48 protein-coding genes and 1 pseudogene (2 of these 49 only partly in view) are annotated in these 57,671 nt (G+C 58.3%); 37 read left to right on the plus strand and 12 right to left on the minus strand.

Features of this window, described 5'->3' with window-relative positions; translation table 11 throughout:
• The 8 genes from pseI to EN869_RS29430 all read left to right on the plus strand — a co-directional run.
• Nucleotides 1-694: the 3' portion of a pseudaminic acid synthase gene (pseI, locus tag EN869_RS29395; protein ID WP_127229665.1), read on the plus strand. It extends 365 nt beyond the left edge of the window; only the last 694 of its 1,059 coding nucleotides appear in the window; the start codon falls outside the window, past its left edge; the stop codon is at nucleotides 692-694.
• Nucleotides 691-2,154, plus strand: coding sequence for a hypothetical protein (locus tag EN869_RS29400; protein ID WP_127229666.1), 1,464 nt, complete (start codon nucleotides 691-693; stop codon nucleotides 2,152-2,154). Before pseI ends, EN869_RS29400 begins: the two co-directional genes overlap by 4 nt.
• 70 nt (nucleotides 2,155-2,224) lie before the next feature.
• Nucleotides 2,225-3,391 carry a glycosyltransferase family 4 protein gene (locus tag EN869_RS29405; RefSeq protein ID WP_127229667.1) on the plus strand — a complete coding sequence of 389 codons (1,167 nt, stop codon included), beginning with the start codon at nucleotides 2,225-2,227 and terminating at the stop codon, nucleotides 3,389-3,391.
• 18 nt (nucleotides 3,392-3,409) lie between these two features.
• On the plus strand, nucleotides 3,410-4,438 hold the full coding sequence (locus tag EN869_RS29410; protein ID WP_127229668.1) for a polysaccharide biosynthesis protein: 1,029 nt from the start codon (nucleotides 3,410-3,412) through the stop codon (nucleotides 4,436-4,438).
• Nucleotides 4,439-4,506: 68 nt separating this feature from the next.
• Nucleotides 4,507-5,427, plus strand: coding sequence for an SDR family oxidoreductase (locus EN869_RS29415; RefSeq protein ID WP_127229669.1), 921 nt, complete (start codon nucleotides 4,507-4,509; stop codon nucleotides 5,425-5,427).
• A gap of 104 nt (nucleotides 5,428-5,531) precedes the next feature.
• The gene (gene wecB, locus EN869_RS29420; protein ID WP_281015792.1) at nucleotides 5,532-6,644 is read left to right on the plus strand and encodes a UDP-N-acetylglucosamine 2-epimerase (non-hydrolyzing); all 1,113 of its coding nucleotides are present in this window, start codon (nucleotides 5,532-5,534) and stop codon (nucleotides 6,642-6,644) included.
• Between the two features lie 10 nt (nucleotides 6,645-6,654).
• Nucleotides 6,655-7,848, plus strand: coding sequence for a glycosyltransferase family 4 protein (locus EN869_RS29425; RefSeq protein WP_126089431.1), 1,194 nt, complete (start codon nucleotides 6,655-6,657; stop codon nucleotides 7,846-7,848).
• Nucleotides 7,849-8,066: 218 nt separating this feature from the next.
• Nucleotides 8,067-8,462, plus strand: coding sequence for a hypothetical protein (locus EN869_RS29430; protein WP_127229670.1), 396 nt, complete (start codon nucleotides 8,067-8,069; stop codon nucleotides 8,460-8,462).
• Nucleotides 8,463-9,120: 658 nt separating this feature from the next.
• Here the strand turns inward: EN869_RS29430 and EN869_RS29435 are convergent.
• Complete coding sequence (locus EN869_RS29435) at nucleotides 9,121-10,203, minus strand: glycosyl hydrolase family 28-related protein (RefSeq protein WP_127229671.1); 1,083 nt, start codon at nucleotides 10,201-10,203, stop codon at nucleotides 9,121-9,123.
• Between the two features lie 86 nt (nucleotides 10,204-10,289).
• Here EN869_RS29435 and EN869_RS29440 point away from each other — a divergent pair, with 86 nt between their 5' ends.
• The 7 genes from EN869_RS29440 to EN869_RS29470 all read left to right on the plus strand — a co-directional run bounded on the left by EN869_RS29440 (nucleotide 10,290) and on the right by EN869_RS29470 (nucleotide 19,552).
• Complete coding sequence (locus tag EN869_RS29440; protein WP_167509406.1) at nucleotides 10,290-11,672, plus strand: O-antigen ligase family protein; 1,383 nt, start codon at nucleotides 10,290-10,292, stop codon at nucleotides 11,670-11,672.
• Between the two features lie 633 nt (nucleotides 11,673-12,305).
• Complete coding sequence (locus EN869_RS29445; protein ID WP_127229673.1) at nucleotides 12,306-12,815, plus strand: hypothetical protein; 510 nt, start codon at nucleotides 12,306-12,308, stop codon at nucleotides 12,813-12,815.
• Between the two features lie 262 nt (nucleotides 12,816-13,077).
• The gene (locus tag EN869_RS29450) at nucleotides 13,078-13,887 is read left to right on the plus strand and encodes a CpsB/CapC family capsule biosynthesis tyrosine phosphatase (protein ID WP_127229674.1); all 810 of its coding nucleotides are present in this window, start codon (nucleotides 13,078-13,080) and stop codon (nucleotides 13,885-13,887) included.
• Nucleotides 13,884-14,666 carry a polysaccharide biosynthesis/export family protein gene (locus tag EN869_RS29455; protein ID WP_127229675.1) on the plus strand — a complete coding sequence of 261 codons (783 nt, stop codon included), beginning with the start codon at nucleotides 13,884-13,886 and terminating at the stop codon, nucleotides 14,664-14,666. The genes EN869_RS29450 and EN869_RS29455 overlap by 4 nt, the downstream gene beginning before the upstream one ends.
• A gap of 50 nt (nucleotides 14,667-14,716) precedes the next feature.
• Nucleotides 14,717-17,095 carry a polysaccharide biosynthesis tyrosine autokinase gene (locus tag EN869_RS29460; protein WP_127229676.1) on the plus strand — a complete coding sequence of 793 codons (2,379 nt, stop codon included), beginning with the start codon at nucleotides 14,717-14,719 and terminating at the stop codon, nucleotides 17,093-17,095.
• Between the two features lie 7 nt (nucleotides 17,096-17,102).
• A complete protein-coding gene (locus EN869_RS29465) occupies nucleotides 17,103-18,242 on the plus strand; it encodes a hypothetical protein (RefSeq protein ID WP_245514653.1) in 1,140 nt (379 codons plus the stop codon).
• Nucleotides 18,239-19,552 carry an O-antigen ligase family protein gene (locus EN869_RS29470; protein WP_127229678.1) on the plus strand — a complete coding sequence of 438 codons (1,314 nt, stop codon included), beginning with the start codon at nucleotides 18,239-18,241 and terminating at the stop codon, nucleotides 19,550-19,552. The genes EN869_RS29465 and EN869_RS29470 overlap by 4 nt, the downstream gene beginning before the upstream one ends.
• 269 nt (nucleotides 19,553-19,821) lie before the next feature.
• Here the strand turns inward: EN869_RS29470 and EN869_RS29475 are convergent, their stop codons facing one another.
• From EN869_RS29475 to EN869_RS29520, 10 genes and pseudogenes are all read right to left on the minus strand, one after another.
• Nucleotides 19,822-20,283, minus strand: coding sequence for a phasin (locus tag EN869_RS29475; protein ID WP_127229679.1), 462 nt, complete (start codon nucleotides 20,281-20,283; stop codon nucleotides 19,822-19,824).
• A gap of 370 nt (nucleotides 20,284-20,653) precedes the next feature.
• The gene (locus EN869_RS29480) at nucleotides 20,654-20,836 is read right to left on the minus strand and encodes a hypothetical protein (RefSeq protein ID WP_126089420.1); all 183 of its coding nucleotides are present in this window, start codon (nucleotides 20,834-20,836) and stop codon (nucleotides 20,654-20,656) included.
• Nucleotides 20,837-21,260: 424 nt separating this feature from the next.
• Nucleotides 21,261-22,607 (minus strand): LLM class flavin-dependent oxidoreductase, encoded by a 1,347-nt coding sequence (locus tag EN869_RS29485; RefSeq protein WP_127229680.1) that lies wholly within the window; start codon nucleotides 22,605-22,607, stop codon nucleotides 21,261-21,263.
• A gap of 49 nt (nucleotides 22,608-22,656) precedes the next feature.
• A complete protein-coding gene (locus EN869_RS29490) occupies nucleotides 22,657-23,403 on the minus strand; it encodes an ABC transporter ATP-binding protein (RefSeq protein ID WP_127229681.1) in 747 nt (248 codons plus the stop codon).
• Nucleotides 23,379-24,260: an ABC transporter permease gene (locus tag EN869_RS29495; RefSeq protein WP_127229682.1), complete on the minus strand. Its 882-nt coding sequence runs from the start codon at nucleotides 24,258-24,260 to the stop codon at nucleotides 23,379-23,381. Before EN869_RS29495 ends, EN869_RS29490 begins: the two co-directional genes overlap by 25 nt.
• A 31-nt stretch (nucleotides 24,261-24,291) precedes the next feature.
• Entirely contained in the window at nucleotides 24,292-25,344 is a 1,053-nt protein-coding gene (locus EN869_RS29500; RefSeq protein ID WP_127229711.1) for an ABC transporter substrate-binding protein, read from the minus strand.
• A 140-nt stretch (nucleotides 25,345-25,484) separates the two neighbouring features.
• Nucleotides 25,485-25,670, minus strand: a complete 186-nt coding sequence (locus EN869_RS29505) for an RNA-binding protein (protein ID WP_245489726.1) — start codon at nucleotides 25,668-25,670, stop codon at nucleotides 25,485-25,487.
• A gap of 611 nt (nucleotides 25,671-26,281) precedes the next feature.
• Nucleotides 26,282-26,845, minus strand: a complete 564-nt coding sequence (locus EN869_RS29510) for a MucR family transcriptional regulator (RefSeq protein WP_348632216.1) — start codon at nucleotides 26,843-26,845, stop codon at nucleotides 26,282-26,284.
• 177 nt (nucleotides 26,846-27,022) lie between these two features.
• The gene (locus EN869_RS29515; RefSeq protein ID WP_126089415.1) at nucleotides 27,023-27,211 is read right to left on the minus strand and encodes a hypothetical protein; all 189 of its coding nucleotides are present in this window, start codon (nucleotides 27,209-27,211) and stop codon (nucleotides 27,023-27,025) included.
• Nucleotides 27,212-27,533: 322 nt separating this feature from the next.
• Nucleotides 27,534-28,670: pseudogene (locus EN869_RS29520) on the minus strand (IS701 family transposase); the annotation flags it as partial.
• Nucleotides 28,671-29,272: 602 nt separating this feature from the next.
• Between EN869_RS29520 and EN869_RS29525 the strand changes: the two are divergent.
• The 5 genes from EN869_RS29525 to EN869_RS29545 all read left to right on the plus strand — a co-directional run bounded on the left by EN869_RS29525 (nucleotide 29,273) and on the right by EN869_RS29545 (nucleotide 32,908).
• Nucleotides 29,273-29,719 carry a GNAT family N-acetyltransferase gene (locus EN869_RS29525; protein ID WP_245514654.1) on the plus strand — a complete coding sequence of 149 codons (447 nt, stop codon included), beginning with the start codon at nucleotides 29,273-29,275 and terminating at the stop codon, nucleotides 29,717-29,719.
• A gap of 263 nt (nucleotides 29,720-29,982) precedes the next feature.
• On the plus strand, nucleotides 29,983-30,393 hold the full coding sequence (locus EN869_RS29530; RefSeq protein ID WP_127229683.1) for a hypothetical protein: 411 nt from the start codon (nucleotides 29,983-29,985) through the stop codon (nucleotides 30,391-30,393).
• Nucleotides 30,394-30,492: 99 nt separating this feature from the next.
• Nucleotides 30,493-31,176: an MIP/aquaporin family protein gene (locus tag EN869_RS29535; RefSeq protein WP_127229684.1), complete on the plus strand. Its 684-nt coding sequence runs from the start codon at nucleotides 30,493-30,495 to the stop codon at nucleotides 31,174-31,176.
• 25 nt (nucleotides 31,177-31,201) lie between these two features.
• Complete coding sequence (arsC, locus tag EN869_RS29540) at nucleotides 31,202-31,612, plus strand: arsenate reductase (glutaredoxin) (protein ID WP_127229685.1); 411 nt, start codon at nucleotides 31,202-31,204, stop codon at nucleotides 31,610-31,612.
• A 381-nt stretch (nucleotides 31,613-31,993) separates the two neighbouring features.
• Entirely contained in the window at nucleotides 31,994-32,908 is a 915-nt protein-coding gene (locus EN869_RS29545) for a zincin-like metallopeptidase domain-containing protein (RefSeq protein ID WP_127229686.1), read from the plus strand.
• 70 nt (nucleotides 32,909-32,978) lie between these two features.
• On the opposite strand, the gene EN869_RS29550 is transcribed toward EN869_RS29545, so the two are convergent.
• A complete protein-coding gene (locus tag EN869_RS29550) occupies nucleotides 32,979-35,057 on the minus strand; it encodes a DNA/RNA non-specific endonuclease (RefSeq protein WP_127229687.1) in 2,079 nt (692 codons plus the stop codon).
• 411 nt (nucleotides 35,058-35,468) lie between these two features.
• On the opposite strand from EN869_RS29550, the gene EN869_RS35280 reads away from it, so the two are divergent.
• The 17 genes from EN869_RS35280 to rpoC form a co-directional block, all read left to right on the plus strand.
• On the plus strand, nucleotides 35,469-36,245 hold the full coding sequence (locus EN869_RS35280) for a hypothetical protein (protein ID WP_245514655.1): 777 nt from the start codon (nucleotides 35,469-35,471) through the stop codon (nucleotides 36,243-36,245).
• Nucleotides 36,242-37,135: a DUF4403 family protein gene (locus EN869_RS29555; protein WP_245514656.1), complete on the plus strand. Its 894-nt coding sequence runs from the start codon at nucleotides 36,242-36,244 to the stop codon at nucleotides 37,133-37,135. The genes EN869_RS35280 and EN869_RS29555 overlap by 4 nt, the downstream gene beginning before the upstream one ends.
• Nucleotides 37,136-37,184: 49 nt before the next feature.
• Nucleotides 37,185-37,835, plus strand: a complete 651-nt coding sequence (locus tag EN869_RS29560) for a hypothetical protein (RefSeq protein ID WP_127229689.1) — start codon at nucleotides 37,185-37,187, stop codon at nucleotides 37,833-37,835.
• A gap of 427 nt (nucleotides 37,836-38,262) precedes the next feature.
• On the plus strand, nucleotides 38,263-40,185 hold the full coding sequence (gene qatA / locus EN869_RS29565) for a Qat anti-phage system ATPase QatA (RefSeq protein ID WP_167509407.1): 1,923 nt from the start codon (nucleotides 38,263-38,265) through the stop codon (nucleotides 40,183-40,185).
• 335 nt (nucleotides 40,186-40,520) lie between these two features.
• Nucleotides 40,521-41,087 carry a Qat anti-phage system associated protein QatB gene (gene qatB, locus EN869_RS29570; protein WP_348632217.1) on the plus strand — a complete coding sequence of 189 codons (567 nt, stop codon included), beginning with the start codon at nucleotides 40,521-40,523 and terminating at the stop codon, nucleotides 41,085-41,087.
• A 2-nt stretch (nucleotides 41,088-41,089) separates the two neighbouring features.
• Nucleotides 41,090-42,448, plus strand: coding sequence for a Qat anti-phage system QueC-like protein QatC (gene qatC, locus EN869_RS29575; protein ID WP_127229692.1), 1,359 nt, complete (start codon nucleotides 41,090-41,092; stop codon nucleotides 42,446-42,448).
• Nucleotides 42,448-43,212, plus strand: a complete 765-nt coding sequence (qatD, locus tag EN869_RS29580) for a Qat anti-phage system TatD family nuclease QatD (RefSeq protein WP_127229693.1) — start codon at nucleotides 42,448-42,450, stop codon at nucleotides 43,210-43,212. The genes qatC and qatD overlap by 1 nt, the downstream gene beginning before the upstream one ends.
• Complete coding sequence (locus EN869_RS29585) at nucleotides 43,209-44,024, plus strand: hypothetical protein (protein WP_127229694.1); 816 nt, start codon at nucleotides 43,209-43,211, stop codon at nucleotides 44,022-44,024. The genes qatD and EN869_RS29585 overlap by 4 nt, the downstream gene beginning before the upstream one ends.
• A 218-nt stretch (nucleotides 44,025-44,242) precedes the next feature.
• Nucleotides 44,243-44,668 (plus strand): hypothetical protein, encoded by a 426-nt coding sequence (locus EN869_RS29590; RefSeq protein ID WP_127229695.1) that lies wholly within the window; start codon nucleotides 44,243-44,245, stop codon nucleotides 44,666-44,668.
• Nucleotides 44,669-45,583: 915 nt separating this feature from the next.
• Entirely contained in the window at nucleotides 45,584-45,787 is a 204-nt protein-coding gene (gene secE, locus EN869_RS29600; protein ID WP_027170383.1) for a preprotein translocase subunit SecE, read from the plus strand.
• A gap of 27 nt (nucleotides 45,788-45,814) precedes the next feature.
• Nucleotides 45,815-46,342 (plus strand): transcription termination/antitermination protein NusG, encoded by a 528-nt coding sequence (gene nusG, locus EN869_RS29605; protein ID WP_041003121.1) that lies wholly within the window; start codon nucleotides 45,815-45,817, stop codon nucleotides 46,340-46,342.
• Nucleotides 46,343-46,503: 161 nt separating this feature from the next.
• Entirely contained in the window at nucleotides 46,504-46,932 is a 429-nt protein-coding gene (gene rplK / locus EN869_RS29610; RefSeq protein WP_042642146.1) for a 50S ribosomal protein L11, read from the plus strand.
• A 4-nt stretch (nucleotides 46,933-46,936) separates the two neighbouring features.
• Nucleotides 46,937-47,635, plus strand: a complete 699-nt coding sequence (gene rplA / locus EN869_RS29615) for a 50S ribosomal protein L1 (protein ID WP_127229696.1) — start codon at nucleotides 46,937-46,939, stop codon at nucleotides 47,633-47,635.
• A 371-nt stretch (nucleotides 47,636-48,006) separates the two neighbouring features.
• A complete protein-coding gene (rplJ, locus tag EN869_RS29620) occupies nucleotides 48,007-48,525 on the plus strand; it encodes a 50S ribosomal protein L10 (protein WP_112131438.1) in 519 nt (172 codons plus the stop codon).
• Nucleotides 48,526-48,579: 54 nt separating this feature from the next.
• Nucleotides 48,580-48,960, plus strand: a complete 381-nt coding sequence (rplL, locus tag EN869_RS29625; RefSeq protein WP_042642152.1) for a 50S ribosomal protein L7/L12 — start codon at nucleotides 48,580-48,582, stop codon at nucleotides 48,958-48,960.
• Nucleotides 48,961-49,242: 282 nt separating this feature from the next.
• Complete coding sequence (gene rpoB, locus EN869_RS29630; protein ID WP_127229697.1) at nucleotides 49,243-53,379, plus strand: DNA-directed RNA polymerase subunit beta; 4,137 nt, start codon at nucleotides 49,243-49,245, stop codon at nucleotides 53,377-53,379.
• 128 nt (nucleotides 53,380-53,507) lie between these two features.
• Nucleotides 53,508-57,671, plus strand: partial view of a DNA-directed RNA polymerase subunit beta' gene (rpoC, locus tag EN869_RS29635; RefSeq protein ID WP_127229698.1) — the 5' portion only. 33 nt of this gene lie beyond the right edge of the window; 4,164 of the gene's 4,197 nt are visible here — the first part of the coding sequence; its start codon is at nucleotides 53,508-53,510; the stop codon falls past the right edge of the window.

The following is a 57,671-nucleotide window of genomic DNA, read 5'->3' on the forward strand; positions in this document are numbered from 1 at the left end:
AGACTTGAATGCGCCGGCTTATAAGATCGCCTCCTTCGAAGCTGTTGATTGGGCGTTGATCAAATACGCAGCCAGCACCGGCAAGCCGATGATCATCTCGACCGGGATGGCGGATGCAGAGGAAATCCACGAAGCGATAGAGGCAGCGCGTGAGGGCGGCTGCAGCGAATTAGCAATTCTGCACTGCGTCAGCGGCTACCCTGCACCAGCCGATGACTATAATCTGCAGACCATACCCGACATGATTGAGCGCTACGGACTGGTCACAGGCCTTTCTGATCATACGCTGGACAATACCACCGCCATTGCCAGTGTGGCTTTGGGGGCTTCGATCATTGAAAAGCACTTCACCCTTAACCGCGGCGGCGGCGGTCCGGACGACAGCTTCTCACTAGAGCCTGCCGAACTGGCGGCGTTGTGTGCCGGCACGAAAACGGCTTGGAAGGCGCTCGGCAAGGTCGACTATGGACGCAAATCGAGCGAGCAGGGGAACGTGAAGTTCCGCCGGTCGCTCTACTTTGTACGGGACCTGAAGGCAGGTGATGTCATCACTCGAGACAGCATACGCAGTGTGCGACCAGGCTTTGGGCTTGCGCCTAAAAATCTCGAAGCGGTATTGGGCCGTCAGGTCACTCAGGACGTTCATTCCCCGACAGCAGTGCGCGCTGAGCTGATTGGCTGGCAGGCGAAATGAACATTCTGCTTCTCTCGAACAGCGCGCCGAAATACTTTCATTTTTTCAATGCGCTCGCGGCGCGGTTCCGCAACGACGGAGCCACCGTGGCGGTCGCGGTAGACAGCGCATTTTCTCGCAAGGAGAACGGCCTGGATTCGGCGGGTTTCGCCGCAGTTTATGACTTCTCGTCCTTTTTTGCGAACCATAAGGTGGATTTCGACATCCTAGAACGCTATTCCGGCTATAATTTGAACTCTGCCTTACTGTCGGACTTCGAGCGTGCGCAGACCTATGGCATCTGGGGCAATAGTGCAGACCTCGACTTTTTTGATCGGCTAAAAAGTGCGTTACTTACGTTTTTCGAGAGGATATTTGAAAAGCACGGGACGGAACTCGTTCTATATGAGAATGTTTCCAATACGTTTGCACACTTCGCGCTGTTCGTAGCCCAGGAACGGCGAGCCGTTTATATTGGTCTAGGGGCATCTCGGCTGCCAGGCCGGTTTTCAGTTTCTGGGGATCCCTTGGCAGATGACTCTATTGAGAGAAATTTTGCAGCGATCCGAGGTGGCTACAAGACGGTGGAACCAGATGTTCACCGCTGGGTGAAGGACTACATCGCCAACATCGAGACGATCGTTCCCGATTACATGAAAATCAATGGCCTGGAACGTATCGCCTTGATCAAGCGGTACTTTAGGCGCGACCGACTTGCCAGGATCAAGGCGCTCCTACGCCACGTCTCCGACAGTCGGACCAATTCGTTCCAGATCGGTAATCCCCTGCGCACACATACAAGCCTCTTTCTGCGCAATGTCCGTCGACGTCTCAAAGCGGGCACCGTTCGCGGCATGTATCAAAAGGCCGTAGCGGGAGAACGATTTCTTCTGTACCCGATGCACTTCCATCCCGAAGCCTCTACGTCGATCCTCGCTGGAGCCTACCTCGACGAGTATGAGGTGATCCGTAACATTGCCTTCAGTCTGCCTGAAGGCACCCGCTTGTATGTCAAGGATCATATTAGTGCCTGGGCATATCCCACGCTCGATTTCTACAGGCGTATTCGGTCTCTGCCGAATGTCAGGTTGTTAGGGCCGCATGAGCCGACAAAGGAGCTGATCAAATCGTCTGTAGGGGTTATCACCCTCACCAGCACTGTTGGCTACGAGGCGCTTCTGCTCAAAAAGCGCGTTTTTCTGTATGGCCGTGTGTTTTATGAATTCCACAAGGGCGTGGTCCCGATAGCAAACCCCGCCAACCTCCGCCGTATAATCTCGGGCGGCCTGGCCTCGCCAATAGGCTGGGACGATCAGTACAATCATGATTTCGTCTGTGCCTATTGGCTGTCGACGTTGCCGGGAACACTCAATCTTATGCTGGACCGTGTGCCAGCGGCTCAAGCTGCTGAGCATATCTACCGAGAATTGCTAAAGGCCGGGTTATTGCACGGTCTGGCAGCGATAAAGAGCGCAGCTTAAAGCGCAACTTTCAAAGTCTACAGCTTACATCTGAAGGCGGCAGTTTGCCGACAACGGCTCTTTTGCGGACATGAGCAAGATCAGAGTCCTTTGTGTTGCCGATTTTTATTTGCCGGGCTTCAAGGCGGGCGGACCAATTCGTACGCTTGCCAACATGTGTGAATCCCTGCGCAGCAACATTGAGTTTTCGATTTTCACAAGAGATCGTGATTTGGGCTCCGACGAGCCGTATCCGGGAGTCCGTATCAACAGGTGGGTGCGCTCGCCGAACGGTTTGATATACTATGCTGACCCCAAAAAATTCAATGCCGGGCACGTGGCCAAAGCTGCGAAGCTTCACAGCTTCGACGTTTTGTACCTGAACAGCTTTTTTGGCTATCGATCATCAATTTCGATCTATCTCAAGCAGCGATTGGTCTGGAGAAATGGCGCGAGTGTCTGCATCGCGCCACGTGGCGAATTCTCTGCAGGCGCGCTCTCGATAAAGAGCTTTAAAAAGAGAATTTATCTGAGCTGCGCCAACCTAGTTGGGCTTTATCGCGATGTGCACTGGCACGCCTCAACCCTACTGGAAGCTGAAGATATTCAGCGGCAGTTTCCCCATGCGCGGGGCAAAATCCATCTCGCGGCTGATCCGGTGTCCGCGGCAGGTGAAAGCTTTAGTCGCCTGAAACGTCAGCGAAAAAGGGCGGGCGAATTAAGCATTGCCTTCATATCGCGCATCTCACCTATGAAGAATCTCACAGGCCTCCTCGAGATTCTCTCCCGAGTGGATCGCAAGATCAAGCTGAGCATTTTTGGCCCTGTAGAGGACCCTGCATACTGGCGGAATTGCCAGACCATCATCAAACGCCTCCCAACCCACATCACCGTCGAATACCGTGGAGCGCTCGAGCCTCATGAGGTTTCCGCGACGTTTGCTGCATATGATCTGTTCGCATTCCCCACTCTGGGGGAAAATTTCGGGCATGTTATCTTTGAAGCTCTGCGCGCCGGCACACCCGTGCTGGTTAGCGATCGGACACCCTGGCGCGCCGTTTCAACCGGCGCAATCACGGTAATCCCCCTCGTTTCCGTTGACGTGTGGCGACAGCAACTGGCGCGTGCAGCGGACAGGGATGCCGAAGAACAGCGATCACTCGAAAAAGCCGCGCTTGAATTCGCCAACCGCTACGCCGCAACCGACGAGGCGCGATCGGACACTCTCAAAATGTTCCGTTCCGTTGCAGCCAATTGAAATAGAAAAGGACTTTCGATGTTCACCGGCAAGACCCTCCTCATAACCGGCGGTACTGGCTCCTTCGGAAATGCTGTTTTGCGGCGGTTTCTGGATTCTGACCTGGCTGAAATCCGCATCTTCAGCCGGGATGAGAAGAAGCAGGACGACATGCGGAAAAAATACAACAATCAAAAGCTTAAGTTCTATATTGGTGATGTTCGCGACTACCAGTCGGTCCTCAACGCCGTGCGGGGCTCCAATTTCATTTATCACGCTGCCGCACTCAAACAGGTGCCTTCGTGCGAATTCTACCCGCTTGAGGCCGTCAAAACTAATGTCCTGGGAACTGAGAACACCTTGGAAGCGGCCATAAACTCCGGTGTGGAGCGTGTGATCTGCCTGAGCACAGACAAGGCCGTATATCCGATCAATGCAATGGGCATCAGCAAGGCGATGATGGAGAAGGTCATCGTCGCCAAGTCGCGATTGAGCAACAATACCGCCATATGCGCTACCCGATACGGCAATGTGATGGCCTCCCGCGGCTCGGTGATCCCGTTGTTCACCAACCAAATTCGCGCGGGCCAGCCGATCACCATCACCGATGCTGCCATGACGCGTTTCATGATGACACTGGATGACGCGGTCGACCTGGTGCTCTACGCTTTCCAGCATGGCAATCCCGGTGAGATCTTCGTGCAGAAGGCGCCGGCGGCCACGATTGAGACCCTGGCTAGAGCGCTTACGGAGCTTCTGGGCGCTCCCGACCATCCAATTAGGATAATAGGTACGAGACACGGTGAGAAACTATTCGAAGTCCTGCTCAGCCGAGAGGAAAAAGTGGCGGCCCAGGACCTCGGTAACTACTACCGGGTTCCGCCAGATTTGCGCGACCTGAACTATGGGAAATTCTTCGAGCAGGGTGAGATCGAGATTTCGGAATCGACCGACTACAATTCACACAACACCACAAGGTTGGGTATCAAAGAGATGCAGTCGCTGTTGATGAAGCTTCGGTTCGTGCAAGCTATTGTCCGCGGAGAGCATGTTGAGCCAGAAGAGTGAGCCGAAGGCGACCATATAAGACTCTGCGGTCCATTTAGCGCTATTGCTCAGCGCTCACCAGAAAGACGATGCGCAACGTGAAGACAAACAGAATCCTCGTCCTGGGCGCTGGCGGCATGTTGGGAAATGCGGTCTTCCGCGCTTTCGCCGCCGACAATCGATTTGTAACGATTGGTACGCTCCGATCATCGGCCAAAGCACGCTATTTTCTGCCCGATGAGCATTGGATCCTAATACCCAATCTCGACGTTCGGAACGACGGAGATCTGGTGGCCCTATTTGCCGACACCAAACCGGATGTCGTAGTAAACTGTGTGGGCATCATTAAACAGCTTGACGCCTCCCGAAACCATCTCACGGCACTGTCAATCAACGCTTCTCTCCCTCACCGCCTGGCGCAACTTTGCCGCATGACCGGAGCCCGCTTAGTGCATGTGAGCACGGATTGTGTTTTTTCGGGCACGAAGGGCAACTACCTGGAAACCGATTTTGCCGATGCAAACGATCTGTACGGAAGGACGAAGTTTCTAGGGGAGGTGGATTACCCGAATGCAGTGACACTCCGCACCTCAATCATCGGTCACGAATTGGAGAGTTCGAAAAGTCTGGTTGACTGGTTTTTGAGCCAGAATGACCAAGTGAAAGGCTACAAGAACGCTGTGTTTTCAGGTTTGCCAGCGGTCGAACTGGCGCGGGTGATTAAAGAGCTTGTCGTGCCAAATGCCGAGTTGAGGGGTCTGTTTCACGTCTCAGCTGATCCCATTTCCAAATTCGATCTTCTCTCCTTGATCTCGAGGATCTACGGAAAAAAGATAGATATCGTCCCCGACACGACGGTCACTGTCGATCGATCCTTGAATTCGGACTTATTCAGGGGAGCGACGGGATTTATACCGGATGCGTGGTCGATACTTATCTTGAAAATGTATGATAGCTATCTGGAATATAACAAGCTTAGTGCTCTGAAGGGGGCGCTAGCTCGTAGTTAGCAGATGCCGCTTTCGTCTGGAAATCTGAGTGCCTTGCAGCCCGATTAGCGCGCGGTTCCTTGCGGGGCAAGAATGTGGAGCGGATGGTGAATAGTCTGAGGGTTATGACGATCGTCGGGACGCGCCCGGAGATCATCCGATTGTCGCGGGTAATCGACCGATTGGATCGATCGTGTGACCAATGCCTCGTGCATACGGGCCAGAACTATGACTATGAATTGAACCAAATCTTTTTCGAGCAGCTTAAGATTCGTCCGCCGGATGTGTTTCTTGAAGCGTCAGAAAGCACGGCCGCCAAAACGATTGGACGTGTGATCGCGGCAACGGATCAGGTGCTTCGCGAACGACGCCCTGAGGCGGTTTTGCTACTTGGGGATACCAACAGCTGCCTCGCGGCAATAGCCGCGAAGCGGTTGAAGATACCTATTTTTCACATGGAGGCTGGCAATCGTTGTTTCGATTCGCGGGTTCCGGAGGAGATCAACCGCCGCATAGTTGATCATGTCGCCGACATTCATCTGCCTTACAGCCAGATTGCGCGAAGCTATCTGCTGCGAGAAGGGATTGCGCCCGAACAGATCATCGTAACGGGCAGCCCGATGCGTGAGGTGCTCACCTACTATATGAACGAAATCAACAAGTCGGATGTTTTGGGTCGACTTTCTCTCGAGCAAGGGAAGTACTTCGTGATGAGTGCTCATCGCGAAGAAAACGTCGACGATCCGGACATAATGACCCGAATAGCTGGGATAGCCAATCGTTTAGCGCAGGATCATGACATTCCGGTAATTGTTTCGACCCACCCCCGCACCCGGTCGCGGCTGGACTCCCTGAACATCGAAATGAACCCCAGGATCCAGTTCATGAAGCCTTTCGGCTTCTTGGATTATGTGCACCTGCAGATGAATGCGAAAGCGGTTCTGTCCGACAGCGGTACGATCACGGAGGAGTCCTCCATCTTGAACTTTCCGGCGCTTACCTTGCGCGAAACCCATGAGCGTCCCGAAGGAATGGAGGAGGGGGCGGTGATGATGGTGGGCTTGGACGTGGACCGGGTCTGCCAGGGCCTTGCGATCCTGGAAAGCCAGCCCCGAGGGGCAGAGCGCGGGCTTCGTTTGGTTGCCGACTACGACGTACCCAATGTCAGCGAAAAGGTGGTTCGCATAATCCATAGCTATACCGATTATGTGAACCGCGTCGTATGGAAGAAGCACTGAGCGGCGGCAGATGCGGATCGCTTTGATAGCGGACACTTTTCCGCCGCTGCGCACGTCGGGGGCAGTGCAACTGAGAGACCTCTCGCGGGAATTCGCGCGGCAAGGGCATCAGCTGACAGTGATGCTGCCAGCGGCCGAATTGGACCGCCCCTGGGCGATCGAAGACTTTGACGGAGTAACCGTGCTGCGCCTGCGAGCGCCGCCTACCAAGGAAATTGGTTATGTGAGGCGGACCTGGAACGAGTTCGTTATGCCTTTTGCCATGTTGCGCAATCTGCGCAAAAGCCCGCTGGCAGGACAGCGATGGGACGGGATCGTTTGGTATGCTCCCTCAATCTTCCATGGCCCCATGGTCAGCGCGCTAAAGCGCGAAAGCGGCTGCAAGGGGTATCTTATCATTCGTGACATCTTTCCCGAATGGGCCGTTGATATGGGTCTGATGGGCCGCGGTCTGCCGTACCGTTTCTTTGATGCCATCGCGCGCTACCAATACTCGATTGCTGATGTGATCGGCGTCCAGACGCCAGGCAACCTGGCTTACTTCAATCGGTGGCGGCGGAGGTCGGGGCGTGTCCTTGAGGTGTTGCAGAACTGGCTGGACAAGCCTTCAAACGTGCGTTGTTCGATCCGTGTCAGCGAGACGCCCTTGGCCGGGCGCAAGCTGTTCGTGTACGCAGGCAACATGGGTGTGGCTCAAAGCGTCGGCATTGTATTGGACTTGGCGCAGAGAATGGCCTCCCGGACCGACGTGGGTTTCCTGCTGGTCGGTCGAGGCAGCGAGGCCCGAAGACTTAGAGAAAAAGCGCAAGCTCTCGGCCTCACCAACGTGGTCTTTTTCGACGAGATTGATCCCGACGAAATCCCGGACCTTTACGCACAGTGCCGGATAGGAATCGTCTCGTTGGATCTCCGCCATAGGTCTCACAACATACCAGGCAAGTTCCTGACTTATATGCAAAGTGGCCTCCCTGCACTCGTGCGCTTGAACCCAGGCAACGACCTGGCCGAGTTGATCCGAAGCGAGCGGGTTGGCGAAGAGTGCCAGAGCGATCAGCTAGATGAACTGGTCGCGAAAGCTGAAAGGTTGCTGGTGCAGGTAGAAACGGATGCCGAGTTGCCCGGACGATGCAGGCGATTGTTCGATCAACGGTTTTCCACCGAACAGGCGGCCACGCAGATCGCTGACGCACTTTCCGTGCCTTGATCATAGCGCTGAGGGCTTCGCCCGGATGAGGCTCGCCCCGGTCGGGAGTACTGCCACTCACCCGCGACGGCTGACCGCCTAGCGCCCGGCGCTCGCCGGCGAACATGCAGAACAGGGCCTGGATCATGGTGACCCAGATCCCAGATCGAATTGGCAACGGCGCGATGCAGCGGCGCGCCATTTATTGTTCTTGTCATTAAATGAAACGGATTGCGGACATGGTTGCCGGAGAACCAAACGACGTGCAATTGAAACACGTCAACGGTCGGTGGGTGGTCAGGGTCATTGAGAACGGCAGAGTAAGCCGGTGTTCGTTCAACGCTCAGGACGCTGCCGAGGGCTACGCCGAATCCCAGCGGATAAGGTTGGGCCTGCCCGGAAAGCCGCCGGTCTGGGGGGAAAATCCGGCCCGCGAGCATCGCAAGAGCCTGCGCGAAATGGGGGATTTTACCATCGCCGATGTTCTCGACCTCGCCGAGTACTCCGATCGGGGTATTGTCACCACTCTGGTTGATCCATACGGCGTTCGCCTCCGTCTCCATCTCACAGTTGTGACCTCAGAGTTGCTTTGCGAGCGAATTGCCACCGCTCTGGAGCGTCGGTACGGCGCCTAGCCACTTCCAGTCGCTGTTTTCGTGCTTTCACAGATCGACAGCGCACGCGACCCTGCCGGCGTGATCACCTCGATGAGGTGTCGCCACAGGGGTAGGTCTTGACCTGAACGCCATAGTTCGCCGCAGTGGCCGTCAGCAATCTGAATCGAGGACTCCGCCCGGCACGATGAATAAACTGGTCGCTATTCCCGTTATCGGGCTTGTGTTTGCCGTCGGCTTCATGGCTGTCATACTCTCGCAGAGAGGTAACCCACGCCCACCGCCCCACGCCACGCTTTCGCCATTCACCGGGCCGCTCACCATTCCCTCGATAGACGATCTGCGGGTGGGGGGCCGCAAAATTGTCCTGTGCGGCGCGGCGTCGACAAAACCGCAGGCTTTGCGTGAATTGGTAACAGAAGTGGCGCGGCGTGATTTTCAGGGAATGGTTTTGAACTGCAAACCGGTCGGCTCGGGCACTCCCTGTGATGGGAAGACCGGAGCCAGGTTGGGCGATGCAATGGTCGTGCAGTGTCTTACGCCAGACGGGGGGGACTTGGCGGCTGTTCTCACTCAAAGGGGCTTGCTATGTGGCCAGCCTAGTCAGATTGAGGCGACTTATCGAGCTTGTTGATTGTTGATCTCCTTTTGGAGGTGCGCCAGGGAACTTACCATCCATCTATGGCTCTATGCCGCCAGTGGCGACCTTGCCATCCTTAATCACGACCAACTTGCTTAGATCGCCAGATATTCCCCCTTCGGTCTCGCCAATTATGCAAGCTGAAATCCCAAGACCAAGATCAATCTGATTTCCGCGTCCGCTTGTGATGCGAGATCCTATGACGTGCAGATGGCCGAATGGACCAAAGTTCGTCGCCATCTCAACCACCGTAGATATTCTCCTACCAGGAAGAATTTCGCTGCCAATGATATTTAAGGACGATGATCGGTTGCCTCCAGCAAAAACTATATTCGCCCTTCCGTGATTTTCTTCCACATGACATCCGACCAGGGTTACCTTGCCTGCATTGGAGAACTCCATGGTAACGACGCCATCATCGCCATTTCCATCGAAGTTGTTGCCTTCGATCTCGCACTGGTTGAAAGTAATTACGCTATTCGGGAAGTTTTCCGCGAACCCTGCTTTAGTGTTTTCAAAGATAAAACATGAGGTGAAATGGATGTCATTGGCACCGAACGTTTTGGTGCTGGTGAAGTGATAGCCGTAAGCATTGCCGTAGAGCTCCACTTCAAGGAAGCGCAGAATCAAGGCGCCGACACCGGATATGCCTTTCTCGTAACCCCTGACCTTGCAATTGCGAACTCGTACAGTTGCTCCATTGATAATGGAAATACCGCTGGAGCCAGCAATATCACGGCCCGGCCCCGAGAAGGATAAACCGTCCATTTCGCTCCGTTGCTTGACCTGTGGTGCGGGTGTCGGACTTGAAGGATCGAATTCGAACGCCGGGCCTGCATGGGTCGAGACGATCTCTGCATTTTCCCCCAATATCTTGATGCTGCGGAACTGAAAGTTCCCATAAACCCGGATCGGCGCACTGATCTTATAGGTGCCTTCGGGGATTCTGACGACGCCTCCGCCAACCAGCTTCACCTCGTCAACCGTGCGCTGGATGGACGCGGTGTCATCTTTTACGCCATCGCCAGCTGCGTTGAATGAGAGAACATCGTGCCGACTCTTCGCTACGGCCGGAGCCGCTGCAAAAAGAGGAGCGGCACCTAGAAATTGCCGTCGATCCATGTGCCTCTCCCTCTCCGTCGGCACTTGGCAACTACCAAATCCCTCCACAATTGTCTCCAGCAGAAGACGGAACCCAAGATTTTGTGATGAAGCGTATGAAAGACGTTCGACAGTTCGATTCTATGGCCGCACTGCGCGCACTCGTCATCATCGCTCTCCCTGCCATCGGGAATGCAGGCTGCATCGGCGCTTACGTTTTGATGGCAGCCTGGGCACTGGGTGGCCCAATGAGAGCGGTAGAGGCGCTTTGCCTCTCCGCGGTCGTAAGTTTGGCAAATCCAGCCCTCTTTCCCGCACCGGATTCCGTAGCGCTGCTGCGTTGGCTTGTGCTTTTTGCAGCATTTGGAACCGCGTTGTTTTCAAAGCGGCCGCAACCTTGGCTTTGGCCCCCTGTTCTGAAGGCTGGTGTCGCCTTTGTCGCGATAATCGCAATGGAAACCCTAATCTCAAGCTACGCCAAGGATGTGTCACTATCTAAGTTGATAATATTCCTCATCGGCCTCACGGCAGCGGTATTGAACGTGCAGCTCGCCAAAGAAGAGGACCAAGAGCGGCTAATCCGATGGATGCTTACCTTTGGCTCAGTCTTCGTGCTTGCTAGTTTTCCTTTGCTATTCACCGCTGTGGGATTCTTTGCAAACAATCATGGCTTCCAGGGGCTATTAAACCAGCCACAAGCGTACGGCGTTTTTCTGGGGCCATTCACGGCATGGATGATCGTTCGGGTGTACACGAGCCGGTCTCGCGGTCTGTTTTGGTGTGTCGTCACTACCCTATGCCTCGTTTCTCTGGTTGCCACGGAAGCACGCACCGGCATGTTAGCGGTTCTGATAGCACTGCCCTTCGCGGCTATAGTTGGGCGCATATCGAGTGAAGGTCACGCATTCAGATCGATCATAGCTGCCTTCTTTTTGATCGGTGGCGGCGCTTTCGTAATGGGCTATGCCTACGATGCTGTCATGCCGGCGATCCAGAGCCTCGCCTTCAAGCTCAACAATGCCGATACCTTTTCAGGCGCACTTATGGAATCGCGTGGACTCGTGATCGACAAATCGATGCCGAATTTCTACGCCCATCCCATTTTTGGTATCGGATTTGGCCTTCCGTCTTCGCCATGGGACTTGGACGTAACGCGGTTCATGGGCATCCCTATTGCAAATCCCGTCGAGAAGGGCGTGATCGTGCTGTCTGTATTGGAAGAACTCGGCGTTGTGGGCTTTCTCGGGTTCGCCCTCCTTGTGGTCGTCGTCGTTTATCGACCTCTTATTTGGAGGTCAGAGCAGGCTGTTGCGATCACCTTCGCTGCGCTGGCTACCAATGCAGGAGAAGCGACCTTGTTCTCTCCGGGCGGCGTTGGAATGATAGTCTGGATATGGATTGCATGCGGAAGCTGTGCTCCGCTTCGAGTGGAAGTGCAGCCGCACCTCAGTTGCAGAAGCGCTGCGCTGATTGGTTCAGGTTCTCGATGAGGTATCAGAGAGGCGTCGGGGATTGTCTTCTGATCTGGCTCGCGAAGGTGCGTTCTGATTTCTCCTTTCGGATTTTGAAAGGTAGTTTGTATATTTTCGGTCGGTTGTAGGCGCGAGCCATGGGAAGAGTGCAATTGATCAAGTCGCGGCACACGTTGATCTCTGTATAAAGAGGCAATGTGTACATCGCAAACGAAACGAACTATCCGACTTAGCTTAACGTAGGAGGATCTCGTGAAGATTGAAAGCAAACACTAGCGGTCACTCGCGAAACTAGGATATAAGTGGGATTAAACAACAGTAGTCTGATATGCAGCTATTTGGTAATAATTTGGCGCGTTTCGCATTTGCGCAAAAGACTACAACATAGATATTTTCGTATGCCTATGAAAAACCTCAGAAGGACAGTAACGCCATCTTATATATCGTTGTTTCACCGTATATTGATATATTTAAATGCCAAGTGCGCTCATTCGATGTAGCTAATATACTGTGATCAAACAGACACGTATTAAATCAGAAGCTTATCTCGCATGTGCGAAATAGGTTGGAATCGGGCTAAAAAGCTGTTAGTCGCTTATCGCAAGCATTGACTTGGGCGCGTCTGAACGGCGCAAACAAAGGATCGAACAGATGAACATTATTTTGAAAAGTGCGTTGGCCGGTTTGGTCACATTGGTCGGGTTTGGCTCAGCCCCAGTTTTCGCCCAGGATACGTCGTGCAGTTGTGCGACGGCTTATCATGGACCAGCCAATCCAATTGGATCGATCCGAAGTGTAAGTGGCAACGTCATGGTTTCGCAGACGGCTGGCTATGGGCCAGCCAAGGCGGGAAGCGCGTTGGATTTCGGCAGTCGGTTGGTGGTTGGCGCCAAGGGCTCGGCGTCCGTTCAGGTTGGCGATTGCAGGCTCAGCGTGCCGGCGAATTCGAGCCTCGACATTTCGCGCGTCGAAAACAGCATCTGTCTCAAGGTCGTGAATCCCGAGCACGCTGCTTCCTCGGTAAGCCCCGAGCAGACGGGTGCCATTGACCCGTCCCACAAGCCTGCATTTGGGTTGCCTGCGCAGTTTTTCGCAGGCGCGCTTCTGACTGCCGGAGTTCTTGCGGCAACGCAGGATAATAATAACGGCGTCAGCCACTAGGCATGTTCGTATCGGGTTCCAGGTGGTAGGCGATTAGATTGGGCGAAGATGGGCCTGCGCTATCGGCTTGTTGCTGCCTGGGCTTTTGTGCCGATGGCAGCGCTCATCCTCAGCCTTCACGAAGATGACGATTCTGTCGGCACGTAGCTGGTGGATGAGGCGGCCGGCACGCCACGGTTGTCAATCGCAATGAAGCGGGTGACACGTTTGTCTTCCTCTTCGGCGAAGTCGCTGTTTTGCCCTCACGTGGCCAGAAACGCTTATGATCGACCTGCATTCCCATATCTTGCCTGGTCTCGATGACGGTTCGCCTAATATTGCTGAATCGCTGGAAATGGCGAGGTTGGCGGTAGCCGACGGGACGACCCATATGGCGTGCACGCCCCACATCGTACCCGGTATGTATGAAAATGGGACGGTGAATATCGTCGAAGCGGTCCGTTCGTTGGAGCAAGCGTTGCGGCGCGCCGACATCCGGCTTGCCCTCTATGTTGGTGCCGACATCCATATAGCCCCCGATCTTCCAGATCAGCTGACGAACGGCAAGGTGCCGACCTTAAACAGCTCACGCTATTTTCTGTTCGAGCCGCCTCATCATGTGTTGCCGCCGCGGTTGGAGGAACTTGCCTTGCGCCTCATAAAGGCCGGGTTCGTGCCGATCCTCACCCATCCGGAGCGTTTGACCTGGGTCAAAGCGAACTACGACGTTGTCGAAAGGCTGAATAGGCTCGGCTGCCTCATACAGCTTACTGCAGACTCGATTGTTGGCGCCTTCGGGCGTACCGCGCTCTACTACTCGGAAAAGCTGATAGACGAAGGCCGGGTGGATATCATCGCATCCGACACTCATGGTGCTAGTCGCCGGCGGCCTGGCCTTTCCCAAGCATATGACGCTGTCGCGAAGCGGTGTGGGGAAGACGAGGCCTACAATATGGTACTGAGGCGGCCGAGCGACATTTTGGCGAACCGGCCACTAGAGCCCGTTGGAAAGACGTTTGCAAACAAGCCAAGCCCCGACAAGGTCGGCCGCTTCGGCGGGCTCGGCCGTTTGCTAAAGGCCGTATCCTCATGAAGCGCGATTTGATGAACTGCGCCGCGATCACGATGGTCGTGATGCTCGGTTCCCTCGGCGTCTCGGCCTGCACGAGCACCTCGCCGACGGCGCCGGCGTCGATCGATGCGCTGCAGCTCACATCATCATCATCATCGTCGGTTCCCTTATCGGGCGGTGGCGCTCTGCAGATCGTGAAGGATCTTCCCGCTCCTCAAAATAGCCAGAACGGCAGTGGGCAGCCGTTGTCACCGAATGACGTGCTCGAGGTCGACGTGTTCCAAGTCGACAATCTCAATAGGACGGTTCAGGTCGACGCCAGCGGGCAAATTTCGCTTCCCCTCATTGGAACCGTCACGGCAGCAGGAAAAACCGTCCGTCAGTTGGAGAAGGAAATCGAAGCCGCCTACAGCGCGAACTATCTCCAATCTCCGGACGTCACAATCTTCATCAAGGAGTCGATTGGACAACGCATAACCGTTGATGGCGAAGTCAACAAGGCTGGGATCTATCCCGTATCGAGCAACGCTTCATTGATCGACGCGGTCGCACTTGCAGGTGGGTTCAATACTATTGGCGATGCGGGAAAAGTCTTTGTTTACCGCAATATCGGTCAAACCACGCTGGTCGCGAACTACAACGTCGAGAGCATACGCGCTGGCAGAAGCCGCAATCCGCGCATCTACGGTGGCGATAAGGTGGTCGTGTTTCCATCAAAATCGAAAATCGCTTTGAACAATCTGAAGGACGCCCTCGGAGTTGCGTCAACTGCAGTGAGAATTGGCGTGCTTGCGCCGTAGTGCGGGCCGCATGTCAACGCCGATGCCTATGAACCAGGATCGCCCGGACCATGCTCGATCGTAGCAGGCAACATCAAATGACAGCTCCCGGACATGGCCAAGCCTTGTCTTCGGATCTCTACTATGATGGTAGCCAAAATCATGGCCCGTACGGTCGCGATTTTGCGGAACAGGATCAAGGATTTAATCCGCTCAAGCTGCTCTTCTACGTTGTCCAGTATCGATGGCTAATCGCCATGATGATGGCGGCCGGGCTTGTTGCCGGCGCCGTCGTGACCATGATGCAGACGCCCAAATACCAGGCAACCGCCCAGTTGGAGGTCTTGGTCCCTTCGGCGAAGGTCTTCCAGGACATCGAGGTGGTCTCCGAAAACAGCGATATCCGAGCCTTTCAGACTGCCCGAGAAAAGTTGAAGAGCCGGGCATTGGCGCAACGCGTTGTCTTCCAACTGGGCCTAAGCGAAAAGCCGGACTTCCTGTTTCCGACGCCGGATTTCTCGATTAGTAATATTTTCTATCGGGCCTTCAGAATTACAAAATCTCCCTTAATTGAAGAGAAAACTCCAGAACAACGTGAAGCCATTGCGATCAAACGCGTTTTAGACAACCTCACGGTTAATCTAGTAACAAACACAAGTCTGCTGTCCATCACCTTTTTGGACCAGAAGCCGAAATACGCTAGCGATGTGGCCAACCAGGTCGCACAGAGCTATATCGATCAGCGGGTGGACCAGACCAGCGAAACGTCTGACTTGGCGCGGCAATTCATCCAAGAGCAGGTGTCGCAGGTCAAGCAGAAGCTGCAGAAATCCGAGGAAGAGCTCGTCGCTTATGCAAGGGATGCTGGCATTACGGTCACCGGTGATGCCAAGTCGCTTATCGGGTCGAACATTGAGGCCCTCAACGCGGCGCTCCAAGCGGCAACCCAGGAGCGGTTCGAAGCTGGATCTGTTGTCGATCAGATCGACAAGGGACGCGGTGGTAGCCTTGGCGCGGTGTTAGAAAGCAAGGGCCTGCAGGTACTTAGTGATAAGCTGGCTGATCTCAACAGCCAGTATCAGCAGAAGCTCGGCATTTTAAAGCCCGGATTTCCGGAAATGCAGCAATTGCAGTCCCAGATCAAGGAACTGCAGCGTGTATATAACAATGGTGTACTAGCGATCACTGATTCACTGCGGCTAAAATACCAGCAGGCTCAGGACAAGGAGGCCGATCTTAAAGAGAAGCTTGCCGATATGGAGCGGCAGCAGGTCGCCTTCAACGACAAGAACATTAAATATACGATCCTGAAGCGTGAAGTCGACTCAAACCGGTCCCAGTATGATAGTCTAATTGCCAAGTTAAATGAAGTTGGCGTGAGTTCCGAGCTCAAGACCCAAAGCGCCGCGATCGTGGATGTCGCGACGCAGCCAACGGCGCCCTATTCCCCACGCCTAAGCATTAATCTCGCAATTGCACTGGCTCTCTTCATGGCCATCAGTGGCACGATTATTTATGTTATCGAGCTGCTGAACAACACGTTTGCCAATCCCGAGCAGGTCGAAAAGGAGCTCGGACTGGCGATCCTCGGGATCTTGCCCCATGTCGACGATCGCGAGCTTATCGCCAGCATTGCGGACCAGAAGTCAGGTCTATCCGAAGCCTATCGGTCGCTTCGAACGTCTTTGCAGTTCTCCGGTGCGGAAGGTGCGCCGCGCTCGCTTCTGATCACCAGTTCAGAGCCAGCCGAAGGCAAGTCGACGACGGCGTTCAAGCTTGGCCAGGATTTCGCAGCGCTTGGGGCAAGAGTGCTGCTTGTCGATGCGGATCTTCGAAAGCCCAATCTTCACCGACTGTTCGGTCTCGATAACACGATCGGATTGAGCAACCTCCTGACAAACACCGTCCGCAAAGAAGACCTTGGTAGCATCTTCCGGTCGACTAAGTATGCCAATGTGACGGTTCTGACATCCGGTACCATTCCGCCCAATCCAGCGGATCTTCTATCGTCATCCAGAATGGCAATGATCGTGACCAATCTCAGCAAACGCTACGACCTGGTGATAGTCGACGCTCCACCGATCGTTGGCCTATCTGACGCCCCCATCCTCAGCCGGCTGGCTGAGGGTACGTTGATGGTCATTTCGACGAAGCAGGTCACGCGCAAGTCGGCGAAGACAGCCTTGAAGCGTCTGCGTGCTGCCGGCGCCAACGTGGTTGGAGCCGCGATGTCGAAGTTTGCGGTGAACAAATTCGACTACAACTATGCCTATAAGTACATGAATTACCAATATTATAACTATGGCACCGCTACCCAGAAAATCGAGGGTAAAGTAGATGACGGCGCAGACCAGCCCGCTCGCGCGAAATCTTGGACGTTCAGGCGTTTGGTTCGTCGCATTCGTTCTGGTGTTAGCGGCTTCCTCGACCGGGCTAAGTCGACTGCTTGAGACGGACATGCCAGCCATATCAATGGCGCTTGATCCATTGAATGTCGATGCGCTGATAGACGACGTTGCAGGCGACCTGAATGATACGGCTAACCCGCCCGATCTTGAAGCGCTGTATTCCAGGGCGAGCGGGGCACTTCGCTATAACGTTGGTGATGCACGCCTCTATAGTTTAATGGGGGAGATCGAATATCGCCAAGGCAAGCAGGATGACGCCTACGCGCTTTTCGATCAGGCACGAAAGCTGTCGAAAACGGAGATCCATGCGCTCAAGAGATCGATTGGGCATTCAGTCGAGATCGGCGATCTTTCCAAGGCTATCAGCGAGATTGATACATTACTGCGGCGCTGGCCGGATCAGTTTCCGGCCGTTGCGGAGGGCCTTCCGGCAATCCTTTCGAACCCGGACGGGTACCACGCCATGCTGGCAGCAATTGCGGCGCAAGCGCCGTGGCGGGCAAACTTGTTTTCGGTCCTGGGAAAAACGCGCCAAGGGCTCGATTTTGCAAATCAATTGCTCCTTGACCTGGTCCGGTCCGATGCCCCACCGAAATCCGGGGAACTGTCCTCCGTAATCACGGGGTATATCGTTCAGAAGGAATATGAACAGGCTTATCGGCTGTTTCTTTTCACTCTGTCCGATGAGGAGCGAAAGCTCGGTGGCTATGTTTTCAACAGCACCTTCGAACCCGGCTATGATGGGAAGCCCTTCGACTGGCAGGTTCGCGATCAGTCAGGCCTAGAAGTGACATTCGCGACATCCCAGGACGCAGTTGAAGGCGAGGGTGGGGCGACGGTTCGGTTTTTGAACACGCCGGTGAAGAACACTGCTCTCCAGCAATATGTCGAGCTGCCGCCCGGTTCCTATAGGATCTCGTTGGTCGCATCCGGCCGCAGCCTGAAGCTGCCCAAAGAACTCTTCTGGACCATCATGTGTGTGGATCGGACGCGCGAAATAGCGCGGTTTAACATTCCTGAGGGCACCTTCAATCGTCAGAGTCTCAGCCAGGAATTTTCCGTTGGACCGAACGAATGTCCCATGCAGCTGTTGCGGTTGGAAACTGCCGCAATAGCTGAGAGTTGGCGGTTTCGCTATATGGGTACATTGGTCATGCACAAATTGAACATTGAGAGAAATTCGCCTTGAGTGCGCGGCCGTCGGAATGGGACAAATATCTCCTTGGCTCGGTCTTATTCACCGCCCTGCTGATCGGCGGCGGTACGGCGAGCGGGCTGTATACCGACACGCTGATCGAGATAGTAGCAATTGTCTCGGCGGCGGTTGCCTTGTCTCGAACGTCGACCCAAACAATCCCCGGATCGGTGCTCTGGCTGCTTATCATGGCGGTGGCGCTGGTTGTGCTTCAAATCGTTCCGCTGCCTGCTAGGCTGTTTGCCGATCTGCGGCCGGAACTGCTGCTCGGCGCTCCCTGGCTTGTTGATCAAACTCGGTTCATCAGCGTCGGGGTAGGGCGAACGATCGAGTGTCTGTTGTACGTGGCAGCATCGGCAGCCTTTTTCCTGGGTGTCATGCGTTTGCGCCCCGATCAGGTCTACGGCATGCTTCCCTTCTTTTTTATGGGTGTAATCTGCAACGGATTGGCTGGAGCGATTCAATACTCGCTGTCAGATAACATCGCGATCGACGGATTGTTGCCATTCACGATCAGTGCGGGACTTTTCGCCAACCGAAACCATTTTTCGGCTTTGCTTTTCGTCTCTATACCCTTCGTTGTCTATTACGGTCTGTTCCGCGGTCACCTCCTGTCCGGCGCGATCGGCTTGATCGCGCTTCTGCTGCTCCTTTTAGCGGCAGGGTCCCGCGCCGGCGTTCTTATCGGCCTGGCAACTACCGTCGTGTCCATCATATTTCTCTCGGCTCGCTCGAGAATAAGTGGTGTTAGCGTATTTGTCCTTTTCGTTGGGCTTTCCGTCTACGGGATGGGAGCATGGGCGACGATCGAGGCAAAGGATCTCGATCCTACCTTCGGACGCGCAGAGTTTGCCCGCACGACGATGGCAGGAATAAAAGAGAACTGGGTCACCGGAGTCGGATTTGGGAACTTTCAGAAGGCCTACCAGATATACGAAAAAGAGGAGATGATATTCAGAGCCTACGTAAACCATGCACATAATGAGTATCTTGAACTTGCCTTCGAGGGCGGAGTGATCGCTGCCATTTTGATGGCGTTGTACCTATTCCTTCTTCTGATCGCGTTTACCAAAATTCGCCGAGACGCCCTTCAAAAGACAGCGTTTCTTTCTGTAGTGTTTTTGCTTGTGCATTCTCTTGCCGACTACCCATTGCGCACCGCCGCACTCGCAATGACCTTCGCCTATATGAATGCGATCATTTTTCATCGCGGGTTTGCGGAGTGCAGGAACCAAAGCCCGGAGTTGGTGGAAGTCGACCATAATGGCGACAAGCTGTTTGTTCCCGTTGGTGCGTCTCCGTAGGGCGTGAGCCTGCGGCTGAAATTGCGGCTGCCGGCGCTCAGTGATGCCTTGACCGCCGCACCCGCGCACAAAGAACGCGGTCGGTGCTTTCAAAGCACTGACGCTGAAGTCTCGGGTCTCGGCAAAGGGCTATGGTGTCAAGCCGACGCAGGCGAGCAGCAAAGGACAACGCGGTCCGCTCGAATGTGAAAAGACCGGCGCGGGGCCGGTCTTGCCTGATGGGACAGTCGACGAGGTATTGACCTTTCGTCCCGGATTGCTTGAAGCAATCAGGCGGCCTTGCGGATTTCCCAGGCCTTTTCAAAGGCATCTTTAATCGGCTTCGACACATCCTCGCTAGCTCTCAACATCAATGCCTGGATTGCCTTTGCGTGCTCGGCCGAATTTTCGATCTGTTTGCGCAGGAATGCGGCTTGCAGTTCGAGGAACTCAGACGGCGATTTCACGGCAACCAGCGCTTCGAGGTGCGTGAAGCCGGCTTCGGCATTGGCCTGCAGTGCGGCAAGCGTTCTCACGAGGAGCTCGTTGCCGGTGGTCCTGGCCATTTCAAACGTCGATTTGACAGCCGTTTGAGCCGTTTCAGCGTCCGAGCTCAATTTGGAAAATATTTCCTTCGACTTCTCAATGCTCTGGTCCGCGACAGCACGGACTCGCTCGGCAACCTTGGACGGGTCGACGGGAGAGAATTCGACGTTTTCGATCATATCGGACTTACCGGTGACCTTGGACATTTTTTCATCCTTGTTCGGGGAACGGCCGCAAAGCAAAGCCGCCCCCTTCATGTACGAAATCGTCGCAACGGATTTGTGAAGCTGGACGTGGAATCGGGCGCGCCGACTACACTCTTGTGCTGCCCGAATGTTAGCGCGACGAAGATTGGCAGGCCTAAATTGCGGGGGGGACACCCGGATGGGCTGGAACGGCGTTGATGTCGTGATTAAGACAGGCATGAAATCGGTTGGGTTGAGATGATTACCGGCCGGCGAAGGCGTCGCCACTGGAGCCCAGCGAAGAGGCATAGATCGTTGTGGGAGGGGCAGAGCCCCAATGCCTCGACTGGCGAGATGTTGGCGGGCCATCAGCCGCAGGTGATTTTCCCGTCTACGAGTCCCGGCCTGTGATGTCTTCTGCAGCGGCCCTCTGTTCAGGCGCATCTCGTTGCGCTGCAAGATCCTGCCTCAGCGTCAAATCCAACTTCCCCCAGATCGATGTCTTCTGGTTGTCGGTCTTGAGCTTTCGGGACGTCTTCTTCTCGACGACGAACGGCTTTGTCTGCTGACGCATAGATCCTCCAGGCGACGAATCGCAAAATGAACGATATCGCCGGCATTGCTGAGTGCAACTGGGATCGAACGACGAACTGGTGCACTCGCTGCAAACTCTCATTTGCTGCAACGTTCGCCCTGAGGACAGCAGACAAAGAAGCCTCCGCGGCCCCGAAAGGCTCGCGACGGCGGCTCGATTCCAGGACCGGCCGCCCATTTCTGGGAGGTGATCCGTGCAGATATCTGGTGTGGATCATCCAATCCACCTTGTGAGCGCTCAATTGCCATCGGCCTCTTTCAGCCGGCCGAGGGCCGGATCTTGATGAGGTCCCTCTGGAGATTGGTCTCTTGTTAAGAGCCTAACGGTCTGCGCCGTCTTACTGCGTTGCTGGTCACTCTACCGTGCAGCGGCCTTGGAAAATGTGACACATGGCCCACAATAATCAGGCGCTCGCCTTTTGAGGTTGGCTGAAGGTGTTGTCAGGGCGCGGCAGACCGAAATGGTCCCTCAGCGTCGCCCCCTCATAGTCGTGCCGGAAAAGTCCGCGCCGGCGCAAGATCGGCACCACCTCCTCGGCAAATATGTCGAACCCGCCCTGCAGATAGGGCGGCATGACGTTGAAGCCATCCGCGGCACCATTGTCGAACCATTCCTGGATGTTGTCGGCGATCTGTTCGGGCGTCCCGGCCTGGACCCAATGCCCGCGCGCGCCGGCGAGGCGGTGCAGCAACTGGCGGATGGTTGGATTCTCGCGCTCGATGATGTCAAGCACGACATGGAACCGGCTGCTCGCACCGCGCTCGCCCTCGACTCTGATGAGCTCGCGCGGAAATGGCCCGTCCAGATTGTAGCCGGAAAGGTCGGCATCGACGATGCGGCGTAGCTGGTGAAGGGAATATTCCGGCTGCGTCAGCTCATTGAATTCGTCATGCAGAGCCCTGGCTTCCGCCTCGGTCGAACCGATGAACGGGCTGATGCCGGGCAAGACCTTGACGTGGTCAGGGTTGCGGCCGACCGACTTCACCCGCGCCTTGATGTCGGCATAAAATTCCTGCGCGTTGCCGAGTGTCTGATGGGCCGTGAATATCGCCTCGGCATAGCGGCTTGCGAACGACCGTCCGTCTTCCGATGAACCCGCCTGGACGTAGACCGGACGCCCCTGCGGAGAGCGCGGAAGCGTGAGCGGACCCTTCACCCGATGATATTTGCCGATGTGGTTGATCGGGTGGATCTTGTCGGTGTCGGCAAAGATGCCGGAGTCCCGATCCGAGACGAGCGCGTCGTCCTCCCAGCTGTCCCAGAGCTTGGTTACCACATCAACGAACTCGCCGGCGCGCTCATAACGGTCGGCGTGGGTTGGATGTCGGTCAAAGCCGAAATTCAACGCTGCGGACTCGTCACCCGTCGTGACGATGTTCCAACCGGCGCGCCCACCGCTCAGATGATCGACAGAAGCAAACAGCCTGGCCAGGTTGTAGGGTTCGTTGTAGGTGGTCGAGGCGGTCGCGATGAACCCTATTCTTTCCGTTACGGCGGCGAGCGCCGAAATCCAGGTCAACGGCTCCAGCCTGAAGCGGCTCGCGTAGCGGATGTTGTCGGCGAGCGCAGGCCCGTCGGCAAAGAACAGCGCGTCGAACTTGCTCGCCTCGGCCTTCTTCGCCAGTTCCTGATAATAGGCGATGTCCAGCACTCTATCCGGGGCGGAATCCTTGTAGCGCCAGCCGGCCTCATGATGGCCGCCGGGATAGATGAAAAGGTTGAGATTCAACTGTCGTGATTGGGCGGGCATATGTTGGTCCTCCTGGGTGGTGAGGCTGAGCGAAAAGTCTTGGGGGCCCTCAGACCGGCAGCACAGGCTTTGTCTCGACGCCGAGATGACGCAGAAGTGCGGAGCGAAACTCGCCGAACCGGCGGTGGCCATGATCCCGTGGCCTGGGGATATCGATGACGATGTCGGCGGCGATCGCGCCATTGTCGAGCACCAAGACCCGGTCCGCGAGCGTCACGGCTTCGTCCACGTCATGAGTGACCAGCAGTACGGCAGGCTGGTGGCGGGCGCAGAGCTGGCGCAGCAGATCGTGCATGCGCAGGCGGGTCAGCGCGTCGAGTGCGCCGAACGGCTCGTCCGCAAGCAGCAGTTCAGGATCCCGAACCAGCGAGCGCGCCAAGGCCACGCGCTGCTGCTCGCCACCAGACAGTTCAATCGGCCATGCGGTCTCGCGGCCGCTCAGGCCAACCTCTTCTAGAGCTGTCCGTCCGCGTTCGGCGGCATCCGGCAGGTCGAGGCCAAGAACCACGTTCTCCAGCACGCGTTTCCACGGCAACAGTCGGGCATCCTGAAACACCACCGATTTCTTATCGGGTGTCTCGAGCCGGCCGGACCCGGAGACCTTGTCATCGAGATCGGCGAGCGCGCGCAACAATGTACTCTTGCCTGACCCGCTACGGCCGAGAAGGGCAACGAACTCTCCCTTTTCGATGTCGAGGCTGAGGCCGTCCAGAATGGTCCGCGGCCCGAAACTCCTCACGAGGCTCTCGACCCGCACCAGCGGCGCGCCGCTCAATCCGCCAAGGTGCGACGCCATGACAGCGACCTTTCCTGGAAGAGGCGGACGATGCCGTCGCAGCCGAGACCGAGCAACGCGTAGACGACGAGGCCGACGATGACGATGTCGGTCTGGCCGTAGTTGCGCGCCAGATCGATCATATAGCCGATGCCGCTGGTGGCATTGACCTGCTCGACCACCACCAGAGAGAGCCAGGCATAGGTCACCGCCAAACGCAGGCCGAGGAAGAAGCCGGGAAGGGCGCCTGGCAGGATGACCTCACGGATGAATTCGCCGTAGCCCATTCGTAAGGTCTGGGCCAGTTCGACATAACGGCTGTCGATGCTGCGCAAGCTGCTGTGGGTCTGGATATAGATCGGGATCAGGACAGCCAGCGCGATGGTCGTTACTTTCATGCCTTCGCCGATGCCGAACCACAGCATCAGCAGCGGGATCAGCGCGAGCGTCGGTATCGCCTGCTTGATCTGAACGGGGCCGTCGATGATGGCCTCGCCGAGCCGCGACAAACCTGAAATGAGGGCGAGGGTGGTCCCGATCAGGACGCCGTACACCAGCCCCTGTGCCGCCCGCCAGGCAGACGTCATCAAATGAACCTGAAGCTTCCCTTCGGCGATGAGATCGATGGCCGTGCCGATAACCGACCAGGGCGCCGGCAGCGTTCTTGGGTCGATCAGGCCGGCGATACTGCCAATGGACCAGATCACGAGAAGAAGTGCGGGCCCGAGCAGCGCGCCGAACGGGATCGCTCGCCCAAGCGCAAGACGACGCCTCGTCGCGGTCTTGCGGGCCTGTACAGCGGGCGTAATCACCCCCCTTTGATCCGATGCGTAGGGAACGGGAAATGCAACCGCGGCGGTATTTGAGATTGCGTTCATCTGGGTCGTCTCCAGTCTAGGGAAGCGGGCGTCAGGATGCGTTCAACGCATTTGCGGCGATCGTCTCGAAGCGCCTGTCGAAAAGGTCCTCGGCCTTGATCCTGGGCCTGTTCAGTTCCCTGGCCAGGAGATCGATCGTCGCCTGCTGGCGCACGATCACATCGTTCCAGTCCGGGGGAATGTCGAACTGACCGTCGGCGTCGACGAGATACTGGCCATCTTCTGCGTTGAGGCCTTGGGTGGCGACGTAGTAGCCCGCGATCCACTCCTTGGGATGTTCCTGCACCCATCGGGTCGCAAGAGCCCAGTAGCGTACATATTCGCCGAGAGCGGCAGCTTTGGCCGGGTCGTCAAGCACGGCCTGTGGAGCATAGAGATGGGCTGGATCGTCGCGCAGGCCGTGCGGGATGGTGGTGGCGCCGTCGGCGCCATACTGGTGGAGATAGTGCTTGACGAGGACACCCCAGATCGGTGCGACGTCGACTTGCTTGCTGGCAAGTGCCACCGGATAGGCATCACCCTTGCTGGGCAATTCGATGAGAGTGACATCCTCTTTTTTGAGGCCCGCAGCCTGCAGCACCCTCAGCACCAGCGCGCCTTGTGCCTGACCAGGGCTGAAGGCGATCCGTTTGCCGCGCAAATCCGCGAGCGTCTTGACCTTGACGCCCGGCGCAATGCCGAGATGATAAATCGGGTGCGCAACCGGTTCCTTGCGGAACTTCGCGGCAACGATCTTGACCTTGAGGCCCGTCCAGGTCGCGTGGATAGGCGGGATGTCGGCGACGGATCCGACGTCCAGCGCGTTTGCGCGAAAAGCTTCGATTGTCTGTGGGCCGCCGCTGATATTGGCCCATTCGACCTTGAACGGCAGTTGATTGATCAGTCCGGAAAGTTCCAGAGCCCTCTGCGTCTCGGGATCGCCGATGCGAAGCACAGTGCCTTCCGGAATCTTGGACGGCAGCTTACCCGCGTCCGGACTGCCCGCCTTGGCCCCGAAAGGGGCGGACGAAGCAACCAAGGTGACCGCAAAAGCGGCCACGATGGCGCTAAATTTCCGTCTCGAAAATCTCTCCACGGCTAACATCCTCGTCTTGCTCCTTGGAAATGGCTGACGAGGTCTAGTATGTCTATCAATTATATAGACGATAAAGTATCGGATGCTGTTCTTAGCTGCCGGAGAGAAACGCTGTTCGTCTCCAATGCTCATTTTGGGGCACGCGTCCCTCAAAGTGGCGGAGGGTCCGCCTTCTTAGCGATCTCGGCGCGCCGCTCCGGTGACATATTGGCCGCGCGCTTCTTCTCGCCCTTCGAACCAAGCTCTTTGGCGGCGGCGTTCTTAACGTCGTCCTGCACGTCGCCGGTTTCTTCGCCAGTGGCAATGCGCATGACGCGGACGGCGTCGCCGATCACATCAGCTGGTCACTTTTGGCCTTTAGGTCCGGTGGGCATTTGTTAATCCTATGCGCTCTCCAACGTGACAAACACCAGCGGCACCTTTTCCGTGCCAACCGGCTGTGGAACATGCGTTATCTCGGTCACGGCATAAATGGCCAGACTATCGCCTGACGGCATATGCACCGAGTCACCCACTACGGGCATTGACGCGAACGTCCACATCGTCGCTTCGTTTTCGATTTTGACAAGGCAGCGGACAATCACTCAACCACTCCGTGCTTTCCGCTAAGCATATAGGAGTTCGGCGCATGGCGCGACAGTCGGACGGCTGCGATCCGCAGCCGCCCAAATTCAAACTGAGACACTACCAAGATAGGAGAAAGGCGGTTCTGCCGGCGGCCGGGGACGAGGTTGCCCATAGCTACAACAGCACGATTTCGCGGCTACATCCGTGAAGGGACGTTCTAGAACGATTGCAAAACGGGCTTTGAGAAGCGTGCGCACCGTGCTGTTCGCCCTTTACGCCATGGCTGAACCGCATTCCCATCACCATCACTCCGCAGGGGAGGATGCGTTTGCCGCGGCAAAAGGTGCAGAGGTCGCGAGGGGAAGGAGCAGGCCAGGTTTTACCCTTGCTTTTTTGCAGATGACTTACGACCGGCTGTTTTGCGGCCAAGACCAGCGGACTTTGCAATGACGGACCGATGAGCGGCATAATTGGACGCCACCATCGGATAGTCAGCGGAAAGTCCCCACTTTGCTCTGTATTCGTCGGGTGTCAGATTGAAATACGTTCTGAGATGCCGTTTAAGAGACTTGAGCTTCCTTCCGTCCTCTAGGCACACGATATAGTCGGGGAACACAGACCGCTTTCGACTGACCGCCGGAACGAGGTCAGGTTCTTCCGGAGAAAACGGCTGTACAATCCCCCTCAACGCAGAATTCACGCTGGCGATCAAGTCCGGGAGAGCGTCAACAGGCATCGCGTTGGCTCGGACATAGGCTGACACGATATCCGCCGTGAGAGATGACAAATCCGCAGCTGACAGTTCAGTTTTCTCGTCTTCAATGGTCGGCTGCCTCACCTCATGCTGTTCAGCGGCTGTCCGTTCGGCATCCAGCTGCTCGACGGGTGACTGTTCAGTACTATCTCCGCCCACCGTCGTAAGTTCTGTATTGCTCTTAGTCACAAATGTTCTCCTTGCGTTTGTTCAGCTTAACGGTTCAAAACGTTCGATGGTCCAATGCGCGTGGTGCATAGGGACAACACGCTGTACGAGCCGGTCCCAAAACTGGGGACCATTCCCTTGGCCAGCAGGGTCGCTGTCGCAATCCGCGCGGCCGGGAAAATCGCTCGACCGAGGGATCTAGGGGTCGGGATTGGGATTGTTGCCTTTCAAAGCCCAAGTTGCCCTGATCCGATCGCTGACTTCCAGGTAAGCCATCTCGACCAAATAGGTCAGGAGGCTCTCTCCGTCTGCCTGCGCTGTTTGACGGATTTGCCTCAACATTGCCTGGGCATAGTGCAAGTTCTGCAATTTTTTGGACTGTTTCACTGGTATTCCCGCTTCCAAACCAGTTGCTCCTGCAAGACCACTGACATCTCGATCTATCGACCTGACAGCGATTAGGGCTTTTGCACGCCTTGGAGCTCTCTTGAGGGGTGATCTCATGGCAGAACTATCGGTTTCTACTGTTTGGCCGGCATTTTGATGAGGAATGGCTTACGGCGACATTCGCAGATTGATCGTTCCGAGGGGTGATAGACACGGCGCCGAGCGATCCCGGTTTGGGTCTCTTGGGGATCCTTGGCAAGCGGTCGAACCGGCGGCTGGCCACCATGAATCGTCCAACCGGTCCAGAGGGCCAGTGGCCCGTCTTGTGACGGACGGTCTGCACCATCGCGTAAGCCAGCATGACCAGCGAGACGTGGCGATGCCACCCGTGCCAAGAACGGGTTTCGTTATGTTCGAGACCCAGTTCGCTCTTCGCCGCGCCGAGGCCGTCCTCGGCGATCCTGCAACATTGCCGCACCGCGAAGAGTGTTTCGATTTCGGTTCCTGCTGGAGACCATGTTGCAAAGTACCGGCAAGCATGGTTCGCATCGCGCCGGATCAGGAGCCCTGCAGTCCAGAGCCCAGAACGTGCGTTATCGTATTCCGCGACATCCAGGTCAGCGAAGGGGCAGTAAGCCCAAGTTTCGGAACCTTGCAGACCCTCTTGTAGAGATAGGCTCCGCCACTGAGAGGGATGGACGGATCGCGCGATGTCTTCTGCCGTCCCGACCTGCTGGGAAAAAGCGGGGCGGGTGAGGAAGAAATTGTGGCTCGCGCTGACGCCAACCACGTAGCCCTTGCACCAGCGCCGCAGAGCCATCTCAATGTCGACACCCCAGACGTGATCAACAGCTATCCAGCTTAAAGGTACGTCGGCACCGACGGTGCGTGCGATCATGTCCAGCGCCATGCGGGACTTTGTTGTGAAAGTCGCGCCCACAGGCACGTGGGCCCGCGCCAAGCGGGCAGAGTCTTCCGTCCAGGCCCTCGGAAGATACAGGGCGCGGTCAATGAATGCATGCCCGTGCCTGGACACATAAGCCGCAAATAGGCCGATCTGGCAATTTGCCATTTTGCCCGTCGAGCCGTTGATCTGCCGCGCTACCCCACAGGACGTCTTGCCCTGCTTGATGAAGCCCGTCTCGTCTATGACGAGGACTGCGTCGCTGTCGGCCAGTGTTTCGAGCGCATACTTACGCACGATGTCGCGCAAAGCGTCTGCGTCCCATTTGGCCCTTCCGAGAATGGCCTGTTGGCGCCAGGGCCCTGGGTCGCCCGCAGCCTTAGCTCTCATCCAGCCGGTCTTGCGGCGCTCGTCCCGGAGCAGGCCTTCAAGGAACAAACCGGCCGAAGTCGCCACTCGCTCCTGAGGGAAAAGCCCCCTGATGCGCGACTTCACTTCGCGAAGTGACGCGTCCCATATCCCTAGTGTCGTTTCAATCGATTCAACCACTACCAATAACCCCGCCTTCGCCGCCCAGCACGGAACCGAAAAAATGAGTAATTCACCTATGAAATGCAATTGTAATACTGTGACAGTTCTCCAATGTTTTTTACCGATAACAGTGACGCCATAGCGACGCTTTTTGGCGAAAGACAATTGTCACATTATCTTGTTCAAAACAAGCTTGACTCAGCAAATCATGATTGCGATAAGGGCGCCGCAATCCAAGGCTCAAGCATCGCCACGAAGGATAGATATGATAGCGGCGGATGATCTCGCGCAAAAATATTCTAAGTAAGTAATAAGCGTTGGATAGCTGTGATCATGTAGTCGGCTATATGTGGCGGATACGAGAGACAAAAGGTGGCAACCTGAAATTTTGCACTAATGCGCATTAATGGCCTTGAATGTCCTTCTGAGATTCAGAAGGAGTATGTGTCGCTGCGAATAACGCCTAACGCGTAAGAGGGTTTCTCTAGCGCGTTAGGCCTAGCGCTAAATGCGTTGGACACTATTGATCAAACCTTACTCTTGGTGCCCCGGCGCGGAGGCCGTTGCAGTCATTCGCACGGTGGGTAATTTCGCGTTGCGATGGTCGAAGCAGGGGCGGGTTCTCATTGCAGATTGAGATAGAAGAAGTAATTGCGATCACGCCAGCGGTCGCTGAGGCGTTCGCAGAACTGGTGAGGCAGCTGTCATCATCAGCCAGGATGCCTAGCAAGGGTGAACTTGAAGAGATTGTGGCTTCTCCGGCCACCATCATCTTGGCCGCACGCGCCGCCGAGAAGATTGTCGGTATGCTCACTCTTGTGGTCTTCCGCATTCCCACAGGGGTGCGCGGAATCATCGAGGACGTAGTCGTTGACGAGGCTTATCGCGGACAAGGAATTGCCGAAGCCCTCACTCGCGAGGCGCTCGCTCGGTCAGGAGCCGCGGGAGCGAAGACCGTCGATCTGACTTCCCGCCCATCCAGAGAGGCTGCAAACCGGCTTTACCAAAGGCTTGGATTTCAGAAACGCGACAGCAATGTCTACCGCTTCTCGCTTGGAAAAGAAGGGCAGTAACGTTGGGCCTGCTCTTACCAGGCAGAACCAATGAATCAGCTGAAAACGAACACGCAAAATAAGTGTGCCGCAACGCGCCAGAAGCGCTTAGATGATGACGTTCGCACCAAGCAGCGACATATGATGGTTGCGCTGCTGGAACGCCTGATCCGGGGCTATAGACATGTCTTCGCGGTGCTTCAGCCAGGTATGCAGCTCAGGCGAGCGCCTGTCGCAGTCGGCCAGGCTCCTCGCCGACAGCCTAGCCAAAGGAGGTGAGTTTGGTGGATCCGGCTGACATCTATTTCGATCTTTTCAAGCGCAACATGGATACGAGACGCCTCATCATCCTCGCGGCGCTCGGTGCCGTTCTTGGATTCGGAGCCTGGTTGATCGAACGAGACCAGACCAAGGGTGAAATGCTGCGCCCGCTTTGGCAGTTGTCCAGTTGGAGTTGGCCAGACTACCTGGTGCTTGTCAGCCTGACGGCTGCCTTCGTTGTCAGCTGGAGCCTCTATTTTTTTATGTTGTCGAAGATTGATGCCGTAGTCATTGACACGCTTGCCGATCTGCAGGAATTGGCCGGCCTTTCCGCCGACCAGCATAAAGCCATAGGCCGGCGGCTAAATATTCAATCCAAATGGCTGCCTTTCGCGCTATCTACCCTCATCTACCTGGGTATCGTGATTTTATAGGTTTTACTCCGAAAGGACCGTTCTAACAGGTGCAGGGGCATTTTGGCCGCGGAGACGGTCTAATCAAGGCGAATCCCGGGGACCAGGCAGCAATATGAAATGACAACCTTCGATCTTCGCCGTCGGTTTGCCGCCGAAGCCTTAGGCACGGGCCTCCTGGTCACAACGGTCGTCGGCTCCGGCATTATGGCCGAGACGCTGACGCCTGATATGGGGCTGGCGCTGCTCGGCAACACGCTGGCGACCGGCGCCATGCTGGTGGTGTTGATCACCATCCTCGGGCCGATCTCCGGCGCCCACTTCAATCCGGCCGTCTCGCTGATGTTCTGCCTCAACCGGACGCTGCCGGCCCGCGATCTTCCGGCCTATCTGGTCGCGCAGGTCGTCGGCGGGATAGCCGGCACGGTCGCAGCGCATCTGATGTTCGCCTTGCCGGTGCTGGAGATTGCCACGAAGCTGCGTGCCGGCCCCGCGCAATGGTTCTCCGAAGCCGTTGCGACATTCGGGCTCGTCGCCGTCATCCTCGCCGGCCTCCGCTTCGAGCAACGCGCCGTGCCATGGCTGGTCGGCCTCTACATCACCGCCGCCTATTGGTTCACGGCGTCCACGTCCTTCGCCAATCCGGCCGTCGCGGTGGCGCGCTCGCTCACCAACACCTTTTCCGGCATCAGACCGGTCGATCTGCCGGGCTTCGTCGTCGCCGAGCTGTTCGGGGCCCTGATCGGGCTGGCGCTGATGGGCTGGCTGCTCAGGCCCGAAACCGTTCAGCAATCAAGCCACTGAAAGCCCCACCATTCAAAGGCAAGTCATGACGATCACGATCTACCACAACCCCGCTTGCGGCACCTCGCGCAACACGCTCGCCATGATCCGCGCCAGCGGCGAGGAGCCGGTGGTGATCGAATATCTGAAGACGCCGCCGGGTCGCGAACGGCTGCTTGAGCTGATCGCGGCGATGGGCATCACCGCGCGCGAGCTGCTGCGGGAGAAGGGCACGCCATACGCCGAGCTTGGACTTGCCGATCCGACGTGGAGCGACGACGAGCTGATCGATTTCATGCTCGCCCATCCGATCCTCATCAACCGGCCGATCGTCCAGACGCCCAAGGGCACAAGGCTCTGCCGGCCTTCGGAGGCGGTGCTGCCGCTGCTCGACCATCCGGTGCGCGAATTCGTCAAAGAAGACGGTGAGAAGGTCGACTATACACAGCCCAAGTAGCGGTCGCGGGGCTCTCGCCCAGATCGTCATCATTTTCCCAGTCGCATAGGCCAGCCATGGGCTCGTACCTGAAAACGGCTGTGGCAGCGTTCGTCTCTTGTAGCGACGTCCATTTGCCTTGACGCGCGTGCTGCCTGCCTTTGCAGGAGCGCTTCCTGTCTAGTTCCCTGCCGCGCGGTCGGCTTTCCGGCGATCTGCCCTTGCAACGGTTTTCTCAATCTTTGCCGCGATATCGGCCAGGCGCGCCGCCCGGTCAAACCCCGCCCGCACCACTCCCGCCGCGAAGGGGCGGGACCGTGTTAGGGCCTGACCGGCCGGCTCAATCGCCCGGCCCTGCTTCTCCGCGTCTTGAGAAAAACCCGACGCAAAAGGAGCAAGGTCATGTCGGACACCAACGAAACCCCGCGGCAGGACGTCTACAGCCGCATCACCAACCAGATCATCGAAGCCCTCGAGCAGGGCGTGAAACCCTGGACGCAGCCCTGGAGTGCCGCCCATGCCGCCGGCCACGTCTCCCGGCCGCTTCGCCACAACGGCAAGCCCTATGCCGGCATCAACGTCCTGACGCTCTGGGAGTCCGCGATGACCGGGCACTATGCCGCGCCGATCTGGGTGACCTTCAAGCAGGCCATCGAGCTGGGCGGTCGGGTCCGCAAGGGCGAAAAGGGCTCTCCCGTCGTGTATGCGGACACCCTGCGGCGCACCGAGACCGACGAGGCCACCGGCGATGAGGCCGAGCGCTTCATCCCGTTCCTGAAGGCCTACACGGTCTTCAACGTCGAGCAGGTCGACGGTCTGCCGGCTCACTTCTATGCCCGCGCCGAAAATGTCCGCAACCCGGCTGAGCGAATTGCCCATGCCGAAGCCTTCTTCGCCGCCACGCGCGCGGACATCCGTCATGGCGGCGACTGCGCCTACTACACCCCGGCTCTCGACATCATCCAAATGCCCCCCTTCGAGGCTTTCCGGGATGCGCAGGCGTACTATGCAACAATTGCCCACGAATCGGCACATTGGACCCGGCACGCCACACGCCTTGACCGTGATCTCGGCGGCAAGCGGTTCGGAGACGACGGCTATTCCCGCGAGGAGCTTGTGGCCGAGTTGGGCGCCGCATTCCTTTGCGCCGACCTGGGGCTGCGGCTCGAGGATCGCGACGACCACGCCGCTTACATCGGTCACTGGCTGTCCGTGTTGAAGGGGGACAAGCGAGCGATCTTCGCCGCCGCGGCACACGCGCAGCGCGCCGCAGACTATCTGTCGCGTTTCAGCGCCTCCGAAGCAGCCGCCGCGTGAGCGGCGGCCTTCTGGAGCGACGAGATCAGATATGCGACAGCTGGCCGTCGCTCCCACGCCGAGTGCCTCGTTACGCCTCGGCGTGTGTATCGGCGCGCAAGAGGACATCGTCAAAGATAACGCCGGCCTCTTCGCTTATGGCTGACAGGGCGACTTGATAGCGTGCATACTCGCCGGGCGCGAATTCCACTCCGAAGCGGTCGACGACATCCTTTTGGGAAAGCCTGAAGCCGTAGGTGCGTAGCGACCGGCGCCCGTTGGTATCGCGCGCCGAGACCGCAACCACTTTCCAAAAGACAAGAGGATACTGCACGACGCCGGTCCCAAAATCCTCAGACGGATCGTTCGCGCCCAAGATCGGTCCCGCTATGATGCAGGCGCGCGTGTCACCGGTTTGCAAGTCGCGTTGAATGTGATTTTCGAAGCCGCCCCACAAGCCTTGAACTCCTGGCCATTGCCTTCCCGGTTGGGAGCGGTTGAAGGCGGCGTGCTGCGGCGTGCAATTTGAGAAGTGAAACGTGTCGGAATTGGCAAACTCGATTTCCGTCGGCGTATCGCCCCAGGCATTGTCTTCCCGCCGCACGATATGGCCCCGGTCAATCTGTTTGGCGGGCGCGTAAATATCTGGATCGCCCAACTGGTATTGCTGCGGGATTCGCGGGTCAAATACCCAACGATCTTGTCCGAAGAAGGCGCGGCCGCCGGAGGTCTTTTTCGATGGATCGTAATCGACGTTAACCGCTGACCACATCTGCATTCGCCGGGAAGCGTTCATTGCCAGGCTGAAGTGATGGTACTTGAGCACGACGGTCTGGCCATTTTCCTTATACATCTCCTGGTCCCGCTCCTGCGAAATGCGAGGCAGCGGCACGGTGATATCGTTTTCGAGGAAATCGGGGTTATAGCCTTCTCGATCGTCGTAATTGGGGTCGAAGCGAAGTGCTTTCTCGAGCGCCTCGTCTCTCGCGATCTCGGCCGTCGCCTGAGGAAGCTGTGATGCCGGCACACCGCTACCAACGAAAATCGTCACTGGTCCGGAAAAATTCATGGTAACGCCGCCCATCACGTTTCCTTTCGTGTTTGCGAAAATTTTGGAGGGATCAGGACGTAGCAGCGCTTCTGGCGCGCGAGGCGTCGCCAGCTTCGCGACCTCATCGGTAGGATCGGTCGTGTTGGCCAGCAATTCGTCCAAAAGATGCTTGGAGGCGGGCGTGGTCGGCACAAGCCCGCCGAAGGCCTTGACCAATGCGCTTATCCGCACACCCTCGTTAGCGATCCAGTCTATTCCTTCGTCCGGTTGCCCAGGTGACCACGCAGAACCGTCCTTGTTGAGGATCGTGTTGCCACGCATTTTTGGGATGGAGGCGTGGTGCAAACCGACGACCTCCCACATTTGCGAATAGCAGGCGGAGCCCGATGATCCTTCCTCGGTGTCGGTCTCGTACCGGAGGAAACCGTCGTCCCGCAGCTCAAGCAGCCGGCAATTCTGCATCGCATAGCGTTTTGGCCCGCCATCAGGATATTCGATCATCCGGATCGGCATTCCAGGCAGGATCTTTGACCGCGATCCATTGATCGCCAGGAAGTTGACAGAGGAGAGAAGCTCGCCGGTGATCGCCTTCGGCTTCACCGCGACGAGCGCGAAATCGAGATCCTCCGCTGAGAAGAAAAGGGCGTCCGGATCAAACTCGAAAATGATGCCGCGGGCGACCCCCGATGCCGTCTCATCATGAAGAAAGTTGGCGCCGGTTCCTCGTACTGAGCCGGGATCCGGAAATACGTGCCAGTTGGTCAGAAGAACGTTAGGTGAGACCATGAACCCGGTCGCAAACCCGACCGGATCGACCTTGGGATCGACGTTGGCCACGATGCGCGCGACCGGCCGGCCAGCGGCTCGGGCAGCATCGTCTGGCGGCAAGGTGTACCAGTCCAGGGTAGGGCCTATCTTCCGCTCGACAAACACCGGAAGACGGCCTTGTGCCTTCAGTTCGCTCGCCTGATCAAAGCTCGAACGGCGAGCGTCGTAGCGCGCCTGTTCCGAAGGCGTCACTTGCGTCGTCGCAGGCGTTGGCGGCTGTGCTTTCCATCGTTTTGCAGCCGCAATCATTACCGCGCGGCGTCGCTCGTCGAACAAATTAGTCGCGGCCATGGTAGGTTCCTCCCTCCAAGGAATAGGGAAAGTCGATAGAACTCTATTTGACGATAGTAATTGAGAGATTTGACTTAAAACGATTAGCGTTCAAACGCTGTATGTTTAAGCGGCTAACAACTTCCACTCGAAGGCCTTTCGGCTCACGCTGCTGATCGGGAAATTTCTTTCAAAAACCCCAGACTCCTCTTACATCACTATGCAACAAAGAGTAATGTGCGGTCAATGTGAAGAATAGAGTTCTCAGCGAAGTTCGTAGGGCGGGATCGCTTGTTCGGGTGTCTTTGGCGGCAAGCGCTGCGGCGCCGGCCTGCGCCGGGGGACCTGAAGATCATTCGATCACGTAGAGATCGCGGTGTCTCTCAGCGCCACCGCTTCAGCAGGTGCAGAGCATTCTTGGGGGAGACGTCCATGACAGCGCTTACCGGACCGGACACGAAGTTGCGTGTCGCTCACTTTGCCGCCGCCGCTCGCCGGTTCGTTCCGGTCCTTCTCATCTTGCTTAGCGTTTCGGGCTGCGAAAAAAATCTGTTCCAGGCGCCACCCCATGGTGGCACTGCCGATGTGCCGCCAGCACCCGTGACAGACAGCGTTCTCACGCTGGTGGCACAAATCCCGTATGAGACGCTAGTGCAAGCAGCGCAATCGAAGATACCGCAATCCGTTCCAGTGCAGGGAGACGGTCAAATCGGATGTGTCGGTGTTCCTCATATTAATCCCGGACACGTGGGACATCATACTGAGTGCCGTTGGATCGGTGTCCGTGTTTGCGCTGAAGTGCCTGACGTTACCGCGCCGAGCATTGGCACTACGAACCAATGCGCCGACTATCATTGGCACGCTGATATCAAAACCGATGGCCCTCTTGTCGTGGCCCGGGCAGGCAATGGCGTTCACGTCGAACAGCCGCTGTTTGTCAGCGGTCAGGCCGGCGTCGGCGGCGACCTCGCCAAACTGCTTTCGCTTTCCGGGAAGAACTTCGAGGCTCGGCTGGTCCCCGGCCTCGATCTGCAGCTCGATATGAACGATAGGTGGTGCCCCGTGCTCGCCGGAACCCCAACCGGCAGATGGGTGAGCAGTGCTTCGGTAGAGGTCGTGGGCAAAACTGTCTCGGCCTTGATTTTGGAAACCTGGGGCACCCCCAAGTCTGCGCAGGGCCGATCAATCTGGGACTGGCCGACGTGTTGAACGGCCAGGTCAATGACCACCGTTCCAAGATACAGGATGCCATCGCCAAAGCTCTGCCCTGTGAGGCACTTCGGTCAAAGGTTGAGGCCCAATGGCACGCCATTTCGATCAAGATCGACCGAGCGGACAGCACGCCGGTCTATCTCAACATCGTCCCCACAGCGGCTAGCTTTTCGGGCCTGGTCGGTGAAGCGCAAGGCATGAAGATGACCGTGCGTGTCGCGGCAAAGACCAGTCTTGCCGCAGAACCAGTTGCCACGCAGTCCCAGCCTCTGCCGCCATTGGGTAAAACATCAGCCGATCGAAGTCAGGCCGATATCACCCTGCAAGCAACTGCACCCTATGAATTGCTGTCGGCCGAGCTGTCAAAGAACCTTAAGGGTCGCGATTTCCAGCAGCAGACCCCCGCAGGCACCGTCGATGTCAAGATCGATGATGTTGATCTCTATCCTAGCGCGGGCTCCGTCGTGGTGGGCTTGAAGGTCAAGGCAAAGCTGCCGGGCAAGTTCCTGAATACGACCGGCTGGGTTTACCTCTCAGGGCTACCCCGCGTCGAGAAAACTGGAACAGCGATCTCGATCAGTGAATTGCATTTCGCGACGGTCCTGGACAACGCCTTCTGGAAGGCAGCTCAATCCCTATTCGAAACCCAGATCCTGGCAGATTTAGAGGCTCATTCGAAAGTCGATCTCAACAAGCAGATCAACGACGCGTCCGATGAGATTTTGAAGGCCGTTCACAATACCAACGTTCCGGGATCGAAGATTTCCGCTGACACTCCGTCGATTGAACTTCTCGACATCACTGTCGGGCCGAAAAATCTGATTGCCCGTGCCCGCCTCAAAATGAATTTCGATATGGCGCTATCGGCTGAATTAGTAGGTCAGTAGCCCGGTCTGCCGAACGAGCCGTGGCCACCATAACGATCAAGAGGTGCAAATGACGCAATCGCAGCTCAGCAAGGTTTGGTTTGTGGTCAGTGCGCTCCTTCTCTATTACGCCCTGAATTCTTGGGTGGCAGCGCAAGGCGGGGAAGAGATATTCGGTGCAAAGCTGGTCATGAAGGCGAGGGTGCCTGCAGTAATGATCGCAATCCCGATATGTTCAATTTTGCTCGCACTAACCTCACTCGTTGGACGGGTCTATTCCCTACGCGCCGGCTCGAAATGGCATGAGCGAATACCGGTTGTCGGCTTCGACGGGATCGATACGGGTTCGCGTGAAGGCCGCGTCTATCAAGGCGCCATGATTACAGTCTTCTCCCTGCTGCCCGCGATTGCGCTGGTCTATTTCTGGAGTACGTTTCTCTCCGCGACGGTAATGCTGAACGACGGCAAGAAGGACCCAGGCGCCAGCGTTTGGGATTGGTCGCAGCTCCGGACGCTAAACGATCCGGCTCGTATCTGCACTGAATTTCACAAGGAGCTGGCCGATCCGTGCATCGGCAATGCGACCGTGCTGCCGGGTCTTGAGCCAACAATCTTTGGCGCGCTAACCCTCGCGGGCATTGTCGCGCTCGCGATGCACTGGCGCGCTGTGGCGACGGGCCAACGGCATGAGACTCACCGGGTCAGGACCCGCGGCAAGTAAGTCAGGCGGCAAGTCTTCGCGTGCTACCGAGCGGCAGCTAGGGATGGAGCTCAGGCGGGCGATTATCAGTGGACCGCAACTGTCAATCAGTCCGCAGGCGATGAAAGATGCTTGCGGCCCAGCAAGTTTTTTGTAAACCGAAGATCGGAAGTTCAATCCTCTCTGTCGGCACCAGATTTTTCAACGATTTTCGTGACATGGACCTCATCGAATTGCCCGTGATGTTACTTTCATGTAACGCCTCGCGCGGACGGCTCACCGAGGCAGCGCTCATCACTACGTTGACGGATCCGAAGGTGCCAATGTCGGTTAGCACTTTCGCGGCGGCGGGAAGAGCTGTTGAGCATATGTGTTAGTCCAACGCGCGAAAGTATTGTGTCGTCTGATGAAAGGAGTATATTTGTTCCGAAGAGTGGGGGGGGAATGTATGATTGTCGCCGACAACGAAACGGCCGTGGATTTCCTGTACTACGAGCCGATCGCGAAGACAGTGGCGGGACTTATTAGGGCAAGGTCAGGTGATCCGCTAACCATCGGTTTGCATGGCGATTGGGGTGCGGGGAAATCAAGCGCCCTTCTGATGATCGAGGCGGCGTTTTCCGGCGATAAGCGTACTCTTTGCGTCCGTTTCAACGGTTGGGCCTTCGAAGGTTACGATGATGCCAAGGCCGTTCTGATCGAAACAATCGTTTCGGAGTTGCTGGCCAAGCGGACACTAACGACCAAGGTGAAGGAGAAAGCGGCTGCCGTTCTCAAAAACGTCGACTGGTTCAAAGTCGCCCGAACAGCCGGTGGGGCAGCACTGACGCTTTTGACAGGTATCCCTGCAGGCGGCCTTTTGGAAGGTGTGGCGTCGGCTGCCAAGCAGCTCATCTCCAACCCTGGAGAAGTTCTTACGGGGGAGATGCTAAACAGGGTGCTCGACGGGGCATCGGCTCATCTGAAGAGCAACTCCTCAACCGGGGAAACTACGCCGCAGCGCATGCATGAGTTCCGAAAGGACTTCGAGGAGCTTCTGGAAGCGGCGGATATCGATCGGCTGGTGGTTCTGATAGATGACCTCGACCGCTGTTTGCCAGCAACCGCAATCGCAACCCTAGAGGCAGTGCGACTGTTTCTGTTCGTGCCGCGTGCAGCGTTTGTGGTGGCCGCCGACGAGGGCATGATTGAGTATGCCGTGCGGAACCATTTCCCGGACTTGCCCGCCTCCCAAGGTTCCGGGAGCTATGCGCGGAATTATCTGGAAAAGCTGATCCAAGTCCCTTTCAGGATGCCGCCCCTCGGTTCAGTCGAAACCCGCATCTACCTTACGCTCCTTCTAGCCTTGTCGTCGGGCCTGAAAGAGGATGAGTTTAAGAAGGTTCTGCCGATCGCCCGTGACGCTTTACAGAGACCTTGGCTCGACAAAGGCTTTGACCGGGCCAAGATCGCAACGGCCCTTAACCCCATACCATCCCAACTGGAAGCAGGGATACAGCTAGCTGCCGAGATCACCCCGATGCTGGCCGAGGGGGCTCGTGGGAATCCGCGCCAGGTTAAGCGATTCGTCAACACGCTCACCCTCCGGCTCGCGATCGCGGACGAGCGCAAATTCCGCGATGAGATAAAAGAGACCGTGCTGGCAAAGTTGATGCTGGCGGAGCGGTTCGCCCCGGAGGTCTTTGACGCAATCGCCTTGGAGCTCGACGCCAACGGGCACTCGAAGACGGTAGCTGCTCTCGAAGCCTTGGCATCCGGCTCTCCGCCAGACACCGCGAAATCAAGCGGCAAAAAGAAGCCAGTCGATATCGCCGAGTCGTTGGGCAAGGATTGGCCGAACATCGAATGGGCGAAGCGGTGGGCCGGTATTCGGTTCCCTCTCGCCGGCATAGACCTGCGACCATATTTCTTTGTGAGCCGTGATCGGCGCGCCGCCCTAGCAAGTGTGCTCGCCGCAGGACCGGTGGAGGAGATGGTCGAAAGGCTTTCAGCTTCCTCTCTCGGCGCCAAATCGGTAGCTGTTTCTGAGTTGTCAGGGCTCACGTCGGTAGACGCAGAGCGAATATTCCACGCGCTCGCTGCAAAAGTCGATACCGCGGACGACCTGAGCAAACGCCCTATTGCTGCAGACGGTTTAGCAGCTCTCTGCAACACTAGACCCGAACTGCGGCCCCCACTGATTGCCTTACTCGATAGATTGCCCGCGGCAAACATAGGGGGCTGGGTAACGACCGGCTGGGGTTCTTCCGTTACCGGACCGCAAGCCGCAGCATTCAAGGGGTTGCTCGAGAAGTGGCGGGATTCTGGTAACAAACCTTTGAGCGCCGTTGCTAAGATGGAGCTCGATACGCCCCTGAAGGCGAAGCACTGATGGGGACGTCAGGAGGCAACAAGGGGTCGAAGCGTGCGCTGACACCCACCTGGGTAGACGGCCCAACCCCGACGCCTGCTCCGGTTCCGCCACCGTCGACGCCGACACCCGTGCCCAACCAACCAGGCGCGCCCGGAGCCCCGGCCCAACCTGCGTCCGTCTTCGCTCCTCCGCAGCCAGTCGTGCCCGCAGTCACTCTACCACCCCTTCCGGTGATTGATGGGGTAGAGACATTCGGTCCGGCTCGCTCAGCCTTCTCGCGAGCCGCTTCCGGGTCGGGTGGCGGTAGCACCCGATCGGGACTCGGTAAGAGTGCGGCGCGATACGTGCGCGCTATGGGCGGTGCCGGTGCCGCTGCGAGGGTGATGGCCCCCTCGCGCAGAGTGGCTTCCGGTCTCGGCCAGTTGGCAAACGACGTGGGCACTCAGGGCGCGGCAGAGGCGCTACGCCCCTTCAACCTTGAAAGTCTGGCCGGATCACCCGCTAGCCAGGTCCTGACCGCGCTGACAGATGTCCTGTGCCCTGACGGGGGTCCGATCGACGAGGCGATTGCGCGTTCGGCGATGCTCGAGACCGCAGCCGAATTGGCAGCCAGCGGGGACGTACCGTTTGACGCTTTGCCACCACCGGCATTGGAGGCGATTTTCCTTGGCACAATTGCGCGATCGATCACTGCGAAGCTGTTCAACGAACTCGCCGGCGGTGCGGTCAAGCTGTCGAGCGATACGGCCACACTGCGTAGCGTGGAAAATACTCTCCGGGACTATATCCAAGGCAAGGTCAGCGACGTATTTGCCGCGGCAGGCAGGACGTTGGCGAGCATTCCACGCGCACAGATCGACGGCTTCGTGAAAACGATCTACGAGGGCGCTTTCGCGCTTCTCGAGGCGTTCGGAGAGTGACGATGAGACGCTTTGCCTTCATCGGCCGAATGGGCGTTTTGGATACGGCAGCGGTCTCCATAGTTCAACCTGACGCGGTTCCAGTAGAGGTCCAGTTCGTCAATACATTCAGCCGCTTGGACTACGGGATCGGGGACGCCCTTGAAAAGCTCAAAACCCTGGGGCTTTGTCCGTCTGAGACCGCCGTTGACTTTCTGATCCTGGCAGCGCTGATCAACGCCGCGGACACCAGGGTGTCGCGCGCACGGAACGCACAGAACGGCTGGACCCGCGAACTGGATCTGACTGTGCCGGTGTCGGATGTCGCACTCTGGCGATCCCAAACTGATTTGCTGGGACGCACTCTGAGATTCCTGACCGGTGATCACTGGAGGATATTCTTTAGGGAGCGGCCACCTGGTTTCAGTTCGTTGGCGCCGGTTCCGACGGTCATGGCGTTGGCAGGCTTTGATGAGGTCTGTCTGTTTTCCGGAGGGCTCGACAGCCTGATCGGAGCCATCGATCTCTTCGATAGGGGACGGCGACCACTCCTTGTAAGCCACTACTGGGACTCGGAGACAAGCAAAGCGCAGCAGGCTCTCCTCAATCAACTAGGAAAGAAGGTCGGAGAGATCCATGCATTGCGAACTCGTCTGGGCTTCGACAAAAACCATATTGACACAGGCGAAATAGAAGAAACCCAACGCGGCCGTTCATTCCTATTTTTTGCGCTGGCGACCTTGGCGGCCTCGTCTCTGGCCAAGACCGTCCAAGTCGTCGTGCCGGAGAACGGTCTCATCGGACTCAACGTGCCATTGGATCCCCTCAGGTTGGGAGCCTTAAGTACCCGAACGACGCATCCCTTCTATATGGCGAGGATCAACGAACTTATCGCCAACTTGGGCATCCCGGTGACATTGGTGAACCCGTATCGCCACACGACAAAGGGCGAGATGGTAGTTGCCTGCAAGGATTTGCCGTTTCTCAGGCAGGTGGTGGCGAGTTCAATGTCTTGCTCCTCGCCCGCAAAGGCGCGGTACAAGAGGATGTCGCCCCGCCATTGCGGAACCTGCGTGCCTTGCCTGATACGTCGGGCATCCCTTACCCCGAGTCTTGGCATAGTCGACCCCACCCTATATGCGGTACCGAGCCTTGATGATCACACGCTCGATACCCGATCGGCCGAAGGTGAGCACGTTCGTTCGTTCCAGTTGATGGTGGACAAGCTTGCGGCGGCACCTCATTTAGCGGACGCCTTGGTGCGATTGCCTGGGCCGCTGGCCGATGCGCCCAGCGAATTGGCAGACTACATTGGGGTTTTCCGTCGGGGTATGGCGGAGGTCGGAAGCTTATTGAAAAAGGTCAAAGCGAAGCCCGCCTGATGACATCTCCGCCCCGTTTCGTCGATTTTCACTGCCACCTCGACCTTTATCCCGACTTGGCTCAGGCCATTGCCCTATGCGAGGAGGCCCGCACGGCAACGCTCGCGGTCACGACGACGCCAAAGGCTTTCCGCCAGAACCAGAAGCTCGCGAAGGGCAAAGAGTTCGTCCGTGTCGGACTAGGGCTTCACCCACACCTAGCCGAGGAACGTTGGAATGAGATTCCACTGTTTGAGGCATTGCTTCCCGAAACTCGCTACGTTGGTGAGATCGGGCTTGACGCCGGCCCCCGTTTCTACCGAAGCATGGAAAAGCAGACGGAGGTCTTCCGTCATATCCTACAGATTTGCGCGACCCGGGGTGGCAAGGTGCTGTCAATTCATGCCGTCCGCACCACAGCGCAAATTCTAGACCACCTTGAGGAGCTCTTTCCGCGATCCGCTGGGCGTGTCGTGTTCCACTGGTTCAGCGGCACGATTCCTGAAGCTCGGCGCGCCGCCGCATTTGGTTGCTACTTCTCGGTCAACCAAGCGATGTTCCGCAATGAGCGAGGTCGAGAGCTTGTTAGGTCGCTTCCGCTCGACCGACTCCTCACGGAAACGGACGGGCCATTCGTCGAAGTGGGTGACAAGCCGGTGCATCCCGGTGACGTCGCCCAAGCGGTGAGGCTCATCGCCACGGCAAGGAAATTGGAGGCGGAAACCCTGCGGCAGCAAGTGGTGAGCAATTTCGCAGCACTTCTGGCAGAGAAGGCGATCTCATGACCACCGCTCCTGGAAACGGCTTAGTCCAATACTTTTGCCAACACCTCGTCGGTCTCGGCGTAACGTATCGCCACATCCCTGACGATGACGACAAGCCGGAACGCTTCTCAATCTGCTCTGGCACACTAATCTTCATCCACGGCGTGCTATGCTTTCTCACGGCCGGCCACGTATTGAAGGAACTAGACGAACTGCGCAGTCATCCGAAGGTCAGGATTGAAAGTTCCGCCTTTGCGGACACGTTCGGCCTTCGGACCATCAGCGATGTCCCGATGCCGTTCGACTTAGTGAACGCCGATCTGTTCTATGTCGATGATGACGGGGAAGGGCTAGATTTCGGCGTCATTGCAATCGATCCACACTTTGCCCGGTTGCTCTCGAAGAATGGCGTGGTTGCGCTAAGCGAGGAGCAATGGGCTCATCAACATAGAGTTACCTTTGACGGGTACGCCCTACTCGGCCTGCCGACGGAACTCACGCCCGGCCGGGTAACGCCGGGTGTCGGCGCTAGCGCAACGCCCGTTATGGTGTTTTTGACGCCGGCGACCGCTGATCCCAACCGCAAACCTAGACGCCACGCCCAGTTCGTGGCCAAGATAGACGGGCCCGAACCCAAGAGCGCCGAGGGTATGAGTGGCGGACCAATTTTCGGATTCCGGATCGATCCAGGCCCAGAGGTTCGATATTGGGTTGTCGCGCTTCAGAGCTCTTGGGACCCGGTTACCCGGACGATCTATGCCACGCCGATGCCGACCCTTGCATCACTTATGACCGAATGGGCATCAGAAGCGATCAAAGACGCTACGACTTAGTGCCTGTCGTGTGCCCGAGCAGTCGGGAGTATGACTTGTGGAATATTTTCCTAGGCGTTATAGTATTACCCATCTGAGACATTCCTGGAACCGTTTGGCCGCCGCTTTGGGTTTCCCGGGAGCGCGAATTCTTAAACATGTCTCTGAAATGACACCACGAATAGGCTGTTCATATGGTACCAAAACGCCAAGTCATCCCCACTCAGAAGGATCGTCGAATGAAAAACGACTACAGCCAGGAGCAGCTCCTGGACGCGGTGAGGCACAATATCGTGACCTTCAGCGACTTCATTACGAGCCTCCAGGATGGCGTCGCCGACCCTAGGCTCATCATGTACATCGACCGGCTACTGATGAACATTTATCTCCGCCATCTAGAGGGCAAGACTGTGTCACGTTCGCAGGCCTGCAAACTGATCCCCGCCGACCACTTGGATACCTGCAAGAAGTACGTCGCGGAGGCTGAGCGTCTTGGCTTCGTAGCGTTTCAAAATGACCCGAAGGATGGACGGCGAAAGAATGTAATACCCACCCAAGGGCTCATCGACTACGTGGAGGCCCGCGCTCGCGCAACTTTGGACACCGCTTCGGCGATTCTCCAACACAAGCCCGTCCAAGCGGGCGTCGGCAGCTTGCACCGATAGGTCTAATAATCGGATTGACAACTGGTGCCAATTTTTGGTACTTGTTCTTCCGTCAAAGGAGGAAATGCCAATACATGAACTTCAGTTCGACCCAAGCAAGCTGATCCTGATCATGAAAGCGACCCTGTTCGGGATCGCAATTCTCGCCGTATGCGCCGCCGTGGGCTGCTCTGTAATGGCACCCGTCGGTTATTAGGGCCGCGCAACTTCCACTTAGGAGACGCCCCGAACTTTGGTTCGGGGCGTCTTCGTTTCCGCAGCGGGTTAGGCCAAGTTGAATGATTGGCGGTGCTGGTCGCGGGAAGGCCGAGCGACTGAGCAGGAGATCAATCAACACGACAGAACGTCTCGGTCGGTACGCCTCTTGCCAATGATGTCTGCCTGCCGACAATTCGGCTTCGCGGAGCACACCAGCCAAGGCAGGGCGCCCGATTTTTCCTTGCACAAATCCTTGCACATCAAAAGGCAATATGCCAAATATCACTGTGTAAACAAGATGATGTAAGAAGGCTATTCGGTCTCCAAAACCGCAGGTCGTAGGTTCGAGCCCTGCTGCCCGTGCCACTTTCCAAAAGGCATATCGAGGGCGTCCCGCCGTTGAAAATCGGCGGGCGGCTTGCCATATGGCGAAAATTGGGGCATAAGCCCCCGCATAGCCGGGACGGGACGACTGGATGGTTCCGAGGCGGCGTTAGGACATAAAGCGGACCCTTGCCACTTGCGTGGATTAAGAATCGGTTTTATGTAGACAGAACAGACACGCGACGCGTGGAGCTGGGAAGCCGGCTTTACGCGTCTGATTTGCGTGGGTGAAATGGAGCGCTGATTCGGCGCCGCATGGAACCCAGGCGGCACGTCCCGGCCAGCGGGATCATCCAGGAGGCCCGGCCAACGGGTCTTGAAAACAGGCGGCACATGGCTTCGAAAACCACTAATCCCTTCACCTTTCTCCAGCAGGTTCGCGCGGAGACGGCCAAGGTGACATGGCCTTCGCGGCGCGAAACCATGATCTCGACCGTCATGGTCCTGGTGTTTGCGGTGATCGCGATGCTCTTCTTCTTCGCAGCCGACATTCTGATGGGCTATGCGATCGAGTGGATCCTGGGTCTCGGGCACTAATTCGGCGGTTTACGGAGAGGTCGTGAAATGACTGCGCGGTGGTATATCGTCCACGCCTATTCGAACTTCGAGAAGAAGGTCGCCGAGGATATTGAGAACAAGGCCAAGCAGAAGGGCCTTTCGGGTGAGATCGAGCAGATCGTTGTGCCGACCGAAAAGGTCGTCGAGATCCGCCGTGGCCGCAAGGTCGATGCCGAGCGTAAGTTCTTCCCGGGCTATGTGCTCCTGAAGGCCAACCTGACGGATGCCGTGTTCTCGCTGGTCAAGAACACTCCGAAGGTCACCGGCTTCCTGGGCGACTCCAAGCCCGTGCCGATCACCGAGACCGAGGCGCAGCGCATCCTGAACCAGGTCCAGGAAGGCGTCGAGCGGCCGAAGCCCTCGGTCACCTTCGAGATCGGCGAGGCGATCCGCGTTTCGGACGGTCCGTTCGCGTCGTTCAATGGCGTCGTCCAGGAAGTGGACGAGGAGCGGGCCCGCCTCAAGGTGGAAGTTTCGATCTTCGGGCGCGCCGTGCCCGTCGATCTGGAGTTCGGACAGGTCGAAAAGGGCTGATCCGTATACCCGCGCCCGAAGGGCGTCGGGGCGGCGTGAACTGACGCCGCATGAACGGGTGGGAGGCGAAGGCGGCATAGCCGGCCGTCGGAACCGCACCACCAGACTGCAACCGCCGGTGTCCCGCTAGTGGGCCGGCATTAGAAAAGGCAGGAATAGAGATGGCTAAGAAAGTTGCAGGCCAGCTCAAGCTCCAGGTTGCCGCGGGCTCGGCCACGCCGTCGCCCCCGATCGGCCCGGCGCTTGGTCAGCGCGGCATCAACATCATGGAATTCTGTAAGGCGTTCAACGCGCAGACCCAGGAGCTCGAGAAGGGATCGCCGATCCCGGTCGTCATCACCTACTACCAGGACAAGTCGTTCACCTTCGTCATGAAGACGCCGCCGGTGAGCTATTTCCTGAAGAAGGCCGCCAACCTGAAGTCGGGCTCCAAGGAGCCGGGCAAGACCAAGGTCGGCACGATCAGCCGCGACAAGGTGCGCGCGATCGCCGAGCAGAAGATGAAGGACCTGAACGCAAACGACGTCGAAGCGGCCATGCGCATGGTCGAGGGCTCCGCCCGCTCGATGGGCCTGGAAGTGGTGGGCTAAGATCATGGCAAAGATTGCAAAGCGTGTTGCCAAGAGCCGCGAAGGCATCGATCCGAACAAGGCTTACGCCCTTTCAGAGGCGCTGCAGCTGCTCAAGGACCGGTCCAAGGTGAAGTTCGACGAGACCGTCGAGATCTCGATGAATCTCGGTGTCGATCCGCGTCACGCCGACCAGATGGTCCGCGGCGTGGTCAACCTGCCGAACGGTACCGGCCGCTCCGTGCGCGTCGCCGTGTTCGCTCGTGGCGACAAGGCCGAGGAAGCCAAGGCCGCCGGCGCCGATATCGTTGGCGCCGAGGACTTGGTCGACATCGTCCAGAAGGGCACGATCGATTTCGATCGCTGCATCGCCACACCGGACATGATGCCGCTGGTCGGTCGTCTGGGTAAGGTGCTCGGCCCGCGCGGCATGATGCCGAACCCGAAGGTCGGCACCGTGACCACCGATGTGGCCGCGGCCGTCAAGGCTTCGAAGGGCGGCGCCGTCGAGTTCCGCGTCGAGAAGGCCGGCATCGTTCAGGCCGGCGTCGGCAAGGTCTCGTTCGACGTCAAGGCGCTGGAAGAGAACGTGCGCGCCTTCGCCGATGCGGTGAACAAGGCAAAGCCTGCTGGCGCCAAGGGCAACTACGTCAAGAAGGTGTCGGTCACCTCGACGATGGGCCCCGGCCTCAAGCTCGACATCGCGACGCTCGCCGCGTCGTAAGTGTCGTCCGATCGGCCTTGAGCTGATCGTAACAAGAATTCCGGACCGCCGATTCGTCGGCGGCCCGGTACCCCGGAAGCCGGAAGGTTTCCGGATATCCTGTCCGAGATTGCAGGCGGCCCAAAAGCCTTAATTCACTTGGGCCTGCATGAGACGGGTGAAGACCCGACAAAGGAGCCAAAAGCTCCAATGAAAGGTTCGAACCGTGTTTGCCTTTTGTCAGCACATCGCCGGCTTGCCGTCGGTGGGCGAAAAGGGGGCAGGATCCTCGAGCGCCGTTCGGGAGATCCAGGATTTGGATGGCCCGGCCGGCAAAAGGCAACCCGACTTCTGACCTCGAGAATGAGGCAGGGGTCAACTGGAGATAGGCAGTGGACAGAGCGGAAAAGCGCGAACTCGTCACGGGCCTGAACGAAGCGTTCTCGAACGCGGGTTCAGTCGTCGTGGCCCACTACGCCGGTATCACCGTGGCGCAAATGAACGACCTTCGGTCGAAGATGCGCGCCGCTGGCGGCACCGTCAAAGTCGCGAAGAACCGTCTCGCCAAGATCGCTCTTCAGGGCACGGACTCCGCATCGATCGTCGATCTGTTCAAGGGACAGACGCTGGTCGCTTATTCGGAGGATCCGGTTGCGGCGCCGAAGGTCACGTCCGATTTCGCCAAAGGGAATGACAAGCTGATCATTCTCGGCGGCGCGATGGGCTCGACCTCGCTCAACGCCGATGGTGTCAAGGCACTCGCCACGATGCCGTCGCTCGACGAGCTGCGCGCCAAGCTGGTTGGCATGATCGCCACGCCGGCAACTCGGATCGCCCAGATCGTCAATGCGCCCGCGGCCTCGGTCGCGCGCGTCATCGGCGCTTACGCCCGGAAGGACGAGGCGGCATGAGGCCGTTCCTCGCTGTCAACAACACACGTTCGAACCAATTGAAGGAATATACAAATGGCTGATCTCGCGAAGATCGTAGACGACCTTTCGAGCCTGACCGTCCTCGAGGCGGCTGAGCTTTCGAAGCTCCTGGAAGAGAAGTGGGGCGTTTCGGCCGCCGCTCCGGTGGCTGTTGCCGCCGCTGCCGGTGGTGCTGCCGCTGCTGCTGCTCCGGCTGAAGAGAAGACGGAATTCGACGTCGTTCTCGCCGACGCCGGCGCCCAGAAGATCAACGTCATCAAGGAAGTCCGCGCCATCACCGGCCTTGGCCTCAAGGAAGCCAAGGACCTGGTCGAAGCGGCTCCGAAGCCGGTCAAGGAAGGCGTTTCCAAGGCCGACGCCGACAAGTTCAAGGCTCAGCTGGAAGCAGCTGGCGCCAAGGTCGAGCTGAAGTAAGCCTGTTAGGCGAGGGCGGACGGTCTCGCGCCGTCCGCCCCCTCCCTTTGACCGAGGGAGGGCTTTGTTGCGCGAGGCGTTTGAAAACCTCTTTCCTGAGGGCCGAAAAGCGGCCTTCCGGAAACGGGTTTTCTCCCGTTTTAGCCGGTACCCGCCAAGCCATTGGCCCAAGAAATTGGCAGGGACGGCCGGAAAACAGATAGGGGCAACCGCCAAGGCTGCCCATTGGTGCAAGGCGAGCCGCGGCGAGGTTCGCCCCGAGTTTAGAGCTAAGGAGCGACGATGGCCCAGACCCAGACTTTCAATGGCCGCAGACGCGTACGCAAGTTCTTCGGAAAGATCCCGGAAGTTGCGGAGATGCCGAACCTCATCGAGGTTCAAAAGGCATCCTATGATCAGTTCCTGATGGTGGACGAGCCCAAGGGTGGCCGTCCGGACGAAGGGCTGCAGGCTGTTTTCAAGTCGGTCTTCCCGATCTCAGACTTTTCCGGCTCCTCGATGCTGGAGTTCGTGAAGTATGAGTTCGAAGCACCGAAATTCGACGTTGACGAGTGCCGTCAGCGCGACCTGACCTATGCCGCGCCGCTGAAGGTGACGCTGCGTCTGATCGTGTTCGATATCGACGAGGATACCGGCGCGAAGTCGATCAAGGACATCAAGGAGCAGGACGTCTATATGGGCGATATGCCGCTCATGACGTCGAACGGCACCTTCATCGTCAACGGCACCGAGCGCGTCATCGTCTCGCAGATGCACCGTTCGCCGGGCGTCTTCTTCGACCATGACAAGGGCAAGTCGCACTCGTCGGGCAAGCTTCTGTTTGCCGCGCGCGTCATTCCCTATCGCGGTTCGTGGCTCGACATCGAGTTCGATTCCAAGGACGTCGTGCACGCCCGCATCGACCGCCGCCGCAAGATCCCGGTGACGTCGCTGTTGATGGCGCTCGGCATGGACGGCGAAGAGATCCTGTCGACCTTCTACAACAAGATCACCTACAAGCGCTCCGGCGACCACTGGCGCATTCCGTTCAACGTCGAGCGGTTCCGCGGCCTCAAGGCCGTCGGCGACCTGGTCGACGCCGACACGGGCGAGATCGTCGTCGAGGCGGGCAAGAAGATCACCGCCCGCCAGGCCCGCCAGCTCGGCGAGAAGGGTCTCAAGGCCATCAAGGCAACCGACGAGGACCTGCTCGGCAACTACCTCGCCGAGGACATCGTCAACTACGCCACGGGCGAGATATTCCTCGAAGCCGGCGACGAGATCGACGACAAGACGCTGAAGGTGCTGCTCGGCACCGGCGAGGACGAGATCCAGATCCTGGACATCGACCACGTCAATGTCGGCGCCTACATCCGCAACACGCTCGCCGTCGACAAGAACGAGAGCCGCCAGGACGCGCTGTTCGACATCTACCGCGTCATGCGTCCGGGCGAGCCGCCGACGCTCGAGACCGCCGAAGCCATGTTCAACTCGCTGTTCTTTGACAGCGAGCGCTATGACCTGTCGGCCGTCGGCCGCGTCAAGATGAACATGCGCCTTGAGCTCAAGGCCGAGGACACCGTGCGCGTGCTGCGCAAGGAAGACATCCTGGCCGTGGTCAAGACACTGGTGGAACTGCGCGACGGCAAGGGCGAGATCGACGACATCGACAATCTCGGCAACCGCCGCGTGCGCTCGGTCGGCGAGCTCATGGAGAACCAGTACCGCGTCGGCCTGCTGCGCATGGAGCGCGCGATCAAGGAGCGTATGTCCTCGATCGAGATCGACACGGTCATGCCGCAGGACCTGATCAACGCCAAGCCGGCGGCCGCCGCCGTGCGCGAGTTCTTCGGCTCCTCGCAGCTGTCGCAGTTCATGGACCAGACCAACCCGCTGTCGGAGATCACCCACAAGCGTCGCCTTTCGGCGCTTGGACCAGGCGGTCTGACCCGCGAGCGCGCCGGCTTCGAGGTGCGCGACGTGCACCCGACGCATTACGGCCGCATCTGCCCGATCGAGACGCCGGAAGGCCCGAATATCGGTCTGATCAACTCGCTGGCCACCTTCGCGCGTGTCAACAAGTACGGCTTCATCGAAAGCCCGTACCGCAAGATCGTGAACGGCAAGCTGACCAACGAGGTCGTCTACCTGTCGGCGATGGAAGAGGCCAAGCACTACGTCGCGCAGGCCAACGCCGAGCTCGACAAGAACGGCAGCTTCGTCGACGAGTTCGTCATTTGCCGTAACGCCGGCGAAGTGATGATGGCGCCGCGCGAGAACGTCGACCTGATGGACGTCTCGCCGAAGCAGATGGTGTCGGTCGCGGCAGCGCTCATCCCGTTCCTCGAGAACGACGACGCCAACCGCGCACTGATGGGCTCGAACATGCAGCGTCAGGCCGTGCCGCTGGTGCGCGCCGAGGCGCCGTTCGTCGGCACCGGCATGGAGCCGGTCGTCGCCCGTGACTCTGGCGCCGCCATCGGCGCCCGCCGCGGCGGCGTGGTCGACCAGGTGGACGCGACCCGTATCGTCATCCGCGCCACGGAAGATCTCGATCCCGGCAAGTCCGGCGTCGACATCTACCGGCTGATGAAGTTCCAGCGTTCGAACCAGAACACCTGCATCAACCAGCGTCCGCTGGTGCGCATGGGCGACCGCGTCAACAAGGGCGACATCATCGCTGACGGTCCGTCGACCGAGCTCGGCGATCTGGCGCTCGGCCGCAACGTGCTGGTCGCGTTCATGCCGTGGAACGGCTACAACTACGAGGACTCGATCCTGCTCTCCGAGCGCATCGTGGCCGACGACGTCTTCACCTCGATCCACATCGAGGAGTTCGAGGTCATGGCGCGCGACACCAAGCTCGGGCCGGAGGAAATCACGCGCGACATTCCGAACGTTTCGGAAGAAGCGCTGAAGAACCTCGACGAGGCCGGCATCGTCTATATCGGTGCCGAGGTGCAGCCGGGCGACATCTTGGTCGGCAAGATCACGCCGAAGGGCGAAAGCCCGATGACGCCGGAAGAAAAGCTCCTGCGCGCCATCTTCGGCGAGAAGGCCTCGGACGTTCGCGACACCTCCATGCGCATGCCTCCGGGCACCTTCGGCACGGTCGTCGAAGTGCGCGTCTTCAACCGCCACGGCGTGGAGAAGGACGAGCGCGCGATGGCGATCGAGCGCGAGGAGATCGAGCGCCTGGCCAAGGACCGCGACGACGAGCAGGCGATCCTCGACCGCAACGTCTATGCGCGTCTTTCCGACACGCTGGTCGGCAAGGAAGCTATCGCCGGACCGAAGGGCTTCAAGAAGGGCTCGAAGCTGTCGAAGGACACGCTCGACGAGTATCCGCGTTCGCAGTGGTGGCAGTTCGCCGTGGAGAACGAGAAGCTCCAGGGCGAGCTCGAGGCTCTGCGCGGCCAGTACGACGAGTCCAAGAAGGCGCTCGAGCAGCGCTTCATGGACAAGGTCGAGAAGGTGCAGCGCGGCGACGAAATGCCTCCGGGCGTCATGAAGATGGTCAAGGTCTTCGTGGCGGTGAAGCGCAAGATGCAGCCGGGCGACAAGATGGCCGGCCGTCACGGCAACAAGGGTGTCGTGTCGCGCATCGTTCCGGTCGAGGACATGCCTTTCCTCGAGGACGGCACGCATGCCGATATCGTGCTCAACCCGCTGGGTGTGCCGAGCCGCATGAATGTCGGCCAGATCCTGGAAACGCATCTGGGCTGGGCTTGCGCCGGCATGGGCAGGAAGATCGGCGAGCTGATCGACGCGTATAAGGGCGGCGGCGACATCAAGCCGCTGCGCAAGACGCTGGAAAGCTTCATGCCGGCCAACGACCGCAACGAGCCGATCCGCGAATATGACGACGAGAGCATCGTTCGCCTGAGCGAGCAGATGCGCCGCGGCGTCTCCATCGCGACACCGGTGTTCGACGGCGCGCACGAGGTCGACATCAACACCATGCTGGAGCAGGCAGGCCTGCACACCAGCGGTCAGTCGCAGCTCTATGACGGCCGTACCGGCGAGCCGTTCGATCGCAAGGTGACGATGGGCTATATCTATATGCTCAAGCTGCACCACCTGGTGGACGACAAGATCCACGCGCGCTCGATCGGTCCGTACTCGCTCGTCACCCAGCAGCCGCTGGGCGGCAAGGCGCAGTTCGGCGGCCAGCGCTTCGGCGAAATGGAGGTCTGGGCGCTCGAAGCCTACGGCGCCGCCTACACGCTGCAGGAGATGCTGACGGTGAAGTCGGACGACGTGGCCGGCCGCACCAAGGTCTACGAGGCGATCGTGCGCGGCGACGACACGTTCGAGGCGGGCATTCCGGAGAGCTTCAACGTTCTCGTCAAGGAAATGCGCTCGCTCGGCCTCAATGTGGAGCTGGAGAACACCCAGGTCGAAGAGACCCAGACGCGTCTTCCCGACGCAGCCGAGTAAGGCAATGGCGCGCCGCGCTGGACGTGGCGCGCCCCTCAAATCTACGGCCGGTTTGACCGGCCAGTCTGCGGACATTTCGTCCGCGATCGATTGAAGGGGTTATCGAGGACCCCGAAAAGGAGAACGGCATGAACCAAGAGGTCATGAATCTCTTCAACCCGCAGGCGCCTGCGCAGGTGTTCGATTCCATCCGGATCTCGCTTGCCAGCCCAGAGAAGATTCTGTCCTGGTCGTTCGGCGAGATCAAGAAGCCGGAGACCATCAACTACCGCACCTTCAAGCCGGAGCGTGACGGCCTGTTCTGCGCGCGCATTTTTGGCCCGATCAAGGACTATGAGTGCCTGTGCGGCAAGTACAAGCGCATGAAGTACAAGGGCGTCATCTGCGAAAAGTGCGGCGTCGAAGTCACGCTGTCGCGCGTTCGCCGCGAGCGCATGGGCCATATCGAGCTCGCCGCGCCCGTCGCCCATATCTGGTTCCTGAAGTCGCTGCCGTCGCGCATCGGCACGCTGCTCGACATGACCCTCAAGGACATCGAGCGCGTGCTCTACTTCGAGAACTACATCGTCACCGAGCCGGGCCTCACCGCGCTGAAGGAGAACCAGCTCCTCAGCGAGGAGGAGTACATGCTCGCCGTCGACGAGTATGGCGAGGATTCCTTCACCGCCATGATCGGCGCCGAGGCAATCCATGACCTTCTGGCCGGCATGGATCTGGAGAAGATCGCCGGCGACCTGCGTACGGAGCTGGCTTCGACCACCTCGGAGCTGAAGCAGAAGAAGTATCTGAAGCGGCTCAAGGTCGTGGAAAACTTCATGGAATCCGGCAACCGTCCGGAATGGATGATCATGAAGGTGGTTCCGGTGATCCCGCCGGACCTGCGCCCGCTTGTCCCGCTGGACGGCGGCCGCTTCGCAACGTCGGACCTGAACGATCTCTATCGCCGCGTCATCAACCGCAACAACCGCCTGAAGCGCCTGATCGAGCTGCGCGCGCCCGGCATCATCGTGCGCAACGAGAAGCGCATGCTGCAGGAAGCCGTCGACGCGCTGTTCGACAACGGCCGTCGCGGCCGCGTCATCACCGGCGCCAACAAGCGTCCGCTGAAGTCGCTGTCCGACATGCTCAAGGGCAAGCAGGGCCGGTTCCGCCAGAACCTGCTCGGCAAGCGCGTCGACTATTCCGGCCGCTCGGTCATCGTGACCGGTCCGGAGCTGAAGCTGCACCAGTGCGGTCTGCCGAAGAAGATGGCGCTCGAGCTGTTCAAGCCTTTCATCTACGCCCGCCTCGACGCCAAGGGTTTCTCCTCGACCGTCAAGCAGGCGAAGAAGCTGGTCGAGAAGGAGCGTCCGGAGGTTTGGGATATCCTCGACGAGGTCATCCGCGAGCATCCGGTGCTTCTGAACCGCGCGCCGACGCTGCACCGTCTCGGCATCCAGGCGTTCGAGCCGACCCTGATCGAAGGCAAGGCGATCCAGCTGCATCCGCTGGTCTGCACCGCCTTCAACGCCGACTTCGACGGCGACCAGATGGCGGTTCACGTGCCGCTATCCCTGGAAGCACAGCTCGAAGCCCGCGTGCTGATGATGTCGACCAACAACATCCTGCACCCGGCCTCGGGCGCGCCGATCATCGTGCCGTCGCAGGATATGGTTCTCGGTCTCTACTATCTCTCGATCGTCAACCAGAACGAGCCGGGCGAAGGCATGGTGTTTGCCGACATGGGCGAGCTCCAGCATGCGCTGGAGACCAAGGCCGTGACTCTGCACGCCAAGATCAAGGGCCGCTTCCGCACCGTCGACGCCGAAGGCAACGTCGTGTCGAAGATCTACGACACCACGCCCGGCCGCATGATCATCGGCGAGCTTCTGCCGAAGAACGTCAACGTGCCGTATGAGACCGCCAACCAGGAGATGACCAAGAAGAACATCTCCAAGATGATCGACACCGTTTACCGCCACTGCGGTCAGAAAGAGACGGTCATCTTCTGCGATCGCATCATGGCGCTCGGCTTTGCCCATGCCTGCCGTGCCGGCATTTCGTTCGGCAAGGACGACATGCTGATCCCGGATACCAAGCTGAAGCTGGTCTCCGAGACCGAGGCGTTGGCCAAGGAATACGAGCAGCAGTACAATGACGGCCTGATCACGCAGGGCGAGAAGTACAACAAGGTCGTCGACGCCTGGGCCAAGTGCTCGGAAAAGGTCGCCGACGAGATGATGGCGCGCATCAAGGCGGTGGAGTTCGAGGACAACGGCCGTCAGAAGCCGATGAACTCGATCTACATGATGTCGCATTCGGGTGCGCGCGGTTCGCCCACCCAGATGCGCCAGCTCGCCGGCATGCGCGGCCTGATGGCCAAGCCCTCGGGTGAAATCATCGAGACGCCGATCATCTCGAACTTCAAGGAAGGCCTCACCGTGCTCGAGTACTTCAACTCGACCCACGGCGCCCGCAAGGGTCTGGCCGACACCGCCCTGAAGACCGCGAACTCGGGCTACCTCACCCGCCGTCTCGTCGACGTGGCGCAGGACTGCATCGTCAACTCCGTGGATTGCGGCACCGACAAGGGCCTCACCATGCAGCCGATCGTCGATGCCGGCCAGATCGTCGCTTCGGTCGGCCAGCGTGTGCTGGGCCGCACCGCGCTCGACGACATCAACCATCCGGTCACCGGCGATCTGCTGGTCAAGGCCGGCAAGCTGATGGACGAGCGCGATGTCGAGCAGATCGAAAAGGCCGGCGTGCAGTCGGTCCGCATCCGTTCGGCGCTGACCTGCGAGGTCAGGACCGGCGTGTGCGCCGTCTGCTACGGTCGCGATCTAGCCCGCGGTACCCCCGTCAACCAGGGCGAGGCCGTCGGCGTCATCGCGGCGCAGTCGATCGGCGAGCCGGGCACCCAGCTCACCATGCGTACCTTCCACATGGGCGGCACGGCGCAGGTGGTGGATAGCTCGTTCCTTGAAGCCTCCTATGAGGGCAAGGTGCAGATCCGCAACCGCAACGTGGTGCGCAACTCGGAAGGCCAGCAGATGGTCATGGGCCGCAACATGGCGGTGCTCATCCTCGATGAGACCGGCAAGGAGCGTGCCACCCACCGCGTCGCCTATGGTTCGCGCATCTTCGTGGACGATGGCGACAAGGTGAAGCGCGGCCAGCGTATCGCCGAGTGGGATCCCTATACCCGCCCGATCCTCACCGAAATCGAGGGCAGGGTGGCGTTCGAGGACCTGGTCGACGGCATCTCCGTTCAGGAAACGGCCGACGAGTCGACCGGCATCACCAAGCGTGAAGTCATTGACTGGCGTTCGACGCCGCGCGGCAGCGACCTGAAGCCGGCGATCGTCATCCACGACGCCAAGGGCAAGGTCGGCAAGCTGTCGAAGGGCGGCGATGCGCGCTTCCTGCTCTCGGTCGAGGCCATCCTCTCGGTCGAGCCGGGCGCGCATGTGAAGCCTGGCGACGTGCTGGCGCGTATTCCGATGGAAAGCGCCAAGACCAAGGATATCACCGGCGGTCTGCCGCGCGTGGCCGAACTGTTCGAGGCTCGCCGTCCGAAGGATCACGCCATCATCGCCGAGATCGATGGCACGATCCGCTTCGGCCGCGACTACAAGAACAAGCGCCGCATCATCATCGAGCCGCATGACTCGACGCTGGAGCCGGTGGAGTACCTGATCCCGAAGGGCAAGCCGTTCCATCTCCAGGACGGCGACGTCATCGAGAAGGGCGACTACATCCTCGACGGCAACCCGGCGCCGCACGATATCCTGGCGATCAAGGGCGTGGAGGCGCTTGCTTCCTACCTCGTGAACGAGATCCAGGAGGTCTACCGCCTGCAGGGCGTGTCGATCAACGACAAGCACATCGAGGTGATCGTCCGCCAGATGCTGCAGAAGGTCGAGATCACCGCGCAGGGCGACTCGACCTACATTCCGGGCGACCACGTCGACGTGATCGAGCTGGAAGAGGTCAACGAGCGCCTGATCGAGGACGGCAAGAAGCCGGCCGAAGGTCAGCCGGTGCTGCTCGGCATCACCAAGGCCTCGCTGCAGACGCCGTCCTTCATCTCGGCCGCCTCCTTCCAAGAGACGACCAGGGTGCTCACCGAGGCTGCGGTTGCCGGCAAGACCGACATGTTGCAGGGCCTGAAGGAAAACGTCATCGTCGGCCGTCTGATCCCGGCCGGCACCGGCGGCACGATGAGCCAGATCAGGCGCATCGCCACCTCGCGCGACGAGCTCATCATCGACGAGCGCCGCAAGGCCTCCGGTGTCGAGGTCGCCGAGCCG

The organism is Mesorhizobium sp. M2D.F.Ca.ET.226.01.1.1, assembly GCF_004022705.2.
Lineage (GTDB): Bacteria > Pseudomonadota > Alphaproteobacteria > Rhizobiales > Rhizobiaceae > Mesorhizobium.

Excerpts from the sequence above, each read along its gene's own strand:
- rplA (WP_127229696.1), top strand. The coding sequence starts at position 46,937 with ATGGCAAAGATTGCAAAGCGTGTTGCCAAGAGCCGCGAAGGCATCGAT.
- EN869_RS29535 (WP_127229684.1), top strand. The coding sequence starts at position 30,493 with ATGACAACCTTCGATCTTCGCCGTCGGTTTGCCGCCGAAGCCTTAGGC.
- EN869_RS29435 (WP_127229671.1), bottom strand. The coding sequence starts at position 10,203 with ATGGATCGACGGCAATTTCTAGGTGCCGCTCCTCTTTTTGCAGCGGCT.
- EN869_RS29465 (WP_245514653.1), top strand. The coding sequence starts at position 17,103 with ATGCCAGCCATATCAATGGCGCTTGATCCATTGAATGTCGATGCGCTG.
- EN869_RS29440 (WP_167509406.1), top strand. The coding sequence starts at position 10,290 with ATGAAGCGTATGAAAGACGTTCGACAGTTCGATTCTATGGCCGCACTG.
- EN869_RS29545 (WP_127229686.1), top strand. The coding sequence starts at position 31,994 with ATGTCGGACACCAACGAAACCCCGCGGCAGGACGTCTACAGCCGCATC.
- wecB (WP_281015792.1), top strand. The coding sequence starts at position 5,532 with ATGACGATCGTCGGGACGCGCCCGGAGATCATCCGATTGTCGCGGGTA.
- qatD (WP_127229693.1), top strand. The coding sequence starts at position 42,448 with ATGACATCTCCGCCCCGTTTCGTCGATTTTCACTGCCACCTCGACCTT.
- rpoB (WP_127229697.1), top strand. The coding sequence starts at position 49,243 with ATGGCCCAGACCCAGACTTTCAATGGCCGCAGACGCGTACGCAAGTTC.
- EN869_RS29405 (WP_127229667.1), top strand. The coding sequence starts at position 2,225 with ATGAGCAAGATCAGAGTCCTTTGTGTTGCCGATTTTTATTTGCCGGGC.
- EN869_RS29400 (WP_127229666.1), top strand. The coding sequence starts at position 691 with ATGAACATTCTGCTTCTCTCGAACAGCGCGCCGAAATACTTTCATTTT.
- qatA (WP_167509407.1), top strand. The coding sequence starts at position 38,263 with ATGATTGTCGCCGACAACGAAACGGCCGTGGATTTCCTGTACTACGAG.
- rplK (WP_042642146.1), top strand. The coding sequence starts at position 46,504 with ATGGCTAAGAAAGTTGCAGGCCAGCTCAAGCTCCAGGTTGCCGCGGGC.
- arsC (WP_127229685.1), top strand. The coding sequence starts at position 31,202 with ATGACGATCACGATCTACCACAACCCCGCTTGCGGCACCTCGCGCAAC.
- EN869_RS29460 (WP_127229676.1), top strand. The coding sequence starts at position 14,717 with ATGCTCGATCGTAGCAGGCAACATCAAATGACAGCTCCCGGACATGGC.
- EN869_RS29425 (WP_126089431.1), top strand. The coding sequence starts at position 6,655 with ATGCGGATCGCTTTGATAGCGGACACTTTTCCGCCGCTGCGCACGTCG.
- nusG (WP_041003121.1), top strand. The coding sequence starts at position 45,815 with ATGACTGCGCGGTGGTATATCGTCCACGCCTATTCGAACTTCGAGAAG.
- EN869_RS29455 (WP_127229675.1), top strand. The coding sequence starts at position 13,884 with ATGAAGCGCGATTTGATGAACTGCGCCGCGATCACGATGGTCGTGATG.
- EN869_RS29590 (WP_127229695.1), top strand. The coding sequence starts at position 44,243 with ATGAAAAACGACTACAGCCAGGAGCAGCTCCTGGACGCGGTGAGGCAC.
- qatC (WP_127229692.1), top strand. The coding sequence starts at position 41,090 with ATGAGACGCTTTGCCTTCATCGGCCGAATGGGCGTTTTGGATACGGCA.
- EN869_RS29415 (WP_127229669.1), top strand. The coding sequence starts at position 4,507 with ATGCGCAACGTGAAGACAAACAGAATCCTCGTCCTGGGCGCTGGCGGC.
- qatB (WP_348632217.1), top strand. The coding sequence starts at position 40,521 with ATGGGCGGTGCCGGTGCCGCTGCGAGGGTGATGGCCCCCTCGCGCAGA.
- EN869_RS29495 (WP_127229682.1), bottom strand. The coding sequence starts at position 24,260 with ATGAACGCAATCTCAAATACCGCCGCGGTTGCATTTCCCGTTCCCTAC.
- EN869_RS29480 (WP_126089420.1), bottom strand. The coding sequence starts at position 20,836 with ATGCGTCAGCAGACAAAGCCGTTCGTCGTCGAGAAGAAGACGTCCCGA.
- EN869_RS29585 (WP_127229694.1), top strand. The coding sequence starts at position 43,209 with ATGACCACCGCTCCTGGAAACGGCTTAGTCCAATACTTTTGCCAACAC.
- secE (WP_027170383.1), top strand. The coding sequence starts at position 45,584 with ATGGCTTCGAAAACCACTAATCCCTTCACCTTTCTCCAGCAGGTTCGC.
- EN869_RS29445 (WP_127229673.1), top strand. The coding sequence starts at position 12,306 with ATGAACATTATTTTGAAAAGTGCGTTGGCCGGTTTGGTCACATTGGTC.
- EN869_RS29560 (WP_127229689.1), top strand. The coding sequence starts at position 37,185 with ATGACGCAATCGCAGCTCAGCAAGGTTTGGTTTGTGGTCAGTGCGCTC.
- EN869_RS29410 (WP_127229668.1), top strand. The coding sequence starts at position 3,410 with ATGTTCACCGGCAAGACCCTCCTCATAACCGGCGGTACTGGCTCCTTC.
- EN869_RS29550 (WP_127229687.1), bottom strand. The coding sequence starts at position 35,057 with ATGGCCGCGACTAATTTGTTCGACGAGCGACGCCGCGCGGTAATGATT.
- EN869_RS29475 (WP_127229679.1), bottom strand. The coding sequence starts at position 20,283 with ATGTCCAAGGTCACCGGTAAGTCCGATATGATCGAAAACGTCGAATTC.
- EN869_RS29485 (WP_127229680.1), bottom strand. The coding sequence starts at position 22,607 with ATGCCCGCCCAATCACGACAGTTGAATCTCAACCTTTTCATCTATCCC.
- EN869_RS29490 (WP_127229681.1), bottom strand. The coding sequence starts at position 23,403 with ATGGCGTCGCACCTTGGCGGATTGAGCGGCGCGCCGCTGGTGCGGGTC.
- rplL (WP_042642152.1), top strand. The coding sequence starts at position 48,580 with ATGGCTGATCTCGCGAAGATCGTAGACGACCTTTCGAGCCTGACCGTC.
- EN869_RS35280 (WP_245514655.1), top strand. The coding sequence starts at position 35,469 with ATGACAGCGCTTACCGGACCGGACACGAAGTTGCGTGTCGCTCACTTT.
- EN869_RS29430 (WP_127229670.1), top strand. The coding sequence starts at position 8,067 with ATGGTTGCCGGAGAACCAAACGACGTGCAATTGAAACACGTCAACGGT.
- EN869_RS29500 (WP_127229711.1), bottom strand. The coding sequence starts at position 25,344 with ATGTTAGCCGTGGAGAGATTTTCGAGACGGAAATTTAGCGCCATCGTG.
- EN869_RS29450 (WP_127229674.1), top strand. The coding sequence starts at position 13,078 with ATGATCGACCTGCATTCCCATATCTTGCCTGGTCTCGATGACGGTTCG.